Source organism: Marinobacter vulgaris, from assembly GCF_003344045.1.
GTDB lineage: Bacteria > Pseudomonadota > Gammaproteobacteria > Pseudomonadales > Oleiphilaceae > Marinobacter > Marinobacter vulgaris.
Map to the genome: position 1 here is coordinate 401,389 of NZ_QFWX01000004.1, position 57,671 is coordinate 459,059.

At 60.0% G+C, this 57,671-nt stretch carries 50 protein-coding genes and 4 tRNA genes (2 of these 54 only partly in view); 16 read left to right on the forward strand and 38 right to left on the reverse strand.

Features of this window, described 5'->3' with window-relative positions:
• The 20 genes from fliP to DIT71_RS11045 form a co-directional block, all read right to left on the reverse strand.
• On the reverse strand, positions 1-346 hold the 5' portion of the coding sequence (gene fliP / locus DIT71_RS10950; RefSeq protein ID WP_114613239.1) for a flagellar type III secretion system pore protein FliP. The gene continues 419 nt to the left of window position 1, outside the view; 346 of the gene's 765 nt are visible here — the first part of the coding sequence; its start codon is at positions 344-346; the stop codon falls past the left edge of the window.
• Position 347: 1 nt separating this feature from the next.
• On the reverse strand, positions 348-827 hold the full coding sequence (fliO, locus tag DIT71_RS10955) for a flagellar biosynthetic protein FliO (protein WP_114613240.1): 480 nt from the start codon (positions 825-827) through the stop codon (positions 348-350).
• 1 nt (position 828) lies between these two features.
• A complete protein-coding gene (gene fliN, locus DIT71_RS10960; RefSeq protein WP_114613241.1) occupies positions 829-1,347 on the reverse strand; it encodes a flagellar motor switch protein FliN in 519 nt (172 codons plus the stop codon).
• The gene (gene fliM / locus DIT71_RS10965) at positions 1,340-2,341 is read right to left on the reverse strand and encodes a flagellar motor switch protein FliM (RefSeq protein WP_114613242.1); all 1,002 of its coding nucleotides are present in this window, start codon (positions 2,339-2,341) and stop codon (positions 1,340-1,342) included. Before fliM ends, fliN begins: the two co-directional genes overlap by 8 nt.
• Before the next feature lie 57 nt (positions 2,342-2,398).
• Positions 2,399-2,905 (reverse strand): flagellar basal body-associated FliL family protein, encoded by a 507-nt coding sequence (locus DIT71_RS10970; RefSeq protein ID WP_114613243.1) that lies wholly within the window; start codon positions 2,903-2,905, stop codon positions 2,399-2,401.
• A 155-nt stretch (positions 2,906-3,060) separates the two neighbouring features.
• The gene (locus DIT71_RS10975) at positions 3,061-4,230 is read right to left on the reverse strand and encodes a flagellar hook-length control protein FliK (protein WP_114613244.1); all 1,170 of its coding nucleotides are present in this window, start codon (positions 4,228-4,230) and stop codon (positions 3,061-3,063) included.
• 84 nt (positions 4,231-4,314) lie between these two features.
• Positions 4,315-4,659, reverse strand: a complete 345-nt coding sequence (locus DIT71_RS10980; RefSeq protein WP_114613245.1) for an Hpt domain-containing protein — start codon at positions 4,657-4,659, stop codon at positions 4,315-4,317.
• Between the two features lie 14 nt (positions 4,660-4,673).
• Positions 4,674-6,419 (reverse strand): ATP-binding SpoIIE family protein phosphatase, encoded by a 1,746-nt coding sequence (locus DIT71_RS10985; protein ID WP_199490999.1) that lies wholly within the window; start codon positions 6,417-6,419, stop codon positions 4,674-4,676.
• A 32-nt stretch (positions 6,420-6,451) separates the two neighbouring features.
• On the reverse strand, positions 6,452-6,757 hold the full coding sequence (locus DIT71_RS10990) for an STAS domain-containing protein (RefSeq protein WP_114613246.1): 306 nt from the start codon (positions 6,755-6,757) through the stop codon (positions 6,452-6,454).
• Between the two features lie 124 nt (positions 6,758-6,881).
• Positions 6,882-7,322, reverse strand: a complete 441-nt coding sequence (gene fliJ, locus DIT71_RS10995) for a flagellar export protein FliJ (RefSeq protein ID WP_114613247.1) — start codon at positions 7,320-7,322, stop codon at positions 6,882-6,884.
• A complete protein-coding gene (gene fliI, locus DIT71_RS11000; protein WP_114613248.1) occupies positions 7,322-8,704 on the reverse strand; it encodes a flagellar protein export ATPase FliI in 1,383 nt (460 codons plus the stop codon). Before fliI ends, fliJ begins: the two co-directional genes overlap by 1 nt.
• Entirely contained in the window at positions 8,685-9,560 is an 876-nt protein-coding gene (locus DIT71_RS11005; protein ID WP_114613249.1) for a flagellar assembly protein FliH, read from the reverse strand. Before DIT71_RS11005 ends, fliI begins: the two co-directional genes overlap by 20 nt.
• Positions 9,560-10,600 (reverse strand): flagellar motor switch protein FliG, encoded by a 1,041-nt coding sequence (fliG, locus tag DIT71_RS11010; RefSeq protein WP_114613250.1) that lies wholly within the window; start codon positions 10,598-10,600, stop codon positions 9,560-9,562. Before fliG ends, DIT71_RS11005 begins: the two co-directional genes overlap by 1 nt.
• Positions 10,593-12,293: a flagellar basal-body MS-ring/collar protein FliF gene (gene fliF, locus DIT71_RS11015; protein WP_114613251.1), complete on the reverse strand. Its 1,701-nt coding sequence runs from the start codon at positions 12,291-12,293 to the stop codon at positions 10,593-10,595. Before fliF ends, fliG begins: the two co-directional genes overlap by 8 nt.
• A gap of 15 nt (positions 12,294-12,308) precedes the next feature.
• A complete protein-coding gene (gene fliE / locus DIT71_RS11020) occupies positions 12,309-12,677 on the reverse strand; it encodes a flagellar hook-basal body complex protein FliE (RefSeq protein ID WP_114613252.1) in 369 nt (122 codons plus the stop codon).
• A gap of 220 nt (positions 12,678-12,897) precedes the next feature.
• Positions 12,898-14,352 (reverse strand): sigma-54-dependent transcriptional regulator, encoded by a 1,455-nt coding sequence (locus DIT71_RS11025; RefSeq protein WP_114613253.1) that lies wholly within the window; start codon positions 14,350-14,352, stop codon positions 12,898-12,900.
• Between the two features lie 12 nt (positions 14,353-14,364).
• Positions 14,365-15,654 carry a sensor histidine kinase gene (locus DIT71_RS11030; RefSeq protein ID WP_199491000.1) on the reverse strand — a complete coding sequence of 430 codons (1,290 nt, stop codon included), beginning with the start codon at positions 15,652-15,654 and terminating at the stop codon, positions 14,365-14,367.
• A 216-nt stretch (positions 15,655-15,870) separates the two neighbouring features.
• The gene (locus DIT71_RS11035; protein WP_114613254.1) at positions 15,871-17,322 is read right to left on the reverse strand and encodes a sigma-54 dependent transcriptional regulator; all 1,452 of its coding nucleotides are present in this window, start codon (positions 17,320-17,322) and stop codon (positions 15,871-15,873) included.
• A 71-nt stretch (positions 17,323-17,393) separates the two neighbouring features.
• On the reverse strand, positions 17,394-17,720 hold the full coding sequence (locus DIT71_RS11040; protein WP_114613255.1) for an SOS cell division inhibitor: 327 nt from the start codon (positions 17,718-17,720) through the stop codon (positions 17,394-17,396).
• A gap of 74 nt (positions 17,721-17,794) precedes the next feature.
• Positions 17,795-19,153, reverse strand: coding sequence for a DUF1329 domain-containing protein (locus DIT71_RS11045; RefSeq protein WP_114613256.1), 1,359 nt, complete (start codon positions 19,151-19,153; stop codon positions 17,795-17,797).
• A 274-nt stretch (positions 19,154-19,427) separates the two neighbouring features.
• Between DIT71_RS11045 and DIT71_RS11050 the strand changes: the two genes are divergently transcribed.
• Both DIT71_RS11050 and DIT71_RS11055 read left to right on the forward strand, forming a co-directional pair.
• Entirely contained in the window at positions 19,428-19,904 is a 477-nt protein-coding gene (locus DIT71_RS11050; RefSeq protein WP_114613257.1) for a DUF6586 family protein, read from the forward strand.
• 46 nt (positions 19,905-19,950) lie between these two features.
• Positions 19,951-20,211, forward strand: a complete 261-nt coding sequence (locus DIT71_RS11055; protein ID WP_114613258.1) for a hypothetical protein — start codon at positions 19,951-19,953, stop codon at positions 20,209-20,211.
• 70 nt (positions 20,212-20,281) lie between these two features.
• Here DIT71_RS11055 and DIT71_RS11060 read toward each other — a convergent pair whose 3' ends face one another.
• Both DIT71_RS11060 and lexA read right to left on the reverse strand, forming a co-directional pair.
• On the reverse strand, positions 20,282-20,773 hold the full coding sequence (locus DIT71_RS11060; RefSeq protein WP_114613340.1) for a cell division inhibitor SulA: 492 nt from the start codon (positions 20,771-20,773) through the stop codon (positions 20,282-20,284).
• A gap of 85 nt (positions 20,774-20,858) precedes the next feature.
• Complete coding sequence (lexA, locus tag DIT71_RS11065) at positions 20,859-21,467, reverse strand: transcriptional repressor LexA (protein ID WP_114613259.1); 609 nt, start codon at positions 21,465-21,467, stop codon at positions 20,859-20,861.
• A gap of 182 nt (positions 21,468-21,649) precedes the next feature.
• Between lexA and DIT71_RS11070 the strand changes: the two genes are divergently transcribed.
• Together DIT71_RS11070 and DIT71_RS11075 are read left to right on the forward strand one after the other, a co-directional pair.
• Positions 21,650-22,645, forward strand: coding sequence for an amidoligase family protein (locus DIT71_RS11070; protein WP_114613260.1), 996 nt, complete (start codon positions 21,650-21,652; stop codon positions 22,643-22,645).
• Complete coding sequence (locus DIT71_RS11075; protein WP_114613261.1) at positions 22,638-23,402, forward strand: gamma-glutamyl-gamma-aminobutyrate hydrolase family protein; 765 nt, start codon at positions 22,638-22,640, stop codon at positions 23,400-23,402. Before DIT71_RS11070 ends, DIT71_RS11075 begins: the two co-directional genes overlap by 8 nt.
• On the opposite strand, the gene DIT71_RS11080 is transcribed toward DIT71_RS11075, so the two are convergent.
• Entirely contained in the window at positions 23,387-23,587 is a 201-nt protein-coding gene (locus DIT71_RS11080; RefSeq protein ID WP_114613262.1) for a hypothetical protein, read from the reverse strand. The genes DIT71_RS11075 and DIT71_RS11080 overlap by 16 nt on opposite strands.
• 12 nt (positions 23,588-23,599) lie before the next feature.
• Here DIT71_RS11080 and DIT71_RS11085 point away from each other — a divergent pair, with 12 nt between their 5' ends.
• On the forward strand, positions 23,600-24,286 hold the full coding sequence (locus DIT71_RS11085; RefSeq protein ID WP_114613263.1) for an SIMPL domain-containing protein: 687 nt from the start codon (positions 23,600-23,602) through the stop codon (positions 24,284-24,286).
• A 25-nt stretch (positions 24,287-24,311) separates the two neighbouring features.
• Here DIT71_RS11085 and DIT71_RS11090 read toward each other — a convergent pair whose 3' ends face one another.
• On the reverse strand, positions 24,312-28,052 hold the full coding sequence (locus tag DIT71_RS11090) for a translocation/assembly module TamB domain-containing protein (RefSeq protein ID WP_227538064.1): 3,741 nt from the start codon (positions 28,050-28,052) through the stop codon (positions 24,312-24,314).
• Positions 28,049-29,734 carry an autotransporter assembly complex protein TamA gene (locus tag DIT71_RS11095; protein WP_227538065.1) on the reverse strand — a complete coding sequence of 562 codons (1,686 nt, stop codon included), beginning with the start codon at positions 29,732-29,734 and terminating at the stop codon, positions 28,049-28,051. The genes DIT71_RS11090 and DIT71_RS11095 overlap by 4 nt, the downstream gene beginning before the upstream one ends.
• 287 nt (positions 29,735-30,021) lie before the next feature.
• On the opposite strand from DIT71_RS11095, the gene DIT71_RS11100 reads away from it, so the two are divergent.
• From DIT71_RS11100 to DIT71_RS11115, 4 genes are all read left to right on the forward strand, one after another.
• Positions 30,022-31,029, forward strand: a complete 1,008-nt coding sequence (locus DIT71_RS11100; protein WP_114613264.1) for a hypothetical protein — start codon at positions 30,022-30,024, stop codon at positions 31,027-31,029.
• Positions 31,030-31,044: 15 nt separating this feature from the next.
• Entirely contained in the window at positions 31,045-32,556 is a 1,512-nt protein-coding gene (locus DIT71_RS11105) for an amidase (RefSeq protein ID WP_227538066.1), read from the forward strand.
• 138 nt (positions 32,557-32,694) lie between these two features.
• The gene (locus tag DIT71_RS11110; protein ID WP_114613265.1) at positions 32,695-33,981 is read left to right on the forward strand and encodes an ATP-grasp domain-containing protein; all 1,287 of its coding nucleotides are present in this window, start codon (positions 32,695-32,697) and stop codon (positions 33,979-33,981) included.
• Positions 33,982-33,993: 12 nt separating this feature from the next.
• A complete protein-coding gene (locus tag DIT71_RS11115; protein WP_114613266.1) occupies positions 33,994-36,024 on the forward strand; it encodes a CocE/NonD family hydrolase in 2,031 nt (676 codons plus the stop codon).
• Positions 36,025-36,057: 33 nt separating this feature from the next.
• Here the strand turns inward: DIT71_RS11115 and fdhF are convergent, their stop codons facing one another.
• The 4 genes from fdhF to DIT71_RS11135 form a co-directional block, all read right to left on the reverse strand.
• The gene (gene fdhF, locus DIT71_RS11120) at positions 36,058-38,961 is read right to left on the reverse strand and encodes a formate dehydrogenase subunit alpha (RefSeq protein ID WP_114613267.1); all 2,904 of its coding nucleotides are present in this window, start codon (positions 38,959-38,961) and stop codon (positions 36,058-36,060) included.
• Between the two features lie 21 nt (positions 38,962-38,982).
• Positions 38,983-40,698 carry an NADH-ubiquinone oxidoreductase-F iron-sulfur binding region domain-containing protein gene (locus tag DIT71_RS11125; protein ID WP_114613268.1) on the reverse strand — a complete coding sequence of 572 codons (1,716 nt, stop codon included), beginning with the start codon at positions 40,696-40,698 and terminating at the stop codon, positions 38,983-38,985.
• A 212-nt stretch (positions 40,699-40,910) separates the two neighbouring features.
• Positions 40,911-40,987, reverse strand: a tRNA-Met gene (locus tag DIT71_RS11130).
• 123 nt (positions 40,988-41,110) lie between these two features.
• Entirely contained in the window at positions 41,111-42,448 is a 1,338-nt protein-coding gene (locus DIT71_RS11135) for an acetyl-CoA C-acetyltransferase (RefSeq protein ID WP_227538067.1), read from the reverse strand.
• Between the two features lie 40 nt (positions 42,449-42,488).
• Between DIT71_RS11135 and DIT71_RS11140 the strand changes: the two genes are divergently transcribed.
• On the forward strand, positions 42,489-43,904 hold the full coding sequence (locus DIT71_RS11140) for a 3-oxoacyl-ACP reductase (protein WP_114613269.1): 1,416 nt from the start codon (positions 42,489-42,491) through the stop codon (positions 43,902-43,904).
• 8 nt (positions 43,905-43,912) lie between these two features.
• Here the strand turns inward: DIT71_RS11140 and DIT71_RS11145 are convergent.
• From DIT71_RS11145 to DIT71_RS11165, 5 genes are all read right to left on the reverse strand, one after another.
• A tRNA-Val gene (locus DIT71_RS11145) sits at positions 43,913-43,988 on the reverse strand.
• 21 nt (positions 43,989-44,009) lie between these two features.
• Positions 44,010-44,086 (reverse strand) — tRNA-Asp (locus tag DIT71_RS11150).
• Between the two features lie 69 nt (positions 44,087-44,155).
• Positions 44,156-44,231 (reverse strand) — tRNA-Val (locus DIT71_RS11155).
• Between the two features lie 139 nt (positions 44,232-44,370).
• Positions 44,371-44,640 (reverse strand): hypothetical protein, encoded by a 270-nt coding sequence (locus tag DIT71_RS11160; protein ID WP_114613270.1) that lies wholly within the window; start codon positions 44,638-44,640, stop codon positions 44,371-44,373.
• Positions 44,641-44,726: 86 nt separating this feature from the next.
• Positions 44,727-45,746, reverse strand: coding sequence for a hypothetical protein (locus tag DIT71_RS11165; protein WP_114613271.1), 1,020 nt, complete (start codon positions 45,744-45,746; stop codon positions 44,727-44,729).
• 193 nt (positions 45,747-45,939) lie between these two features.
• Between DIT71_RS11165 and purE the strand changes: the two genes are divergently transcribed.
• The 6 genes from purE (at position 45,940) to DIT71_RS11195 (ending at position 53,295) form a co-directional block, all read left to right on the forward strand.
• Positions 45,940-46,431, forward strand: coding sequence for a 5-(carboxyamino)imidazole ribonucleotide mutase (gene purE / locus DIT71_RS11170; protein ID WP_114613272.1), 492 nt, complete (start codon positions 45,940-45,942; stop codon positions 46,429-46,431).
• Positions 46,432-46,608: 177 nt separating this feature from the next.
• On the forward strand, positions 46,609-47,727 hold the full coding sequence (locus DIT71_RS11175) for a 5-(carboxyamino)imidazole ribonucleotide synthase (protein ID WP_114613273.1): 1,119 nt from the start codon (positions 46,609-46,611) through the stop codon (positions 47,725-47,727).
• 71 nt (positions 47,728-47,798) lie between these two features.
• Positions 47,799-48,377: a superoxide dismutase [Fe] gene (gene sodB / locus DIT71_RS11180; RefSeq protein WP_114613274.1), complete on the forward strand. Its 579-nt coding sequence runs from the start codon at positions 47,799-47,801 to the stop codon at positions 48,375-48,377.
• Between the two features lie 256 nt (positions 48,378-48,633).
• Entirely contained in the window at positions 48,634-50,700 is a 2,067-nt protein-coding gene (locus tag DIT71_RS11185; RefSeq protein ID WP_114613275.1) for a putative bifunctional diguanylate cyclase/phosphodiesterase, read from the forward strand.
• A gap of 43 nt (positions 50,701-50,743) precedes the next feature.
• Entirely contained in the window at positions 50,744-51,331 is a 588-nt protein-coding gene (locus DIT71_RS11190) for a LemA family protein (RefSeq protein ID WP_114613276.1), read from the forward strand.
• 11 nt (positions 51,332-51,342) lie between these two features.
• Positions 51,343-53,295 (forward strand): M48 family metallopeptidase, encoded by a 1,953-nt coding sequence (locus tag DIT71_RS11195; protein ID WP_114613277.1) that lies wholly within the window; start codon positions 51,343-51,345, stop codon positions 53,293-53,295.
• A gap of 24 nt (positions 53,296-53,319) precedes the next feature.
• On the opposite strand, the gene gspD is transcribed toward DIT71_RS11195, so the two are convergent.
• The 4 genes from gspD to groL all read right to left on the reverse strand — a co-directional run.
• Positions 53,320-55,272, reverse strand: coding sequence for a type II secretion system secretin GspD (gene gspD, locus DIT71_RS11200; RefSeq protein WP_114613278.1), 1,953 nt, complete (start codon positions 55,270-55,272; stop codon positions 53,320-53,322).
• A 32-nt stretch (positions 55,273-55,304) separates the two neighbouring features.
• Positions 55,305-56,138 carry a type II secretion system protein N gene (locus tag DIT71_RS11205; RefSeq protein ID WP_114613279.1) on the reverse strand — a complete coding sequence of 278 codons (834 nt, stop codon included), beginning with the start codon at positions 56,136-56,138 and terminating at the stop codon, positions 55,305-55,307.
• The gene (gspN, locus tag DIT71_RS11210) at positions 56,138-56,932 is read right to left on the reverse strand and encodes a type II secretion system protein N (RefSeq protein ID WP_114613280.1); all 795 of its coding nucleotides are present in this window, start codon (positions 56,930-56,932) and stop codon (positions 56,138-56,140) included. The genes DIT71_RS11205 and gspN overlap by 1 nt, the downstream gene beginning before the upstream one ends.
• Before the next feature lie 167 nt (positions 56,933-57,099).
• Positions 57,100-57,671: the 3' portion of a chaperonin GroEL gene (gene groL / locus DIT71_RS11215; RefSeq protein WP_114613281.1), read on the reverse strand. Its footprint extends 1,081 nt past the window's final position; the window shows 572 of its 1,653 coding nt (coding positions 1,082-1,653); the start codon falls outside the window, past its right edge; the stop codon is at positions 57,100-57,102.

Below are 57,671 nucleotides of genomic sequence, written 5' to 3' on the forward strand. Positions count from 1 at the left end.
CAAGAACCGGCTTCATGATGAAAATGGTGAGGAAGAGCGTCAGGCCAAGAAGGATCTGGTTGGAGGGCGTGGACTGCAGGCCAAGGGCCTGGCGCAGTATGGCAAACACCACGATGATGCGGGTAAACGAGGTCATCATCATCAGCATCGCAGGCAGAAAGGTCAGCGCGGTCATCAGCGCCAGAATCTGCAGGGATACCGAATATTCCTCGACGCCCTCTTCTTCGCCGGGGGTTACGGTAAAGGCCGGGATGCCCGGAATATCCGCCAGTGAGGCTGGCGCCCAGGTGCCAAGACATACCAGTGCCAGCAGCGCGACAACGCGCCCGGGAACACGTGCCAGCATGTCAGGAACCGTCCTTCGATGAGGGCCCTGAGCCCCAGGATTTACCAATCATGCCCTGAAGTTTGCGGGCGAAATCACCGGACACCGGCTCGCCGTCGCTGACCACGGGCTCGTCGAATACATGGAGTGTGCGGATTGTGGAGGGCGTGACCCCCACCAGGATCTGGGTACCACCCACTTCGATCAGCGCTACCCGCTCCCGTGTTCCCATGGCCATCACCGAAACCACCTTGATGGCGCGGCTGTTACCCCCGGTCATGCCGCCCATGCGCCGCACGATCCAGGCACACCCGAAGATAAGCGCGAGCACCGCCAGCAGGCCGACACCCAGGGTCAGCATAGTGACCAGGGTATCGGGCGCGGATGTGACGTCCTCAGCGGGGGCCTCCTGCTCCTGGGCTGTCGCCAAGGCCGGTAGCAGCAGCGGCAGCAACAGGATGGCGAGGCGGTTGCGGCCAAACGTGCGACAGAACAGGGCCATACTACTTCTGCAACCGCTTGATGCGTTCGCCGGGGCTGATCACGTCCGTCAGGCGAATGCCGAACTTTTCGTTGACCATCACCACCTCACCATGGGCAATCAAGGTGCCGTTGACCAGCACGTCCAGCGGTTCCCCCGCCAGGCGGTCCAGTTCAATCACCGAGCCCTGGTTCAGCTGCAGCAGGTTGCGAATCGGAATCTGGGTGTTGCCCACTTCCATGGAAATAGTGACCGGAATATCGAGAATAACGTCCAGATCCGGCGCCGGGCCGCTGCCCTGACTGAAGTTCGATCCTTCCGGAAATTCCTCCATGGGCGCGGCACGGACATTGTCCCTGCTGCCGCCACCGGGCTCATCGCCGTCATCGGTTTCACCGGCTTCCGCCATGGCAGCCGCCCATTCATCCTCGCGGCCATCGTCGTCGGCATCGCCGGACTCTTCCATGGCCGATTCCCACTCGGCAGCGAGTTTCTCGTCTTCGCTGAGTTCCCGCCCGTCTTTCTTGTCGTCATCAGCCATTGCTGCGTCCCACCTTCAGTTGCTTTTTCACCTTGGGCACGGTGGCCCGCTCATGAATTCTCAGTGCCAGCTTGCCATCGCGGGTGCCCATCGTGGCTTTGTAGATGGGGATACCGTTGGCCGTCAGGGTCAGTAGCTCGGGAATTTCCACCGGGATAATGTCACCTTCTTTCAGCTTGGCGATCTCGCGCAGGGAAATGCGGCGCCTGCACACCGTGGTATTGATGGGCACGTTGACTTCCTTGATGTCCTCCTGGAGCGCGCTGACCCAGCGCTCGTCGACATCATCAATATCACTCTGGACACCCGCGTCCAGCACATCCCGGATCGGCTCGATCATCGAGTACGGCAGCGCCATGTGCAGCTCTCCGCCGCCGCCATCCAGTTCAATGTGGAAGGTGCTGACCACCACCACTTCACTGGGGCTGACGATGTTGGCCATGGCCGGATTTACCTCGGAGCTGAGGTACTCGAAATCCACTTTCAGCACCGCATGCCAGGCTTCCCGCATGTCATGGAAAACCTGGTCCAGCACCATCTGCACGATGCGGGTTTCCGTCGGTGTGAATTCGCGGCCCTCGATCTTGGCGTGTCGGCCCTCGCCGCCAAAGAAATTATCCACCAGTTTGAATACCAGCTTGGCGTCCAGCACAAAGAGGGACGTCCCCCGCAGGGGGCGCACCTTGCAAAGATTCAGGCTGGTGGGTACATAGAGGGTATGAATGTACTCCCCGAACTTCATGATCTGCACGCCACCGGTGGACACGTCGGCATTGCGGCGCAACAGGTTGAAGAGGCTGATGCGGGTATAGCGGGCAAAACGCTCGTTGATCATCTCGAGTGTGGGCATCCGGCCACGGACAATACGGTCCTGGCTGGCGAGATCATAGGACTTGATACCGGCCTCGTCGGCTTCGTCGTACGTATCAATATCGCCGTCGTCCACACCGTGGAGAAGCGCGTCGATTTCGTCCTGTGACAGTAAGTCCTGCATACGTTTTCCTGCCCCTGTATCTGCCCTGGCCGGGCTGTATTGCGCTTTCTGTTGCAGCTATTGAACGACAAAGTTCCTGAACAGCACTCTCAGCAAGGGGGGCTCTCCCTCCTGTTCGAGCGCGCTGTTGACGGCCGCCAGCATATCATCCGCCAGCGTCTGCCGGCCTTCCGGTGTCTGCAAGTCTTCAAAGCTTCTGTCCCCGAGCACACTGATCAGCCGGCTGCGCAGCAATGGCATGTGCTGGCTGGCAGCGGCCAACGCCTGGGGGTCGTCAGCCTCAAAAGCAAGATAGGCCTGGGCGTAACGCTGGCGCCCCGGGGCCTGTACCGTTGTAACCAGCGCTTTCTCCAGCACCGTATAGGTGCTGGGAACGAACACTTCGGCCTGCTCTGTAGCCGCGTCGGCATCGCCACCGGTGATACCGGGGATACCGCCACCGAGGAACCACAGGGTGCCGACCACGGAGAGCCCGATCGCCAGAACAACGACCGCTATCAACAGTATGATAAGCTTGAGTTTGCCTTTCTTTGCCGGCGCCGCCGGCGCATTATCTTCAGCCATAACGTGCTTCTGTCAGAAATCCGTCAACAAGACAGGTGATACAAGAGTACAAGCAAAGGGTGGGCCAAAACGTCCCATCCTCCTTATCGGACCAGCAGTCTAGCGTTGCTGCGGAGGATGGGCAAAAGAAGAATGTGCAGGGAAAGGAAATTCGTTCAGGCGAAGATATCCACTTCGCCTTTCCAGGTCAGATCGAGAGCGGCAAGTGACGGGTCCTGATCCTCCTGATCGTTGCCTGCCAGGGCGCCAGCGCCGTTTCCGCCGGCTTCACCCTCGCCCTCTTCCCCGGTCTGCTGCTGCGGAGAGTCCGACACATCAAACTGCTCAAGAGACAGTCCCTGCTCGCTCAACATATCCCTGAGGCGGTGACTGTGAAGTTCCAGCTGATCCCGGACAGCGGGATTGGCCGAATGCACGGTTATATTGGCCTGTTCCTGCTGAACCTGGACCCGCACTTCCATCGGACCCATGTCCGGAGGCGTCAGATGGATTTCGGCGACCGACATATTGCGCGCTGTCAGCCAGGTCAGTTTGCCGACCAGCTTGTCGCCCCACTCCGCATGATTGACGGGCACATCGATGGAGGTACTGTATCCCCGCAACGCGGCGGCTTCGGCTGGAAGCCTGGGGCTATTGGGGCTGGCCGCCTGCTGACTGGCCAGCTCTGCCGCTGCCTGAAAGCGGATGGCCCCCTGAACCGACGGTGTCTCCTGGGTACGGCTGGAGTCAGCGACACCAGACATCAGTGCTTCGGTCAGCGCCAACCCGGGCCCGCCACTCTGCCCGGCCACCTGGCCGGGTTTGACTCCGGCGGCACCTGGTAGTCCCGACATGATTCCGGCAAATGCCTGCATCCCCGGCATTACGCCGCTACCACCCACCTGGCCGCTGCTGTTGCCTGTATTCAAGGGTTTGGTGCCACTCCCGGCGGGCGCTAACAGGGACTGAAGACCGGCAAAGGTCAGGGGAATGACCTCCTCCGGTAGCGTCTCGTTCATGTTTTGCTGGGAAATTGCGTCTTCTGCGCCCTCGCCTTTGTCCTCGCTTTTACCGGAGGCTTCGGTAACCGTGGAGTCCTGGCCGGGCTCATCTGGGCGCCGGTCTTTGTTTTCTGCCTGGCGTGCCTGTTCGTTACGAGCGCTTTCATCAGCGCGCGCCTGGTCGCGCTTTTCGGCATGCCTGTTGTCGAATCGCTGCTGCTCGGCACGGGAAACAGTGTCAAAATGACTGTCACCGCTTTTTTCACCGGCGCCGGACCCGGACTTTACGCCCTTGTCGGACGGCGGGCCCTGCGGGGATGTCTGGGGAAGAACCATTTGGGACATGGCAACCTCTTGCCGCTTTTTGCTGATCAGGGTGCATCTGTATGCGTTACTCTGTTGATCAGCAAAAGCAGTGCCACTCTGCTGCTATTCCAGAAATCGTCGGAGGGTTTTTTCTACCTGCCGGAATTCGCTCTCAATGGCTTCGACCATGGCAGCGGCCTCCCCCAGGCGATTGCTACGCCCGGCCTGCTCGGCTTCGGAGCAGAGTTCACCCAACCGGGGCGCGCCAATATTGATGCAACTGCCCTTGAAGCTGTGCGCGGATCTGGAAAACCGGTCCGCGTCCTCCTGCGCCAGGGCCGAACGCAGGTGAGCGATACGATCCGCGGAATCCTTGATGTAGGTGTTGATCAGGATGTCGAATTCATCCTCCATCACATCCTGCAACTCGGTCAGTGCTTCTTGATCAAGGTGTGGCTTGTCCGTCATGACCAACCCCCTGTTTATGTGTTGGTACCGCCCTCGCGGGCAGCAACCTCGGAAAACTGCCAATCATATACAACCTCGGCACGGGTGCCCTTGTCGCGGAAAAGGAGGGAATGCCCCAGCTTCCGCAACAGCATCAGCCCACGCCCGGAATAACCACCGTCGCTGGCGACAGTAGATGGATCAAGGTAATCGAATCCGCTGCCGCTGTCTTCGCACACAATGGTTAGTTGTCCGCCCCGCTCAGTCATGGTATGGGTCAGGCTGAACCGGATAAAGTGCTCCGCGACTGACTGCAGCCGCCGCTCCCGCTCGGCATAATAACGGCCAAAGCCCTCCGGCGTTGCCTTCCAGTCCGACGAAAGCCCCAGTACACCATGCTCCAGGGCATTGGTGTACAGCTCCGCTAACAGTGTATAGATCTCGCCGCTCTTGCGACGCAAACCCGGCACTTCCATACAGATATGAAGCAGCAATGGCAGCGGGCTGAACTGCCCCAGGGAACGATCCTTGATTTCATAAACACAGTGCCATTCCGCCGGACCTTCGAGTGCCGACTGCGCCACCCCGTCAGACATCCCCTCCAGCGCAGACTCCTCCACCATCTCCAGCGACAGCAGGGTGACATCATCCTGTTCCGGCTGTTTGCCGGTGAATTCATGAATCCCTGCCATCACCGCCTCAAACGCGGAACCGGTCGTGCCGATGCCGGCGAGTGAGCGCTTCAGGCGCTCCTCACCATACATCTGGCCATATTGATTCTCGGCTTCCAGCACGCCATCGGTCATCATCAACAGGGTATCTCCGGGGTCGGTGCGCAATACCTCCATGCCCGCCTCGAAGCGCCCGCTACCCAGCACACCCAGCGGCAGATGCCGGGACGGGATAGTCTCGAAGGTTCCGTCCCTCTTTACGAGGACGCCGTCCGGCAGTCCTCCGTTCCATATCTGTAACTGATTGAGATGAAAATCGGCCTGGATCATCGCTGCGCAACAGAACATTCCGGTGGGCAGGATCCGGCCCAGCTTCTGATTGAGTTCCCTGAGCACGTCGCTGCCACTGAAGCCTTTACTGGTCATACCGTAGAAGATTTCTGCCACCGGCATGGCACCGATGGCGGCGGGCAACCCATGGCCGGTGAAATCGCCAACCAGTATCTGCATTCCGCCCGCCGGGCGCGGACACGCGAACAACACGTCACCGTTGAATATGGACAGGGGCGAGGCGTGGTAGCGGATATTCGGTGCGTTCAGGCAACCGGTATGGGCCACATTGTCAAATACCCGCTTGGCCACCGCCTGCTCCTCCAGAAGCTGGCGGTTGCGGTCGCGAATAAGGTCGCGATGCTGACTCAGGGTGCGGTGCATCAGCCGCATGCGGTTGAAGGCGTTGATCTTGGCTTCAATGATGACGCGGTTATAGGGCTTGGTCAGAAAATCGTCACCGCCGGCTTCCAGGCAGCGGGCCAGCGCGTCCGCATCAGACAGGGAGGTCATGAAAATAAGCGGTACCAGCCGCTCCCCCGCCAGCGCCTTGATGTGATAAGCGGCTTCCATTCCGTCCATCACCGGCATCAACGCATCCAGCAATACAATATCGGCGCCCGACCGGCGGAACAGATTGACAGCCTCCTCACCATTGCCGGCGTCCTCTACCTCATGACCAAGGCGATGGAGAAGGGTCTTGAGAATCAGGCGGTCACTGTCACTATCGTCTGCGATCAGAATCTTCAGTGGCCGGTTGTCTGAGAGTGCACCATCCACAAGAAACCCCCGCAAGCCTGCGACATCATGATTCAGCGAATCGCGAACAGCTGCTCGAAATTGGAGATGGATAATATGCGGCGCACGTCATTGTTGCAGTTTTCGATGCGGATTTTCGCGCTGTCACCACCCGCGTAATCTCTGAGCAGCAACAACATACCCAGCGCCGAACTGTCGAGATAGGTGGTCTCGGAAAGGTCTACCACGAAGGCCGTTACGTTTTCATCGCCGTGCTCGTAAGCATCACGAAAGGCCTGATGGGTACTGAAGTCGAAGCGCCCTTCAATTTTTATGGTCAGGGTCTGACCGTCCTCACTGCGATGCGCATGAATCGGCATTCCGGAGCCTCCATGAAGTACGGGTGTGGTAACTGGGAACAACGTAAGCCTCGGGGGCATCCTCTATTAAAGCATAGCTCACCACACCGATTCTGCACCCATAATACGCATTTCATGAGTATCTTTAACGCCGTCGTGCAAAATTTCGCCCCGCTGCCTCGTCACTCTGCTTTTGCTCCCTCAGGTCCTGCTGCCGCTGCTCCTGTTGCCGACAGGTTGCAATGTACTTTTCCATGCCCCGGCGCCGTTCCCAGGCTCGCTGCCACTCTTCGCGGCAGGCCTGAAGCCGGTCTTCCGCCTGCACAAGCAGTTTTTGCTGCTGACCAATCACCTGATCCAACTGAGCAATAAACGCCTGCCAGCCCTGCAGCCGGGCCACCGATACCACACCCTGCTGGCTGGCACGTATCTGGTCCCGGTATTCCCGCTGATAGCGCTCCAGGTTCTCGATCTGCTGGCGCTGGGCCTCATGGTGCCGCCGGGCCTCGGTCATTTTTTCAAGGGCTGCCTTTTCCTTGCGCTCTTCGAGACTCAGTACCACGGCAAGCCGCTGTGATCGCAACATCAGTTATTCCCCCGGGCCACAGAGGGCGGCGTTTTGGCACGATCCGGCGAGCGTCTTTCCGGCACCACCGCCAGCAGCTGCTGAATACTTTCCTCCAGGGGTGCGCTTTCGTTCAACCCCTGTTGCAGGAACTGCCCCATGTTGGCGATATGGGCAATGGCAAAATCGGTCTCCGGGTCCGAGCCTTTTACATAGGCGCCAACGCTAATCAGGTCCCGCGCCTGCTGATACCTGGAATAGACCTGCTTGAAGCGCTGGGCGCGGGCGAAGTGCTCCGGCTGCGTGACCTGGGGCATGACCCGGCTGATGGACGCCTCGACATCAATGGCGGGATAGTGTCCCTCTTCCGCCAGCCGCCGGGACAGCACAATGTGACCATCCAGGATGGCCCTGGCGGCATCGGCAATGGGATCCTGCTGATCATCGCCCTCCGTCAGCACGGTATAGAAGGCGGTTATCGAGCCGCCGCCGGGGCGGCCGTTGCCGGTTCTCTCCACCAGTTGCGGCAACTTGGCAAACACCGATGGCGGATAGCCCTTGGTTGCAGGTGGCTCGCCCACGGCTAGCGCAATCTCACGCTGGGCCTGGGCGTAACGGGTCAGCGAATCCATCAATAAAAGGACCCGCTTGCCCTGATCCCGGTAGTATTCCGCAATACGGGTGGTCAACATGGCGGCACGCAGGCGCATCAGGGGGGAGTCGTCCGCGGGCGAAGCCACCACCACCGAGCGGTCCAGGCCCTCGTCGCCGAGGATGTCTTCAATAAACTCTTTTACTTCGCGGCCCCGCTCCCCGATCAGCCCCACCACGGTTATATCGGCATCGGTAAAGCGGGTCATCATGCCCAGCAACACACTTTTGCCAACACCGCTGCCGGCGAAAAGCCCCAGGCGCTGCCCCTGACCCACCGTCAGCAGGGCGTTGATCGCCCGGATGCCCACATCCATGGACTTACGAACCGGCGCCCGGTCCAGCGGGTTGATAATATCCCCACTGAGAGAAACCCGCTTCTCCGCCTGCAAGGGGCCTTTGCCATCTAGCGGCTCGCCATTGCCATTCACCACCCGCCCCAGCAGTTCCGGTCCCACCGGTACCCGGCTGGCTGCCGATAACGGCACCACCCTGGCGCCGGGACGCAGTCCTTCAATGGCGGTCAGGGGCATGAGATAGACCCGGTCGTCCTCGAAACCCACCACTTCCGCTTCCACAGTACCGGCACCCTGACCGGTAATCACGCAGCGGTCCCCCACCACCATGGGGCAACCTACACACTCAAGGGTAAGACCGACCATCCGGGTCAGGCGGCCGGACAGCTCCGGTTGTGGCTCTTCGCTGAAACAGGACTGTAACCGTGCAAGGCGTTCAGCCAGATGCGCCGTCATTGTCCTCTCCCTCGCGCTCGCCCTTGACCCTGTTCTCGTCGGAATCCAGAACGCCGTGCTGGAAATCGGTGAGATCGCTCATCATGGCATCCATTTCTTCGCCTTCAGCGACTGTTTCGGTATCCAGCTGCTTGTCCAGCATGCCCTGAACGGCCTTCTGGAAGCGCTTTTCCACGGTGAAATCCACAAGGCTGTGGCGGGTTTCCAGCTTGCAGCCACCCCGCAGAACCGACGCATCCTCCACAATGGCAGTGGCTGCCTCGAACTTCGCGGCAATCTCGCTGACCCATTGATAGTCATCGGGGTGGATATGAATGCGTACGTTTTCTGTGGTGGACGGCAACGACGCCATGGCACGCCGGACAACCTCAGCGATATGGGACGAGTCCAGAGACAATTCCCGGAACACCACGGCACGGGCAAGCACCGTGGTCAGGTTAACCAGGGCGATTTCCACTTCGTCTTCGTGGCGCTGGATCGGAACCAGCAATTCGCCCAGCAAATGTTCCAACCGGTCCAGCTTGGCGTCCACTTCTTTGCGGGTGTCCGCCAGCCCCTGTTCAGTCCCCTGCTCGCGGCCTTCTTCCAGACCCGCCTTATAACCTTCCTGATGCCCGGCTTCGTGACCCTCATTGAAACCGGCCTGGTATCCCGCGTCCCGGCCTTCTGCATGGCCGTCTTCGTGGGCAGCCTGGCGGATTTCGTCAATGTCCGCAGCGGTCAGGGGTTTTACCTCACGCTCCTCTTCCTGAACCACCTCATTGCCCCGGGCATCCAGCAACGGAAGTTCCCAGCGCTCATAGGCGGTGAGATTTTCCTTGGGAATGCGATCGAGGTTGCGACGGGAGTCTTTCATTACATCATTTCTTCGCCAGCACCGCCGAGGGTGATTTCGCCGGCTTCAGCCATACGACGGGCAATGGTAATAATGTCCTTCTGGGCGGATTCAACTTCACTGACCCGCACCGGCCCCTTCGCTTCGAGGTCGTCCTGCAACAGTTCCGCCGCCCTTTTCGACATATTCTTGAAGATTTTCTCCTGGACACCTTCATCCGCGCCCTTGAGAGCCACCACCAGCACTTCCGAGGAAACTTCCCGCAACAGGGCCTGAATGCCACGGTCTTCAATGTCTTTCAGGTTATCGAAGACAAACATCAGGTCCTCGATGGTGGAGGCCAGATCCGGATCCATATCCTTGATGGAGTCCATCAGCCCACCTTCGATATTGCGGTCCATGAAGTTCATGATATCCGCGGCTCGCTTGACCCCGCCAATGCGGCTGGTCTGCGCCGCAGAGCCCCCCGAGAACTGTTTCTCAAGGATATCGTTGAGTTCCTGCAGGGCCTGGGGCTGGATGCTTTCCAGGGATGCGACCCGCATCATCACGTCCAGGCGCACCTTGTCATCCAGCGTGCCCAGAATCTCGGCAGCCTGGTCGGGGTCCAGGTAGGAGATAACAATGGCCTGAATCTGCGGGTGCTCATAGCGGATGATGTCACCCACGGCACGGGGTTCCATCCACTTCAGGGTGTCCAGGCCGGTAGTGTTGCCGCCAATGAGAATCCGGTCGATCAGGCTGGAGGCCTTATCATCACCCAGGGCCTGGGTGAGCATGGTGCGGATATAATCATCGTTGCCCACCCCCAGGCCGGTCTGGCCACCGACCGCCTCAACGAACTGGTTGAGCACGTAGGTAACATCGTCCTTGCTGACGTCTTTCATCTGGGCCATGGCCACGCCGACCCGCTGCACCTCTTTCGGGCCCATATGCTTGAGCACTTCGGCCGCATCATTCTCGCCAAGCGACATCAGCAGGATCGCCGCCTGCTCCACCCGCGGTATTTTCCGCTGGGGCTTTTGCGGCGCCTCTGGCTGGCGGCTATTTTCATCAGTCATCAACATTCACCCACTGGCGCATTACCTGGGAGACCCGCGCGGGATCTTCCGCAATCAGGCCTTTCAATGCATTTAGCTGCCTATCATAACTGTCTGTTGCACCGGGCAAAAGCAGATCATCCTGGGAATGCATGGCTTCACGCAGGGCCTCACCCCCCTCAACGCCGTCAAGTCCCTCATAACCGGCGTCGTCGGACTCCTCCCGGCGTTCGCTGCGACCGCCACCGGACAGGCTTTTCAACGTCGGACGCAGCAGACCCAGCACCAGCACCAATATCACCAGCCCGGCCAGCACCTGCTTCATCAGATCCCAGAACCAGGGTTGCTCCCAGAAGCCGGGCGCTTCAAACTCGACCTGCTCTTGGGCTGCAAACGCAGTGTTCATGACCGTGACACTGTCACCTCTGGCGGCGGAGTAACCCACGGCGTCACGGACCAGCATGGTAAGCCGCTGCAATTCCTGCTCTGGCCAGGGCTCATAACTGATCTCCCCGGTCTGGGGGTCAACCACCTTCATGTCATCCACCGCCAACGCCACGGACAGGCGCTTTACCCGGCCAAGCTCCTGGCGGACATAGCTGACAGTCCGGTCCATTTCGTAGTTACGGGTAGACTCTTCGCGCACGTTTACCGGAGGTGCCTGGCCTTCACCCTCCTCGCCACCGTTGGCCTGTTCCGGCACGGTCGCCTCGGCCGGAGGCTGATTGGCCAGGGCACCAGGAATACCACCCGCGGCCCCGCCGGCACGACGCTCAGACATCTGGCGCTCACTGCGCACCGCCTGCTGATCGGGATTGAAGAGCTCCTCCGCCTGTTCCACCGAGGAGAAATCGAGGTCCGCTGTCACCTCGGCACGGAACCGACCATCGCCGACAACCGGCCTGACCAGCGATACCACTCGCCGCGTGAGCCGGTCTTCGACACGGGCGGTGTAGTCAAACTGGTCCTCCATCTGGCGGCTGTCGCCCTTGTCCTCGCGGCCAGTCAGCAGGTTGCCACTCTGGTCAACCACGGTGACATTGTCCTTGCTCATTTCAGGGATGCTGCCGGCAACCAGGTTTATGATCGAGGCAATCTGTTCCTGCTCCAGGCGACGGCCCGCCACTACCTCCAGAAAGACCGATGCGGTTGGTGTGCGCGCATCGCGAACGAACACCGAGCGCTCGGGAATGGCCAGGTGAACCCGCGCCGCGCGAACCGTGCGCATACTGCCAATAGTTCGGGCCAGTTCCCCCTCCAGGCCGCGGCGGAAGCTGATCGTTTCCATAAACTGGGAGGTACCCAGACCGCGGTCCTGATCCAGGATCTCATAGCCCATGGTCTGCTCGTCGGTCACGCCCTCGGCCGCCAGCTTCAGGCGGGCGTTATAGACCTCATCGGAAGGCACCAACAAGGCCCCGGTACGCGGTTCCATGCGGTAGTCAATGCCGTTGGCCTCGAGAATGGTGGTGACGTCCTGGGGGTTGTAGCCGGACATATCGCCCACCACCGGCTGGTAATTGGGCTCCTGGGCCCACAGAACCACGGCAACGCCAAGTGCCACGCTGGCCGCGAGCCCGACCATCAGACCCACCTGCCGCAGCAGGTTCAGCCGATTAAACCCGAATATCAGATCACTACGGCTTTCGCCGGTGTCATCATCCCGCGGTGCGGGCATATTCGAGGATGAAGTTTCGGCAGGTAAACTGGCCATGGATCCGCTCCGCTATTAAACCGGCATGTTCATGATGTCTTCGTAAGCTTTCACAACCCGGTTGCGAACCTGGGTGAGTGCCTCAAAGGAAATGGATGATTTTTCTGACGCGATCATCACCCGGGTAATGTCCACGTTGGGGTCACCCATGTCGTAAGCGGTCTTGAGATCACTGGACGACTGCTGCAACTCGTTGACGGACCCCACGGCCTGGCTGAGCATGTCACTGAATTTCGGGGCGTCGGAGGTTTCCTGTACCCGGGAGGGCCCATCCATCCGGCCACGGATGTTGTTATCCTGCTCTACCCGCTGATTTTCCATAATCTGCGAGCGCATGTTGCGGATTTCAGAAAGAACACTGTTGATGTCAGCGCGCTGGACCATGATTCACTCTCCCGGCTCGCCCTCTTGGCAGTGGGCAACCCATTGAACTGGATATGTCTTTCCAGGGGTGGAAGCAAACCACAGGCCAATATAATTTATTGCTTGTTTTTCATTAGGTTAATGAAATTTCAGGAGCGCAAAGCAGAACCTGCGACAGTCTTTTGACGACCCCAAGCAAAACGGCACCCGAAGGTGCCGATTGGAGGAGTATTGCGCGGGTTCAGACGGTGGCCAGCTCGGCGTCCAGATCAATGCCCGCCTCCCGCATCTGGGCCAGCTTGTACCTGAGTGTGCGTGGGCTTATGCCCAATTGCTCGGCAGCCCGATTACGACGGCCACGTTCCTTTTTCAGCGCCTGGATAATAATCCGGAACTCCCGCTGCCTGACCTCATCACCAAGCGAGGTTGGAGACAGATCCTCAAGACCGTGCGCTTCAGGTTCTTCGGCAGTTTCCTCGGGCGCCAGTGCACCGGCTTCCGTAGAGACTTGCGGCGCAGCGTTTTGCGCAGTAATGGACGCCGAACTGCTGTCCATACGCCCGGTGATCCCCAGCTCCAGGCAAAGGTCGCCGGAGTGGATCACGTTACCCTGGTGCAGCACCAACGCCCGCTGGATCGCATTGTCCAGCTCGCGGACATTACCCGGCCATTGATGGGCCATAAGTGTCGTTCTGGCGTCGGGCGCGAAGGTCACACCGGTCAGCTTCATCTTGCGACAGTGATTCTTCAGCAGGGCACTGGCCAGCGGCATAATGTCCAGGCTGCGCTCGCGCAGTGGCTGCCAGTGCATGGGAAACACGGTCAGCCGGTAGTACAGATCTTCGCGGAATTTGCCTTCGCGCACATAATCGGACAGATCCCGGTTGGTGGTGGCAATAACCCGGACGTCCAGGGTGATGGTCTTGCGACCACCGACCCGCTCAACCTCACGCTCCTGCAGTACCCGCAGCAGCTTCGACTGCAGGCCAAGATCCATTTCCGAGATCTCGTCCAGCAGAATAGTGCCACCATTGGCCTGCTCGAACTTGCCGGGAGAGGTTGCCACGGCTCCGGTGAAGGCCCCCTTTTCATGGCCAAACAGGATAGCCTCCAGCATATTCTCGGGAATTGCCGCGCAGTTGATGGCCACGAAAGGCTGTTCGGAACGTGGGGATTGCTGGTGGATATAGCGCGCCAACACTTCTTTACCGGTGCCACTCTCTCCGGAAATCATCACCGTTGAGTCACTGCCGGCCACTTTGGCCGCCAGCTGGAACATACGCTTGCTGATGGGATCCTCTGCCACCGGCTGATCGCCACTTTTCTGGCGGCCTCCGCCCACCACCTTGGTAACGGCATCCACCAGTACCGCCGGCTCAAACGGTTTGACCAGATAGTCAGTGGCGCCCGCCTGCATGGCGGAAACCGCATGGCTGATCTGACCGTAGGCGGTAATCAGCATCGTCGGCAGCCCCGGATACAGCCGCTGCACCTCACCCAACAGCTCGTGGCCGGACATGCCGGGCATGTTCACATCGCTGATCACCATATCCACCGGCGACTCGGCCAACTGCGCCAGGGCCTGTTGTGCGTTGGCAGCCTCACGAACGCGGAACTTTGCCAGCTCCAGCGTTGTCACCAGCGCCTCTCGCAGATCGTGGTCGTCTTCAACTATCAGAATTTGGGCCTTGGCCATGATTGCCTCCGGTCAGTGTTTGCTGGGTGCCTGCGAATGCCGGCCAGCGGCCGACCGCGAACGCAACAATGGCAGCGAAATGGTCGCAACGGCCCCGTCACCTGAGGGCGCTTCAATCGTGAACCGGCCCTGATGTGCCTTTACCACCGCCTGGACAACCGCCAGCCCGAGGCCCGTGCCGTGGGATTTGGTGGTATAGAAGGCCTCCAGCAGCTGACTGGCCTGTTCCGGTGAAAACCCGGGGCCGTTATCCTTTACCCGAACCACGAGCTCGCCGTCGAGTGAACCGATGGCAACCGTCACCTTCGTTGCGCCGGCCTCCACACTGTTGTTCACCAGATTGGTGCAGGCGCCAACCAGGGCGTCGCGGTTGCACATCAGCGACTCCCTGTCCGCGTCGTTGTCCAACTCGACGGTAACGCCCGGCGGGAGTTTCAGCCCGTCCAGAGCGGATGTGAATGCCTGAACCAGCACCCCGGCAGACAACTCCTCCGCCAACCGGGTTTCGCCTCGGGCGAAAATCAGCATGTCGCGAACCTGCTGCTCCAGGTGCGTCAGACGCGACATTAATCGGGAAGCGCAACGCTGTCGCATCTCTTCATCGAGATCCTCCTGGCTGAGGTGACCGCCATAGAGAATGGCAGCCGACAGCGGCGTGCGAATCTGGTGAGCCAGGGAGGCTACCATCTTGCCCATGGCCGACAGACGCTGGGCATGGGCAAGCTGAGCCTGGAGGTGACGGGTCTCGGTCAGATCCGTCAGCAGGATCAACTGCCCCGGCTGGTTCTCCATGGTGCGGATTTCGATGCTGACGCGGCGGCCATCCTTCAGGGACACTTCGTGGCCGTCGTCCCGGCGCGGCGCGAAACAGCGGCGAATGACATCCACCCAGCGTTCGCCGCCCAGAGGTTCTCCCAGCAGCGTAATCGCCGCAGGATTGGTCTGGGTGACCACACCCTGACTGTCGAGCACCACAACCCCGGCCGGAAGCGCATGAAGCAGCGTAGACAGCCGGTCCGCCAGCTCTTCTTTCTGCTCAAGTTCCGCCTGACGCTGCCGTGACTCCGCCGAAAGTTCGCCGGACAACTGGTTAACACGGGACTCCAGAGTGCGATAGGAGTCAGTAATCTGCCGCGACATCTGGTTGAACAGATCCAGCGCTGTACCTACTGCCTCATCGCTCTGCTCAGGGAACAACGCTGTTACCTTATCATTGACATCCGCTGCCGCATTGGCCGAAGACTCCCTGTCCGCTGGAAGCTCCTTCGCCGACGACAGACCAACAAATTGCAACTGACTCATAAACTCGCCCTCTGACCGGACCAAACACCGGCCCGTACCAATCGGATGGATCGTTTGGGCGTACTCTAGCCAGCACTGTGCCAACTTTAAATTTTGTTTATATTTCAAAGGGAAGGGAAATTATTAAAAAGACAGATGACGGGTTTACGTCACCCACAAACAACAATGGCGCCGAAGGTTACAAACCTTTGACGCCATTTGGAAAAGCCGGGACGTTCAGCTTTCCTCGGACTCTTCATCCCGGAGTCCGTACTTCCTGACCTTCTCCACCAGCGTGGTCCGCCGGATCCGCAGCTTCTCCGCGGCCCGGGCCACCACACCTCCGGCCTCGTCCAGCGCCTGCTGGATCAGCTGCCTCTCAAGGTTGGAGAGATAGTCCTTAAGGTCAATACCATTGACCGGTAACAGGGCCGGCGCGTCCAGGCCGATGAGCCCGGGAATGTTCGACGGCATCCCGGAATCCTCGACCGGGCGGTTTTCATCATAGTCGTCCACATAGCGGAACTTTTTGGGCAACTCCTGCACCCCGATGACCCCGTAGGGATGCATGATCGCCAGGCGTTCCACCAGGTTGGCCAACTCCCGGACATTACCGGGCCAGTCGTGGCGACACAGGCTCATGATCGCTGCGGAGTTCAGTCGCAGTGAGCCGCGTTTTTCTTTCTCCATGCGGGAAATCAGTTCATTGATCAGCAGGGGAATATCTTCGACCCTTTCCCGCAGGGACGGCATCTCGATGGGGAACACATTCAGGCGGTAGTAGAGGTCTTCCCGGAAATCACCGCTTTCAATCATGTCTTCCAGAACTTTGTGGGTTGCCGCAATCACCCGCACATTGGCGGACTGGGTACGATTACTGCCAACCCGCTCGTAGGTGCGCTCCTGCAATACCCGCAGTATCTTCACCTGCATGCTCAGGGGCATATCGCCGATCTCATCGAGGAACAGCGTTCCGCCCTCGGCCAGTTCAAAGCGCCCGACACGAGCGGTAATGGCCCCGGTAAAGGCACCTTTCTCATGCCCGAACAGCTCGCTTTCCAGCAACTCCGCGGGAATGGCGCCGCAGTTGACCGGAACGAACGGTTTGTCACGCCTGGCAGAGTGGTAATGCAGATTGCGGGCGACCACCTCCTTGCCGGTACCTGACTCACCGGTAATCAGCACGCTCACATCCTTGTCAGCCACCTGCTCCATCAGCTGGCGAACAAACTGGACCTTGCGGCTGGTACCCACGAGACTACGGAAAAGCTGCAACCCACGCTGCTGGCCGCGCTCCCGGGAGCGGGCAAACTGGGAACGGTAAATCTGGGCACGGTAAAGCGAGTCCACGAATTTGGTGTAATTCAGGGGCCACTCCAGGCGGGCAATCACCCGGCCGGCATGGTCCTCGGGCAAACCCTTCAGGTCGGGATTTCCCACCATCAGAACGGGCATGCCCTTGCCGGCCTCACACACCGAAGACACGGTTTTCTGGATACCGTCGTCCTCACCATTAATGACGACCACGGAGACTTCGTCCAGAACATCAGGATCGCCACTGGCAAGCAGCGAGCGCGCTTGCTCACCGAAGAGGATGTCTTCCTCGCCAATAAACTCGAGTATTGTGGCAATATCACGCTGTCTTGACTCGTCCTCGCTGAGCACCAGAACCTTGTTATTCTTCAACATCCAAACGAATCTCTTGCGGGGATTTGTGCGGTATTTAAGACTGAAAGAGTGCCCGAGTCAATTTTATGACGCTATTTGGGAGGATTCGAGGAGACATTCTGGTAGGCCTTGGCAGCGCTCCGGTTCTGGTTGACCCCCTTGAGCGCCTGCTGGGCTTCAGCCTTGGCCTCTTTTGCCGAAATATTGGCACGGTCGCAAAAAGTCTGCAGGGTTGCCAACCTCTCCCGGACTGGTTCCGGCCTCAGCTCCCCGGCCTCCAGAGCCGTCATCACCGGCTCGATGGTCGGTTTGACCTTTTCGTTGAGTCGCGACAGCTCTTCCCAGTTCTTTTCTGCAAGGGCTGTCTTCAGACGCTCTACCAGGGTATCCACTGCTCTGAGTTGCTCTGGCACCGACATGAGTGCATCTCCGTTCTCGTAGAATAGCCCGGGCAATGGCCGGGGATCATAGCCAGCCCCGGCAATGGCTGACGTCAGCGCCTGGCCGCCCTGCGGGCTGCAGACGCCGAAAACTCGTTGCCACGGAAACCGGGACTGAAGTCGTAGGCCTGGAAACCATCATCCAGCCCATCGATATAGTAACGCTGCGCTTTGAGATCGTACGTCATCTCCATGGTAGTCCAGAATACAGGCTCACCGTAATAGCTGATGTTGTGCGCCTCGGATACGCGCCAGAGCTCGCCGGCACTGTCGTATTCCTCACTGGCCAGAATCTGCCAGCTGTCCTCGTCCACGTAGAACACTCTGCGGGAATAGATGTGGCTGATGCCGGTACGCAGCCGCGCCTCTACAACCCATACCCGATGCAGCTCGTAGCGGGCAAGTTGCTGATTGATGTGTTGCGGCCGGATAACGTCGTCAGGTTCAACCTCTTCATCGTGAAGCTTGTAGGCATTATAGGGCACATACATTTCACGTTTACCATTCAGCTCCCAGTCATACTGGTTCGGCGCACCGTTGTACATGTCTTTCTGATCAACAGATCTGAGCGATGAAGAATTGGGCAGATCCGTTTCATAGGCCAGGTTGGGGGATCTGCGCAGGCGTCGCGTACCGGAATCATAGCGCCAGGCCAGCCGCGGCGAACGGATCTGGTCGAGAGTCTCGTGAACCAGAGTGATGGTGCCCGCCAGGTTGGAAGGCGCTATGGTGTCGGTTTTCAGGTAAAAGATCTTGTTGTCAATATCTGCAAGATCGGCACCCCTGCGGCTGTACGCAAAGAAATAGTCGTACTCGTTCACAACCTGGTTGTAGGACCCGTTCACCTGAGGAGTCGCGGATGAACTGCGGAACGAAAGCTCCTCCCCCCGGTAACGCAGGATATGGTTCCAGATCACCTGGAGGCCATTCTCCGGAATCGGGAAGGGGCTGGTCATGATAGCGTCCCTCACGCCATTACCGTTGCTCAGAAGCTCGGCACTGAGGGCATTATCGCGGGACTCTTCATAAACATCCTGCGGGAAAGCTGCTGTGCGGCGCGTCTGGTAAACGGGCATCACAAATTCCGGACCATACTGCTTCAGCATCCGGATGTGCCCGTCCGTCAGCCTGTCACGATAAAGATCCAGGTTGTCAGCCGTTATCACGAACAAGGGTTCATCTTCCGGAAAGGGATTCACCTCGATCTGTCCCGGGCCCCAGTCAGCCGGCGGCGTTTCCAGCCCACCGGTCCACGCCGGAATGGTGCCGGAGCTGTTACCCGCCCGCTCCGCCCCTATTGGGGTAAGCTCATTGCCCAACCGTTCGGCCTCGGCCTCACTGACCTTCGCACACACGCCAGCTGAAAATCCGAGCACTGCCACTGCAAAACCTGCGACCCAATGGCTACGCATTCCCTTCCCTCTCCACTGAAACCACCTCCACGGAAACTGATCCGGATGCCTGGCCATTACGATCCCCGGTCAACGGGCATCAACAGCCAAGCGATCAGATGTCACCCAAAATGCTGCGCCTTTTTGCCAAATTCAAACGACCGTTTCAAGCAAATCTTTGTAGTTTCTTGTCAGTGACTCACCGCTCAAGGGGAGGGAAGAAATTTACATCCGGAAATGTTATAATTGTCGATTAATTCATCGCGCGACATAGACTCCGCCGACAGGTACCTCAATGGCGTCACCATGGCATTCACTGGTTTCCCAGAAGATCTTTCTTGCCAGAACCCTGCTGGGCCAACTGGATGAGAGCGATCATCGGCCCGTGCGTGAAGCGCTAAGCCAGGGAGCGATTGAACTTGCCTTAAGGGCGAGGAAGCTGATTCTGGTGATGATCGCCAGGATGTACCAGCAAAAGCAGGACCAACCCGAAAACCTGACTGCTTTGACGGACCTGCTCGGGGAGGACCTTCCGGAGATAGCACAGCTTAGCCGGCTGGCCAGTGAGGGCCAGAGCTGGTGGAACCATCTTGAGCAACTGGAGCGGCATCAGGGGAACCCGCCGGTGGCCAAGAAAACCGTGAGTGATGAGAACGTGATCGCGGTCTCTGCGGATCCCGGACCGGACCGGTCGGCAGAGGCACTCGAGCGAACCCTGAGCGCGATGAAACACTTTACCGATACCCTTGAGGAACGCCATAGCGAGTGTTAATACCACGGCGTACCGACACCAGGGAACGAACTGAAAGGCTAACTGAATGTCACCCTCTTTTTTTGAGATTGTACAACTGAGCAATGGCGATTACGCACTTCGCCGAATCGACGATGACAGTGCGCCACTGGTAAAAATATCGTTCTCGGACGAAGCCAGAGAAATGATGCAGGACCGGGACATGAACGTGGCCAAAGCCATGATTGCCGCCGGCATAGAGGCCGCTGGAGATGTGAGCCACGACATTGACTGGGAAGAGGAAGAACCAGACGCCCATCAAAGCCGGCCTTCCTATACTCTTCACTGATCCGGGCCCTTCACGAACCCCGTAATTCCACTCGTCTGGACATTTTACAGATATGGGCGTTTTGCAGCCATCAGCGCTGGCGCAGCACCACACCGTGGCTGTTGCCCAGGGCTGAGGCCTGCTCCAGCGACGTTCGCGCTTCACGCCCAAGCCTGTTTGTCCACATCACCACCGCATGACAGGTGCCCGCACTCAGCGCCCGCTCGGCCAGCTGGCGAGCCGGATAGTCCGCGGTGGACCGCAAAACCAGCAATTCACCCGCGACTATCCCCCGCATGGTCTGCCACTTACTGACCAGGCTCTGGGGTGGATCGATCCAGGCCAGCCAGCGCTTTTCCTGATTCAGCTGGGTCAACATCGGCAGCAGCAACTGGAAATTTTCCACCTGCCCTTCAGGCAGGATGATTTCGGTTACATTGCCTGTCGAGGGTGCCGGACGCATCCGGGTGGTCGGCGTTTTGTCCGCCTCATCATGGCTGCTTAATCCGGCAGCCTCCGGGCCGACGAATCTGCTGCCCCCGTGAGCGTATGCCAGGTTCTGATTAAAGCTGAGTTGTTCCATGATAAGCCTCATCTGCCTATGAGCTGCGCCTTGCAGTGATTGACACGCTGCGGGCGCTGCCTGAAATGTCCAATTACCCAGGGGATCAGTGAAGATCCGAGCGACGGATAACCCCTACCCCCAGACCTTCAATAAACAGTTCCTGTTCTGCCAGGTCCACCTCAATCGGTGCGAATTCCTCGTTCTCCGCAACCAGATAGACCTTCGAGCCCTCCTTGCGGAAGCGCTTTACAGTCACCTCTTCGCCAACCCTGGCCACCACAATCTGGCCATTGTGTACATCGCTGGTCCGATGCACCGCCAGCAGATCGCCATCCAGAATACCTATGTCCTTCATGCTCATACCACGCACACGCAACAGGTAATCGGCTGATGGCGAGAAGAATTCCGGTCGCAGGGTGCAGTGATCTTCAATGTGCTCCTGGGCAAGAATCGGGCTGCCGGCAGCTACCTGACCTATGACCGGCAGGCCCGGGTCCGCCTCGACTTCCGGCAGGCGTATACCGCGGCTGGCACCGGGAACCATCTCGATGGCTCCTTTTCTTGCCAACGCCCTGAGGTGTTCTTCCGCCGCATTGGCTGAACGGAAGCCCAGTTCCGCAGCAATTTCCGCGCGGGTAGGCGGATATCCGGTCTCGTCGACATAGCGACGGATGATCTCCAATACCTGTGTCTGCCTTGCTGTCAGCTTCATGAGTCTTTGGCCCCGGTTGGTCCTGTTTTTATATACAGTGATTTGACTATATACAGTGTTTTATCCAGTGTAAAGGCGCAGTCGGGAATTTTTCATGACACCGGCTCATTGGACCGGCGAGCGGCTCTCCAGGTCAATATGACTGTGTTAAGGTAACGTTTATCCTTTGTGGAGACGTGTGAATGAGCAACAGATGCAGTATGCCGGACATCATGAAAACCGATGACGGAAAGGAACGGAAGGTTGGTGTCGAGATAGAGCTGTCCGGTCTGGGATACCAGGACCTTGTAGCGCTGTCCTCAAAGCTTCTTGGTGGCGAGGCAAAATCTGTTGCGCGTTATGTCTCCGAAATTGAGACGGACGTTGGCACCTTCGCCATCGAACTGGATTCCGATCCCATCAAGGACCTGGACCTTCAGGATCGCAGACTGCCGGAATCGGTCCGAGAATTGGGCGGCCAGGCAATGACGGTGATAGACGCGGCAGCGGAAAAGATCGTGCCCCTGGAAATTGTCAGCCCGCCAATACCGTTCGGCGAGCTGGAGCGCATCGAGACCCTGTGTGACGAGCTGCGCCGCGCCGGCGCCCTTGGCAGTCGCGAAGCGATCTATTACGCGTTCGGATTGCAGCTGAATCCGGAGCTGCCGGATCTGAAGGCCGCAACCCTGGTGCGTTACCTGCAGGCCTTTGCGGCGCTGTATGAATGGCTCAAGGCGCGGCACCAGGTCGACCTGAGCCGCAAGGTAACCAGCTACATCGAGCCCTGGAACAGCACTTACATCGACCTGCTGATTGCCGAGGACTATGATCCGGACATGGATCAACTGATGAAGGACTACCTCCACTACAATCCGACCCGCAACAAGGCCCTGGACCTGCTACCCCTGTTTGCCCACCTCAACAGCGACCTGCTGGCCAGATACGTGAAGGACGAGCGCATCAAGAGCCGGCCCACTCTCCATTATCGCCTGCCGGATTGCGACATTGACAACCCGGCCTGGCACTTCTCCACGGTGTGGAATGACTGGGTGGTACTGGAACAGCTGGTCGCCAACACCGCGGACCTGTCGGCCCTGGTGACCGAATTCCGCAACAGCCGCAAACTGAGCTTTCATAACCTGACCCGCAGCTGGGTCGATACCTCTGGCCAGTGGCTCCGGTCCCGGAACTATGTCTGACACCATCGCGGAAAAGCCGGAACATCCGGGTATCACCATCGGAATCAGCGGCCCGGCCCGGCGCAGCCTGGCGCACCGGCTGATCAGCTTCGCCCTGCGTATGCGGGGAGCCCGCACCCACTTCATTCGACCCGGGGCAAAGGTAGACGTATCGCTGCTGGACGGCCTGGTACTCTCAGGGGGTACCCACGTCCACCCCTCCCGGTACGGGCAGACACCGCAGGTGACCGCCAACTATGATCCCCGCCGGGATGAAACCGATGTGTACCTGCTGTCACGGGCCGAGAACCTGAACATCCCGGTTTTGGGCATTTGCCGCGGCGCGCAGTTTATCAATATTTTCCGTGGCGGATCGCTGTGCCAGAACGTTACGCCGCTGCGAGTAAACACCCGCCACCGCCCGCTGCTGTTACCCATGCAGACCGTTCGCGTCGTCGGCGACAGCCGTCTCGGAGAGGTCATGCGACAGCCCGTTATCGGTGCCAATCGCATCCACAGTCAAACCATCAAGAAGCTGGGCAAAGATCTCCGCGTGGTGGCTCTGGACAATGACCACTTTGTGCAGGCAATTGAGAATACCCGCGGCCAGTGGCTGATGGGGATTCAGTGGCATCCGGAATATCTGCTGTACCACGGCGGCCACCGTCGCATCTTCAAACACTTTGTGCAGGCGGCCGAAGAAAGAAAACTGATCAGGCTGGATGAACCCCTGGCAACCGAAGATGACGGAGACGGTCCGCCTCAGAGCGGCAGATAGCGCTGCAGCACCGCCTTGATTTCCCGTATCTCCCTGGCGTCACCCGGCAGGGCTTGCAAATGCCGGGCAGACCACTCTTTCAGTTGGTCCCTGGTCGTCACATAATGGGGGTCGCTCCCGGTCAGCCTGAGCAGGATGTCGCGCTCGCGGGGAGTCAACCTGACCTGATTATTGTGTAAAAGCATGGAGATCCCACAATGTTGTCAACCGTCCATCGGTACCTGCTGATTCCTGCCGTCCTGGTGACCCTCCCCTTGAGCGTTATCGCCGGGGAAGTCAGCCTGAGCGGCCAGGCCTCGGTAAAGTATACGCCAGACAGCGCAAGGCTGCAGTTTACCGCCCACGCCGAACACAGTCTGCCTGATACAGCCACCCGGCGGGTAAACGAACAGATGGAGCAGTGGCGGGATGGCATCAGGGACTACCGCGACCAGCTGCATGCCTACAGCGATGCCTCTGTTAACCTCTACAGCCGCACTGTACCGGCGCAGGATCGCAGCGAGAAGCCGGAGAGAGTGGCGGTTGCCTCACAAACCGTGAGCTTCACCATCGATGATCTTTCCCTGCTTAATCCGATTCTGGAGCAGGCACAGACACTGGGTATGGATTATAACGTGGGCCCGCACCGGTTTTTCCATTCCAATGAGAGCAGCCTGCGCAAACAGGCACTGGCCGGTGCCATTGCCGATGCCAGGGCGAGATGCGAGTTTGTGGCCAACGAGCTGGATAAGCAGTGCGGCGAGGTGATCAACATCAATATCGACGACGGCCATCAGCCACCCGTTCCTATGATGGCGGAAATGCGCGCCGCCTCTGATACGGTATCCGAGGTGGGCCTCCGGGAACTGACGGCCCGGGTCAGCGCCACCTTTGAACTGGAATGACAGAGAACCGGGATGACCGACCCGGTCAGAAATCCCGGGTATAGAAAATATCCAGGGAGGCTGCCAGGCCGCTGGCGGCCTCCAGGTAGAAATAGCGGCCAAGGTCGTAGCGCAGGGCAACGGTAGTGATCGGCTCGAAGATACCCACCCCGTAGCGAATGCTGAGCTCATCGGTCAGGTAGCCACTGGCTACCACCGCGGACTCGTCGCCACTCCCCTCTGCCTCCAGCGTCAGGTTCTGTATGCCAAGCTCTTCACCCAGACCCTGGGTTACCTTGTTGGCCTGGGTCAGGCCCAGGGAAATCGCCGCCCGGCTCATCTGCCCCTCATCGCTCTGGGTTTGTGGCGCCCGGCCCAGAATCAAATACGACAGGGCGTCAGTCTGGGGCATCTCAGGCTCCGAAAACACTTCCGTCCGCGGCGCACTGACCGGGCCGGTAAGCCGGATCCCAGCCACCACAGTGCCCACCTGCCGGACAGCTTCAATATCCAGGTAGGGCTCGGTCAGCGGCCCCACGAATTGAAGCCTGGCCCGTCGCAAATCCAGCTCCTGGCCATAGGCTTCGTACCGGCCGTTAATCAGTTGCAATGCCCCCCGGGTGTCCATGTCGTTACCGATACGCAGGGTTCCCTCCAGGTTACCGGTCACGCCGAAGCCATTGAAACTGACCTCATCCTCGCCCACCACGACGGTCACATCCATGTTCAGGGAGCGTACCGCTTGCTCTTCCTCCTCCGCTCCCACAATAACCTCGTCCTCCGACACCGAAACGGCCTGAGCAGGCAGTTCACGGATTTCGATCTCGCCACGGGGAACCTCCAGACGCCCTGTTATCGCCAGATCACCGCCGCTGTAGGTGATGGTAATATCCGGCTCCAGCTCCACACGGGCATACGGCTCGTAACTGAACGGTAAACGGTTGCCGGTGACATTAATCTCCATGGAGGGTTCAGATACCCAGTTCAAAGTGCCTTTGAGGTTCCCGGTGCTGCGTTCGTTACTGCGCCAGCGGCCCGACAGATCCGCGGAATACCCGTTCAGGTCCAGGCTGATAACCATCTCCTCCAGCGGAAGCGGAAGCTGTGGATCTGCAATCCGCCCTCCGGTCAGTGCAATTTCACCATTGACTGCCGGCTTCAACAGCGGGCCGGAAAGTGTGCCCTCGCCATTAAGCTCGCCTTCAACCACTTCCAGCCCCGCGAAAACCCCGGCCATGGCAATATCAAGACCCTGAACGCTGAACTGGCCATCCACCTCCCGCTCACTGGCGTTGGGGTCAACGGCCATGGAAACCGAAAGGTCACCCAGCTCGGGCCCCTTCAGCTCAACGTTGAGCTCAGCAATCTCCGGTTGCAGGCCAAGCCTCGTGGTGAAGGTGTCATACGCCAGGGTCTCCCACTCGTCCCGCACCATCACCTCGAATTCGCCGGCACCGGCATCAACCGCCACCTCCCCGTCCGGGCCATTGTCCGTGACCGTCAACCGGACATCGGCGTTGAGAAGCGTATCCCAGCGCAGGGTTTCAGGCATCAGCGGAGATAACGCGGTGGTCGGGAAGTTCTCGATCCGATAGGCAATGTCCTGAGTCGGCAGCAGGGTCTGGTCCCCGGCGCACACCGAGGCCTGTTGCCAACGCCAGCAGTGGCTGCCGAAGGTCAGCCTGCCGGTGCTGGCGTACTCCAGCGCCGCCGGCTCCGCCAGAATCCATTGCTGATCCTGCTCCGGCACCTCAATGCGACCCTGTTGCAACGCGCCCTGCCAGGCGTTCCAGTCGGCCGGCGCGTCGCCGGTAAAGACCAACGCCACCTCGGCCGCCTCGTGAAGGGCATTGACCTGCAGCCGGTGGTTGTCCCGGGTACCCGATAACCCCAGCGTCAAGGACTGCAATAACTGCTCGCCGTAACGGAGTTCACTGGCCTTCACATCGCCGCTCACGCTGAACCCTTCACCAAGGGAAGCCTCAACGTCCAGGCTGGCCAGGCTCAGCTCGTCCTGCCACGCCAGGCCGGAGCCGGATACCGTCGCTCTGCCCTGTGGCCGCTCCGGCGTCCCGGAGATCGAGGCTGTCCCGCTCAGCGAGCCGGCAAGGCCTGGCAGGAAGGTTTCCGGGGAAGGCACATCCAGTGCCAGACTGCCCGTAATCTCGTTACCCCACTGGCCGTCACCGGTGATGCGATTGTCGCCTACTTCCAGCTGCAGTCCGGACACATCCCAGACCCCCGCATCGCTGTTCAGGGCCCCGCCAATGAGAGCATCGTGGCTTTGCCAGGTGCCGGACAGGTCCCACTGGGCCTCTAGCGAGAGGGTGCCGCTGTCCGCCAATTGGCCATCGGTGGTGATACCACCATTGAGGCTGGCCTCCAGCGCCGGCAGCCAGTATCCAGGGTTAAAGCTGTCGAGCTCCAGACTTGCATCCCACGCCAGCGGGCCGGCAAAGGCAACGCTGCCCTCGCCACCAAGGAAACCTGCCCCGGTATTCACGCGCAGACGGCTGACATCCACGGACCCCATATCACCATCCAGCTCCGCGGCCAGATCAGCCTCACCGAGGGGCCCACTCACGCTGGCTTCAACACTCGCCTGATACGCGCCGGACTGATAGCGGACCTCGCCATTCAGTTGCCGCAAGGCAACAGGCGGCTGCTCGAAGTCCGGTATCAGGGTGTACCAGGGGAATGCCTCCATCGTTATCCGGGCATCCGCAAGGAACGCCTGCTGCCAGTCCAGGCTTCCGGTCACCGAGGCCTGTCCGGGCTCCGCATCGCCAATTCCCGGGCCCGACAATGAAAGGTCAAGATCCTCAACGCCGGCCGTTGTGGCCAGGCCTTTCAGTGACACTGCAATATCGCCGGCGGTGCCGGGTAACGAAGCCCTGGAATCGGAACGGAAACCGTCTTCAAGACTGCCCTTCAAAGTGACGACCGTGTTCTCCAGCACCAGGGTATCCGGCAGACCTTCGGCAGGAACAAAGCGGGGGGCCTCAACCGTTAACTGGGCGGGAAGCTCGCTATCAAGGGCTGCGACACGGCCGGCCAGCGTAGCCTCCAGGTAACCGGTGCTTTCACCCCGCACGCCCAGGTCCGCCGCGCTTCCGGTCAGGTTGAGCGCCAGCCGCCACTTCGTGCCGTAGGGGGGCGGCAGGCTGATACCCACATCCAGGTCCAGGGGCCAGTCGCCCCGGGTCTCGACCCGCCCCGACCCGTCAATTTCAATAGCGTCCCGAACGAAGCTCAGGTTTTGCAGGTGCCAGTCCGCTCCGGAACCCTCAGCTCGCAATTCCAGCGTGTCCCAGACCTTGCCGTCGTTCAGGGTGAAGGTGCCAAGGCTCACCTCCCTGATGGCCAGAGCAATCGGGATGTCAACGTCCGGGAGGCTGATGTCACCGCGCTCATCCTGCTGCTCCGCCGAGGGTTGCAGCGTCAGATCTATGGTTTCCGCCCGCAGGGTTTCAAGACAAATCTGCTTGCTGAACAGGCAGGTCGGCGACCAGTCAACAACAGGCGCCGATACCTCAAGCCCCACTCCGTAACCCTGCCACGTCAGCGCCTGTGCCTGCCATTGACCCAGCACGGACCCCTGCCCCTGCTCCACACTGAGACCGGGAATCTGCTCGATCACCCACGCCGTGCCCGTCTCCGAACGCAAAGCCAGAAGCAGCACCCCTACCAACAGCAGGGGAAGCAGAACGATAACGGCCAGCGCTATCAGCAGGCCATTCCTCAGACGGTGTGACTTGTGGGTTTTTTCCGCTGCGGCTTCGGTCATAGCTCCGGCCCCATGGAGAAGTGAATGCGCCATTCCCCGCCAAACTCGGAATCCAGCCCCTTGGCGACGTCCAGGCGCAAGGGCCCCACCGGGCTGATCCAGCGGATGCCAAGGCCAACGCCGGTCGCCAAAGGGTCGGCCAGTTCATCAATGGCATTGCCTTCATCAACGAACGCGGCAGCACGCCAGTTATCCGCAAACTGGTACTGATACTCGGCACTGCCCACCATCAGGAAGCGTCCACCCACGGCAATGTCCTCATCGTCCCGCGGCGACAGGGTTTCATAGCCATAACCGCGGACACTCTGGTCACCACCGGCGAAAAAGCGCAACGACGGTGGCACATCGGAAAACTGGTTGGTTGCGACCCCCCCGAAATGGAAACGGGCCAGAAACCGGTGGTTATTGGCCAGGGTATACAGCCCCTTGACGAGGACATTGGCATGGAAAATGTCGACGTTGGACAGCGCCGCGCGATGTGATCCCGTCATATCAAACTGGATCCGGTAGCCCCTGGACGGATCCAGGGGTGAATCGGCATGCAGCTTGGAATACCCCAGTCCGGGCAGCAACAGGCTGCTCTGTTCGGTCTCATCGTTACCGATGCGGAAGCGCTCCCCTTCCCACCGGATAGACGCCACCTGCTGCCAGCCGTCGTCCAGCTGATGTTTCCACTGCTGGCCTATGGTCAGCAGTTCCGACTCGATATCCTCTATTTCTTCGCGCTGATAACCGGCAGACAGACGAATGGAGTCGGTCATGGGCGGGTCCAGGGGCAATTCGTACCAGGTGGTCAGGTTCTGGCGCGGAGCCGAGAGCTCAGTCTCGACGCCACGGCGATGGCCCATGGGATTAACCCAGTGTTCCCGCCAGTTGGCCCGTAAGCGTGGACCCACGTCGGTGGAAAAACCAACACCCGCCGCCACCGATCGCGGTGGACGAGTAGTCAGTCCCACCTCCACCGGAATAACACCGTCTTCGGCGCTGCCAGGAGACGCATCGACATCCACTCCGGAAAAATAACCGCTGTTGGACAGGTCGCTGCTCAATCTCGCAATCTTATCGGCGTGAAAGGTTTCACCGGGTTCAAAACGCACATACTGGTGTAGTAACTGCTCCTCGAATCCATGGCCCTCGTTAAAACTGACCTCTCCCAGCCGGTATCGTTCACCACTCTGATAAACCAGGGTGATATCCGCCACCCGTTTTTCAGGGTCCACTTCCAGCTTGCGGGTGGTGAATCTGCCGTCAAAATACCCCAGCCGACTGGCCCGATTCTGTATCGTCTGGCGCAGGGAGCTGTACTCGCCATGATTCAGCACATCGCCCTCTGCCGGTTTCTCGGGCAGCGAAACCGTAAATTCAGCGTCCTCCCTGGCGGGGCTTTCAATCTCCACCTTACGGGAGCGGACACGCACCGGCTCCCCCGGCTCAACGGTGAGAACCAGCCGTGCCGGCTCCTCTCCCTCACCCGACGGCTCGATGATGTCCCACTTTATAACCGGGCTGTAGTAACCGAGGGCGCGCAGGGCGTCCTCAACCTGCGCTTCGGCGGTGTCCGCATAGCGCCTCAGGCTATTGGCGCTGCGGCCTTCAACCTCGCCAATAAACGCCTCGGCGTTATCCTGTAACTGGGGGAAGTCACCTTCCACCTTTACTTCAACCTGCTGGGCTTGCGACATCGCGGGCAAGGCCCAAGCAAGCAAACAGACAATCAGGAATCGGGGGTTAGGACTACATCGAAAGTGGAGAAGCATCCAGCGGCATTACTTCAGTCAGAGTGGGTTTAGGAAGCGCATCATTAAACCGAGTGTAGCCGGTAGTAGTGGGTTTAATCCATCGGAAGAAGATTACCCGGCGAGTCGTCGGCGGCGCCGAAATAAGCTAACCTGTTTGAAAGCGCCGTAAAATCAGGCAAGTGCAACACGTTTCCACCGCAGACTCCATCACCGCAGTCCTGGATCAATGAATGCTGAAGATTAACCGAGAAAACCTGAAAACCAGCCACCAACTCATCTGGTTCGTCATAGACTTCCTGATGCTCGGCCTGCTCATCATCAACCTGGCCTTCATCATCTTTGACTCCATCTACAACTTCGTTGCCATCCAGGACCTGCTGGCCGAAAACGCCCCGGTCATCAAGGAGATTTACCACCCCATCCACCAGAACTTCATCTTCTACGACCTCATATTCGTCAGCATCTTCCTGACCGAGTTCGTCATACGCTGGGGCTACTCTATCAAGGCGAAGGTCTATGACCGCTGGTACTTCTACCCGTTCATCCACTGGTACGACATCGTTGGCTGTATCCCCGTCGGCACATTCCGCTTTCTGCGGATACTGCGGGTGATCTCCATTGTCTACCGCTTGCACCAGTACAAGGTCATCGATGTCACCCAGACGAAGACCTTCAAGTTCTTCAACTTCTATTACGAAGCCTTCATGGAAGAACTCTCCGATCGCATCGTCATCAAGGTGCTCTCAGGCGCACAGGATGAAATCCGCCAGGGGTCACCGTTGTTCGATCGCATCCAGAACGAGATTCTCTACCCCAGGCGGGACATGCTTTCCGAGTGGATGTCAAAACGCGTGGCAGAAGCGGCCCAGGAGGGTTATATACCCAATCGCGGCGCCCTGCGAAGTTATCTGGAGACCCGCGTGGACAACGCCCTCAAGCAGAATATGGAACTGTCGCGGCTGAAATATCTGCCGGTGGTCGGGCCCACCATTCAGGAAACCCTGGAAGAAGCCGTGGGCGACATTGTTGCGAACGTCATCCACCAGATCCTGGAAGACCTGGCCTCCGCATCCAACCACGCCTTTATCGAAGACATCGTCAATGTCTTCCTGCCCACGCCGGATGAAAACCATCAGGAAGAGGCGCCCAACGAAGCCCTCATTAACCTGATTATCGAAATACTGGATGCCGTCAAGACCCAGGTCAATGTCAAGCACTGGCGCTCTGAATTGACCTGATCACGGCGAGAAAGCATGAACGAGGACACCATGAGCCCACTGCATTACCGCGGCGCCAGCGCACTGGTCAGCGACCTCAAGGGCGGCAAGCTGACCAGCGTGGAGGCGACCCGCGCCTTTCTCGACAGGATCCGCCAGCACAACCACGCCATCAACGCTGTGGTAACACTGGACGAAGAGAACGCCCTGGCACAGGCCAGAAAGGCGGACGAGGCCCTGGCCAGGGGTGAACCTTTGGGCGCGCTCCACGGCCTGCCGCTGACCCTGAAAGATACCTGGGAAGTGGCCGGCATGACCTGCACCTCCGGTGCGTCCGCATTGCGAAACCATATTCCGCACAGGCACGCGGATGTGGTCCAGCGCCTGGAAAACGCCGGCGCCATCATTCTGGGAAAAACCAACGTTCCCACCTACACCTCTGATCTGCAAAGCTACAACAGACTCTTTGGCACCACCAATAACCCTCACAATGGGACACATACGCCGGGCGGCTCTTCAGGCGGCGCTGCCGCGGCCCTGGCAGCGGGCATGACGCCGCTGGAGGTGGGCAGCGACCTCGGCGGCTCCATTCGAACACCCGCTCACTTCTGCGGCGTTTTCGGCCATAAGCCGTCCCGGGCCCTGGTCTCGTTGCGGGGCCATATTCCCGGACCTCCGGGCACCGAATCCCGGCCCGACCTCGCGGAGGCCGGCCCGCTGGCCCGCTCGGCGCAGGACCTCGAACTGCTGCTGGGCGTTATTGCCGGCCCGGCGGAGCGGGAACGCCACAGCTGGCAACTTGCCATGGCGCCAGCAATTATCGACTCTCTGGAACAGGCCCGGGTGGGACTGTGGTTAAAAGACCCGCTGTGCCCGGTCGACGGGGAACTGGTGAACAGCTACCAGCAACTGGGGCGCGATCTGGAGAACCGGGGTGCGCTGGTGGCACAGGCACGCCATAGCCTGTTGAATCTGGAACATATCCTGCCGCCCTATTTCAACCTGATGGGCAGCCTGGTCGGTACCGCCCTGAAGCCGTCCCAGCGCCGGAGAATGAGATGGATCGCCCGGCTGGAGAGATGGCTGCACCTGTTCGGGCCGGTGACCGCCCATATCGGCGAATACGGCCGTGGCGTGAATCAACCGGTCTATCAGTGGATGGCATGGAGCGAAACCAGAGAAAAAATGCGGGCGGAAATCACCGCCCTGTTCGATGAGTTCGATGTCCTGCTGACACCGGTTACGCCCACCACGGCCATCCGTCACGACCACAGCCAGCCGGTTTTCAAGCGCCAGATCACCGTGGCCGGGCAGCCCAGGCCCTATATGGACCAGTTCTGCTGGATCGCCCTGGCCACCCTCCTCGGCCTGCCGGCCACCTCGGTGCCTGTTGGCAAAACAAGGGCCGGACTGCCATTCAATGTGCAGGTGATCGGCGCACCGGGCATGGACCTGACCACGCTCCGGTTCGCGCAATTACTGGAGGCCGAGGGACTCGCCGGCTTCCAGTCTCCGGGCGACACCCTGCATCAGACAGGCACCGGCTAGGGTATTTGTCGCACTATTTGTTGCACTATAGTGGGCGTGCTATGTTCAAGAGAGTTGGCCTGTGGGGCACGCATCGACCGGTTCGACGCTTAGGCGAGTGAATCGCCGGCATCGTTGGCTCTCATGGAGGACGCAGCAATGGCGAAGAAAAACATATTCGTGATGGCCATGGATGACTTTCACCAGGCCATGCTTGAGAGGCTGCAGGGCAGCGAGGAGATGGCCTTCCATCCGCTGCTGGACATGGAAACAGCGGTGAACACCACCGACTATGAGATGGCTGAGCTGCTGCATCGCGCCCGGCGGACGCTGAAGGATTTTTCCGGGACCGTGGATGCCATCGTCGGCTATTGGGACTTTCCCACATTAAGCCTGCTGCCTGTCCTGCGGCGGGAATGGGACTTGCCGGGTCCTACCCTGGAAGCCGCCTTGCGCTGCGAGCACAAGTACTGGGCACGCGTGGAGGAGGCGCAGGTGGCGCCGCGACAGACGCCCCGTTTCTCCAGCGTGAACCCGTTCGACGAGAACGTAATGGACCAGCCGCCTCTGCCCTACCCTTTCTGGATCAAGCCCGTGCGGGCGCATTCCTCGCAACTGGGTTTTCATGTCGATAACCAGCAGGATTTCGAACACGCCATTGAGCAGACCCGTGATCGCATCCAGCTGTTTGCCAGGCCCTTCAACTATATTCTCGGGATGGCCGAGCTTCCGCAGGAAATCGCAGCCGTTGACGGCTGGCACTGCATTGCCGAGGAAATCGTCTCCGCGGGACGGCAATGCACCCTGGAAGGCTATGTGCTCAACGGAAAAATGGACATCTACGGGGTGGTGGACTCATTGCGCGAGGGCGCAGTTGGGTCCTCCTTCTCCCGTTATCAGTACCCTTCCGATCTTCCGGCTTCGATTCAGGAGATCATGATTGAGGACTGCCGACGCTTTGTTGAGCGCACGGGCTTTGACAATTCCCCGTTCAATATCGAGTTTTTCTACAACGAAGAAGACGGCTCCATATGGATGCTGGAAGTGAATCCCCGCTGCTCCAAATCCCACAGTCCGCTCTTTGAAATGGTCGACGGAAGCTCCAATCTCCAGGCCATGGTGGACGTGGCGCTGGGCCACAGGCCTGCGTTTCCGCCGGAAGGTGGCAGATACCGTTGTGCCGCCAAGATCATGCTGCGCGAACACCAGAATGGCGTGGTCGAGCGGGTACCCGGTGCGGATGAGGTTCGCGCCATAGAAGACGACTTTCCCGGGTGCCATATCCAGGTGGAGGCGGAACAGGGCTGCAGACTCAGTGACATGCTCCACCAGGACAGCTACAGCTTCGAGTATGCCGTGCTGTTTGTGGGCGGCGACAGCGTGGAAGAAATCGATCATAAAGCCGATCAGATCAAGGCCCGACTGGATTTCCGGTTCACCCGCTGAAAAGGAGGACGGATGAGCATCCCTCATGTAGCTACCGACTTGCCCCACCGGGTCCGTGAGATCGAGCATGTGCGCATACCCATGAACGACGGCGTGGAGCTTGCGGCCCGGGTCTGGCTTCCCGAGGGCGCCGAGGATGCGCCGGTCCCTGCGATACTGGAATACATCCCCTACCGGCGGCGGGACATGACCCGTCCGCGTGACGCTGTGATGCATCCCTACTTTGCCGGCCACGGCTATGCCGCCGTGCGCGTGGACATGCGTGGCAGCGGCGACTCCGATGGCGTGTTGGCGGACGAATACATCCAGCTGGAGCTGGATGACGGCTGCGAGATCCTGCGCTGGCTGGCACAACAACCCTGGTGCAATGGAAAAGCCGGGATGATCGGTATCTCCTGGGGCGGCTTCAACGGGCTTCAGATCGCCGCCATGCGACCGCCCGAACTGCAAGCGGTGATCTCCGTTTGCGCCACGGACGACCGCTATGCCGACGATGTGCACTACATGGGAGGGTGTCTGCTGGGGGACAATTTGTCCTGGGCTTCCACCATGTTCGCCTTCAATTCGCTGCCACCGGACCCGGAGATGGTGGGCAATCAGTGGCGTGCGCTCTGGTTCGAGCGCCTGCGCGCCAATGAGCCCTGGGTGATCGAATGGCTACGCCAACCCCATCGTACCGAGTACTGGAAGCATGGCTCCGTGTGTGAGGACTGGAACGATATCCAGTGCCCGGTCATGGCGGTGAGCGGCTGGGCTGACGGGTATTCCAATGCGGTTTTCCGCCTCATGGAAAGCCTGAAAGTGCCGCGCCAGGGCCTGATTGGTCCCTGGAGCCATATGTATCCCCATGAGGGTGTGCCGGGCCCTGCCATCGGCTTCCTGCAGGAGGCGGTACGCTGGTGGGACCGCTGGCTCAAGGACAGGGATAATGGCATGGACCGTGAACCGGTGCTGCGCGCCTGGCTGCAGGACAGTGTCCCGCCATCCACCCGCTATCAGGAAAGGCCCGGCCGCTGGCTTGCCGAACCGGAGTGGCCCAGCCGCCATGTGACCACGGAGAACCTGCAGCTGGACAGCGGCGGCCGCCTGCTGCGCGACGGCGAGACGCTGGACGACGAGCCGCTGACCATCCAGTCTCCCCTGAGCGTGGGCCTGTTCGCGGGCAAGTGGTGCTCCTACGCAGCGACCCCGGACTTGCCCCACGACCAGCGCGAAGAAGACGGCGGCGCTCTGGTGTTCGAGTCTGCGCCGCTGAAGACGCCGCTGGAATTGCTGGGCCCGCCGGTGCTGGAAGTGGAGTTGTGCTCGAATCGCCCTGTCGCCATGCTGGCGGCGCGACTGTCGAACGTGGCGCCCGATGACAAGGCCACGCGGGTGACCTACGGGGTACTCAACCTCTGCCACCGGGACGGCCACGAACACCCGCAGGAGATGATTCCGGGCAAGCGCTACCGGGTGCGGGTGACACTCAACGGCTGCGGCCAGCATTTCCCGGTAGGCCATCGCCTTCGTCTGTCCCTGTCCACCTCCTATTTTCCGCTCGCCTGGGCGCCTCCCGAGCCGGTCCGGCTGACCATTTTTCCGGCCGGCAGCCGTTTCGGCATCCCTGCGCATCAGCCCCATGACGAACCGCCGGAACCCGAGTTCGGACAGCCGGAAGGCGCGCTTCCGATCACTGCAGCGCCGCTGGAAACACCGCACAACAACTGGTTCGTCAAGCGGGACCTGGCAAACGACATCTCCACCCTGGAAGTGATCAATGATCCCGGCTGGACGCGACTGACCGAGGTGGACCTGGACGTAAAGCGACGCACCCGGGAGTGGTACAGCTACCGTGATGACGATTTCGCATCATTGCGCGGCGAAACCCTCTGCGAATGGGGCTTTCGCCGCGGTGACTGGCAGGTGGAAACCGTCACCCGGACGGTCATGACCTGCGATGCAGAGCACTTCTACATCCATGCGCAGCTGGACGCCTGGGAGGGAGAAACCCGGGTGTTTTCCAGAAACTGGGACGAAACCATTCCACGAAAGCTGGTCTGACTCTGCCTGACGCCATGCAACAATGAACGTCGTTCAGAGCGAGACGGTTTGCTTCCGCGGCTGGGCCGGGCTGAGCCGGCAGGCTGCGTACTTGAACTCCGGAATCTTCCCGTACGGGTCCAGCGCCGGGTTGGTAAGCACATTAGCGGCCGCCTCCGCAAAGGCGAAGGGAACGAACACCATGCCCTCGGGCATCGTCTGATCGGCCCGCGCCGTCAGGGTGATGCTGCCGCGCCGGGTGGCAATCTGGATTGCGTCACCCGATGCCATGCCCAGGCGAGCCAGATCCGCCAGTGCGAGAAACGCGGCCGCTTCAGGCTCCCGCTCATCCAGTACCCGGCTGCGACGGGTCATGGCGCCGGTGTGCCAGTGCTCAAGCAGTCGCCCGGTGGTTAACACAATGGGGTAAGCCTCATCCACCGGCTCGTCTGGCGGCAGCGGCCAGGCCGGTGAGAGCTTGGCCCGCCCCCCGGCGCGTGGGAAGGCGTCAGAGAAGACAACGTCCTGCCCCGGCGCGTCATCGGCAGGACAGGGATAGGTCACGGACCCTTCCCGTTCCAGGCGGGACCAGGAGATATGATCGAGTGAGTGCATGCCCTGCTTCATCTCAGCGAACACCTGCTCGGGGCCGGCGTAGTCCCAGCCCAGTCCGAAACGTCGGGCCATTTCCTGAATAATCCACCAGTCGGGCTTTGCTTCCCCGGGCGGCGGCAGCGCGGCACGGCCCATCTGGACCTGCCGGTTGGTGTTGGTGACAGTGCCTGCCTTTTCCGACCAGGCGGCGGCAGGCAGGATGACGTCGGCGAACTGAGCGGTCTCCGTGACGAACAGGTCCTGCACCACCAGGTGCTCCAGGGCAGCCAGCGCGGCCCGGGCGTGGGTCAGATCCGGATCGGACATCGCAGGGTTTTCCCCGAGGATGTACATTCCCCGGATGGTCCCGGCCACGATGGCGTCCATGATCTCCACAACGGTGAGGCCCGGCTCAGGATCAAGTTCGGTGTCCCAGAGTTCTTCGAAGGCAGCGCGCAGCTGGGCATCCCCCACCGGTTGGTAGTCCGGCAGCACCATCGGAATCAGGCCGGCGTCCGAGGCACCCTGAACGTTGTTCTGGCCACGCAACGGGTGCAGGCCAGTGCCGGGCCGGCCAGTATGGCCGCACGTCAGTGCCAGTGAAATCAGGCAGCGGGCATTATCGGTGCCGTGCACGTGCTGGGAAATGCCCATGCCCCAGAATATCATCGCTCTTTCGGCCCCGGCGTAGGCGCGGGCCACTTCGCGAATGGTCTCTGGTTCAACGCCGCAGACCGGGCTCATTACCTCCGGCGACATATCCGCAACACTGGCTGCCAGTGCCTCGAAGCCCTCGGTATGGGCATCAATGTAGGCCCGGTCAAACAGTGCCTCGTCGATGATCACATGGAGCATGGCGTTGAACAGTGCCACGTCGCCTCCCGGGGAAAACCGCAGGCTGCGCCAGGCATAGGCATCCAGCGCCTGTCCCCGGGGGTCGATGATGATCAGTTTGGTGCCGTTTCGTGCTGCCTGCTTGAAGTAGGTGGCGGCCACCGGATGGTTCACCGCCGGGTTGCAGCCGGTGAGGATGACCACATCGGACTCCAGCGCCTGCATGAACGACGCGGTGACGGCACCGGAACCCAGGCACTCCATCAGCGCCGCCACCGAGCTGGCGTGACAGAGCCGCGTGCAGTGGTCAACGTGGTTGGAGCCGAAGCCGGTACGCACCAGCTTCTGGAACAGCCAGGCCTCTTCGTTGGAACACTTGGCGCTGCCGAAACCGGCGAGCGCATCCGCTCCGTGTTGTTTTTTAAGCTGGGTCAATCCGCTTGCCGCAAGATCCAGTGCCTCTTCCCAGCTTGCCTCGCGGAAGTGAGTGAACGGATTGGCCGGATCAAAGTCGGGATCGAGACCCTTGGGCACACCCTCCCTGCGAATCAGCGGCCGGGTAAGCCGTGCCGGGTGCGCGGGGTAATCGAAGCCGAAGCGTCCTTTTACACAGAGCCGGCCCTGGTTTGAGGGCCCATCCCTGCCTTCGACAAAGAGAATACGCCCCCGCTGCCCGCCGGCCCCTGCTTCGGCGTCGGCAGGCTCGTCTTTTACGTGATAGGTCAGCTGACAGCCGACCCCGCAGTAGGGGCAGATGGAATCAACGGTGCGGTCAGCCATCGCGGAATCTCCACGGCCCTGGGCGTCGATCAGGGTGGCGGGCATCAGCGCCCCGGTTGGACAGGCCTGCACGCATTCGCCGCAGGCAACGCAGGTGCTGTCCCCCATGGGGTCATCGAAATCGAACACGACCTTGGCCGCCGCACCGCGATGAGCCATCCCTATGACGTCGTTGCCCTGGACCTCGCGGCAGGCGCGCTCGCACAAGCCGCATGTAATGCAGGCATCCAGGTTCACGTTCATCGCCGAGTGAGTCGCATCATGGCCACGGGCATGGGGCAGCGAATCCGGTCGCGGTTCAACATGGTGAACCGTGGGCTCGTCGCGCTCTGAACGGGATGGCAGACGCTGGCGCACCGCGCTGGCATCGATCGCCATTTCATCCGCCAGATTCCAAAGGTGGCTGGCGCGATCCGGGCTATTGCCGCGTTCAGGCTGGTCCGCCAACAGCAATTCCAGCACGCTTTTGCGGGCCTCCTGGGCACGGGCGGAGCAGGCACTGCGCACAACCATACCGGGAGCAGCCTCGCGAACACAGCTTGCCGCGAGCACCCGCTCACCTTCCACTTCCACCATGCAGGCCCGGCAATTGCCGTCAGCCCGGTACCCTGGCGTGTCCTTGAAGCACAGGTGAGGGATAATCTCGCCGGCGCGCCTGGCGACCTGCCACAGGGTTTCGCCGGGGTGGGCCGAAACCTCAACGCCGTCCAGCGTCAGTGTAAAGCTTGTGCTTGGAGTCGCATCGCTCATGGCTGTTCCCTACTCCTACCCTTACCCTCTGGCAATCAGGTTGCGGCTGGCGAGCTCGCTGCGGAAGTCTCGCAGCAGACTCAGCAACGGATTGGGTGCCGCCTGGCCCAGACCGCAGATGGAAGCATCGGCCATCACCCTGGCCAGCTGCTGTAGTGTCTCCTCATCCCAGGTATCACGCTCCAGTAACTGGAGCATTTTCTCGGTGCCGACACGGCAGGGGGTGCACTGACCACAGGACTCATCGGCGAAGAATCCCAGAAGGTTGGTGGCCGCGGCGGGCAAATCGTCTTGATCGGACAGAATAATCACCGCGGCAGAGCCGATAAAACAGCCGTGTTCCTGCAGGGTGTCGAAGTCCAGGGCGATGTCTGCTTTGCTGGCGGGCAGTATCCCGCCGGAAGCGCCGCCGGGCAGATACGCCAGCAGGCGATGCCCTTCGGCCATGCCGCCACAGTACTCTTCAATCAACTCAGTGAGGCTGATCCCCGCTGGCGCAAGATGCACGCCGGGCTTTGCCACTCGCCCGGAGACCGAAAAGCTGCGGAGACCGCGGCGCCCACGCCGCCCCTGGCTGGCGAACCATTCGGCACCCTGGGCGTGGATGCGCGGAATCCAGTAGACCGTCTCGACGTTATTGACCAGGGTGGGTTGACCAAACAGTCCATTCTGGGCCACAAAGGGTGGGCGAAGACGGGGCTTGCCGGGTTTGCCCTCCAGAGACTCGATAAGGGCGGACTCCTCACCGCAGATGTAGGCGCCCGCGCCACGGCGCAGGATGACAAAGCCCGGCGCCACAATGGCGGCCGCCTCAAGCTCGGAGATGGCGTCGGTCAACACCCTGTGCAGGCCGGGATACTCGTCCCGCAGGTAAATGTAGAGAGCCTGCGCTTCGACCGCCCAGGCGCTGACCAGAGCGCCCTCCAGGAACCGATGGGGTTCCTTCTCCAGGTAAACACGATCCTTGAAGGTGCCAGGCTCGCCTTCGTCGGCATTGATCACTGCGTAGCGTGGCCCCGGCTCGGCCCGCACCGCCTGCCATTTACGGAAGGTCGGGAATCCGGCGCCACCCAGGCCACGCAGGCCGGCAAGCTCCAGTTCATTGGCAAGCGCTTCCACGCTCACCCGGCCTTCCCGGCAATCCGTCAGCAACCGGTAACCTCCGGCTGAATGATAATCCGCCAGACCTTGCCAGGGGATGTCCGCCGGCTGAACCTGCCCCTGCTCTACCGCGGCCCCGACATTCCGGGCATTGGCATTCAGCACATGATGGTGACCCACGGCCACCACGGGCGCTGTGTCGCAGCGCCCCATGCAGGGTGCGCGCCTTACCCGCACCCTGGCAGGATCAGCCCCTCTAGCCAACGCCTGATACAGCGCCTCCGCTCCAGCCAGACAACAGGAAATCGAGTCACACACCCGCAGGGTCAACGCAGGCGGTGGTGCTTGGTCGTCATGAATAACGTCGAAATGGGCGTAGAAGGTGGCCGTTTCATAAATGGTGGCCATGGGCAGATTCATAAAAGTCGCCAGGGCTCTGAGCCGAGGCATGGAGAGGTAACCGTCGGCGTCCTGAACTGCATGCAGGTGCTCGATCAGGCGGTCGCGGCGGCGCAGTGTCGGATCATTACGTTCGTCTCCGATCAGACCTCGCAGCTCTGCCAACACGACAGGGTCCAGCTGACGGCCACGCGGTGAGACCCGCCGGGGTTTGACCTTTTTCTCGTCTGTACTCATTGTTTTTGTCCAGGCCCGAAGTACAAAAGACAGCCGTGTCGGCTGGCCTGACTATTTACTGATCATTGAAACACATCCGGCTGGGATGCCGCCAGAAGATCGTGAAACCAAAAGGCTGAGTCTTGATCCTTCGATGCCGCCTGGCTCGACTGATGGGCAAGCACAAACAAAAAAGGCAGGCCAGTAACGAACTGGCCTGCCTTTCTTCTATATGGTAGCGGGGGCTGGATTCGAACCAACGACCTCCGGGTTATGAGCCCGACGAGCTACCAGACTGCTCTACCCCGCATCAACTCTTTTTCGTAATCTTTTTCAAATTCGGTTGTTGTCCGGGGAAGCCCCGATCAACGAGGTGCACATACTACGGTGTAAGGCGCCTCCTGTCAAAGGGGAAAACGACGATTTCAACGGGTCACCGCTCCAGTATCGCAGTCACGCCCTGCCCGCCGGCGGCGCAGATGGAGATCAGCCCCCGGCCGCTGCCTTTCTGCTCAAGCAGCTTGGCAAGAGTTGCCACGATGCGTCCGCCAGTTGCCGCGAAGGGGTGCCCGGTGGCCAGACTGCTGCCCTTGATGTTCAGCTTTTTCCGGTCAATGCTGCCCAGCGGCTTGTCCAGACCCAGGCGATCCCTGCAGAAATCCGGGTCTTCCCACGCCTTGAGAGTGGATAATACCTGAGCCGCAAAGGCTTCGTGGATTTCATAGAAATCGAAATCCTGCAAGGTCAGCCCGGCTTTCTCCAGCATGCGCGGCACGGCATAGGCCGGTGCCATCAGCAGTCCCTCTTTCTTGTCCACGAAGTCAACCGCGGCCACTTCAGAGAAGGTCAGATAGGCCTGAACGTCCAGGTTGTGGGCTTTGGCCCATTCTTCGCTGGCCAGCAACACGCAGGAGGCGCCATCGGTAAGGGCGGTGCTGTTGGCGGCCGTCATGGTACCCTTGTCCCGATCAAATACCGGTTTGAGTGTCGACAGCTTTGCCAGGGTGGTGTCCGGGCGCAGGATGTTGTCCTTTTCCAGGCCCGCCAGGGGCGTCATCAGATCCCGGAAAAACCCTTCCTCGTAGGCGGCCGCCAGTTTCTGGTGGCTTTCATAGGCCAGATGGTCTTGATCGTCACGGGGAATCGACCATTCGTGGGCGGTGATCTGGCAATGGCCGCCCATGGACAGGCCGGTGCGGGGCTCACCATTCTGGGGAAATTCAGGCTTCAGATGGCCTGGCCGGAAACGACTGAGAATTTTCAGGCGCTCACCCGTGGTCTTGGCCCGGTTCAGGTCCAGCAGGATCTCTCGCAGACCCTCCCCAATGCCAATGGGCGCATCGGAAGTGGTGTCGGTGCCCCCGGCAATACCGCACTCGATCTGCCCCAGAGCAATCTTGTTGGCCACCAGAATGGCCGCCTCCAGGCCGGTGCCACAGGCCTGCTGGATGTCATAGGCCGGGGTTTCCGGTGCCAGACCACTGCTGAGGGCTGATTCCCGGGTGAGGTTGAAATCCCGGGAGTGCTTGATGACCGCACCAGCAACCACTTCCCCCATGCGCTCACCCTGCAGTCCAAACCGGTCCACCAGGCCGCGCAGTGCTGCGGTTAACAGTTCTTGGTTGCTGACCTTGCTGTAAGCCGTATTGGAACGGGCGAAGGGTACCCGGTTACCGCCAATAACAGCGACCCGGCGGATGCCACTTCTGGCTGCCGCCGTTGCTTCCGGGGCCGCGGTTTTCTGTTGGGTGGTTTTCGGTGCCTGTGCCATGATGTTGTCCTGTCGATTCGTTTAGCAAAAGGAAAATGCCATGTCTGATCGTTATCTCACCTTCGTCAACACCCCATTCGGCAGAACCGCCGCCCAGTCCCTGGGACTGCCGGCACCGGTGCCGCTGAAACGCTGGAAGCGCATAGACCAGCCGTTCATCGAGGGCGATGTACTGATCGGGGCCGCCAATGGCAGCAAAGCAATTGGCGCCATTGGCCGCGTACTGGGCGCTAGCCCGGCGAAACTCTTCCATGCCAGTGCTGTGGCTACTCTGAACGATTCTGCCAAAAGCGGCAACAAGGCGGAGGCATTGCCCCTTGATGGCGACGGTGGCGACATCGAGCGGAAATTCTCGGCCCTGGTGTTCGATGCCACCGGCATGAAAGACACCACCGACCTGAGAGCCGTTTACGACTTCTTTCACCCTACCATCCGCAAGCTGTCGGCCAATGGCCGCGTGCTGGTGATCGGGCAGGACCCTGCCTCCTGCCGACAACCGGCGAAAGCGGCGGCACACCAGGCACTGGAAGGGCTTGTACGCAGCGTCGGCAAGGAAATAGGCAGAAAAGGTGCCACCGCCAACCTGCTGTGGATGGCGCCCGGGGCGGAAAAACAGCTGGACTCCAGCGTGCGCTTTTTCCTCTCTCCACGCTCAGCCTACGTATCCGGCCAGGTAACCCGCATCGGCAAGAGCGCAGATGCGCCGGCCAGCAACCCGGTGGCACCGCTTGCCGGAAAAGTCGCGCTGGTTACCGGTGCGTCCAGGGGTATTGGCGCTTCGATTGCAGAGACCCTGACCCGAGACGGCGCGACGGTGCTCGGCCTGGACATTCCCGCGGCCATGGAGGACCTGCAGTCGGTCATGAGTGCCATCCAGGGTAAGGCCCTGGCCTGCGACATTACCGATGAGAAAGCACCAAAGCAGATCGCGGACTTTGTGAAGGAACACTTCGGCGGCATTGATCTGGTCATCCACAATGCCGGCATTACCCGGGACAAGACCCTGGGCAATATGCCAGAGCACTTCTGGGACATGACCATCGCCGTGAATCTGACCGCAGAGGAACTGATCGATGAGGAACTGATGCACCAGGAACTGCTGCGGGAGAACGGCCGCATTGTGTGCATATCCTCCATCAGCGGCATCGCCGGCAACTTTGGCCAGACCAACTACGCCACCGCCAAGTGCGGCGTAATCGGCTACGTGGAGGCCATGGCGAAACGGGTGAAAAACGGTGTCACCATCAATGCCATAGCACCGGGATTCATCGAAACACAGATGACCGCTGCCATGCCCATCACCATGCGTGAAGCTGGCCGGCGCATGAACAGCCTGTCCCAGGGCGGTCTGCCCATCGATGTGGCGGAAGCGATTGCATGGTATTGCAACCCCGCGTCAAACGGCGTGAACGGGAATGTTGTTCGCGTTTGCGGGCAGTCGTTGATCGGGAAGTAACCGAAGAATGGTGGGTGGTACTGGGATCGAACCAGTGACCCTCGCCTTGTAAGGGCGATGCTCTCCCAGCTGAGCTAACCACCCGGGATCTGGAGATCAAAAAAATGGCGGAGCGGACGGGACTCGAACCCGCGACCCCCGGCGTGACAGGCCGGTATTCTAACCAGCTGAACTACCGCTCCGCATCAATCCCTGCCTGGAAGACGTTCGGGATTTGAAACCGGGCGGGGTAGCCCGGTGATGCTGAAAAGTGGTGGGCGGTACTGGGATCGAACCAGTGACCCTCGCCTTGTAAGGGCGATGCTCTCCCAGCTGAGCTAACCGCCCACTTTCGCAGCACACTGGTGAGTCAACGTTGTTGTCTCGACCAAGTGAGCTGCGCATTTTAAGCATTTGTCCGGCGGTGTCAAATATTTTCCCCGATTTTTCTTAAAAAACCCGCAAGCCCTTATTAACTGTACACTTTTCAATCAGATCTGTTTGCCTGCTTTCGTTTTTTGGCACCCTTCACAACCTTCAGCTTCTGCCCCGCCTCCCTGGCCTTGCGATTGAGCGAAAGCTCACTAACCCGCGACTTACGCTCCTCAGGCAGAGCTCTCTCGGCCAGCGAGCAGTTGATATGATCCAGCCGCTCCCGGAAACGCTCAACTCGCGTGCCGATGTCGCTGAGGGCGCCCGGAAGAACGTCTTCAGAAAACCAGCGGATTCTTTCCTGCAATGAATTTTTCAGCGACATACCCAGCAACCCCGTTGTAACCGACTACCTGCAGTCTAGTAACCGGACACCGAAACAACAATTTACCGGGTGCAGAAACGGGCTGATTACTGCCCCGACACCCGTGAACGCAGGTCGTTGACTTCTTCTGACAGCCGTATAAGCCTTGAGGTCAACTGGGCCCGCGATGAATCGATGGCCGCGACCGTCTCTCTCAGCCCTGCCAGGTCGGCCCGGACCGCATCCAGCTGGCCACTGCTGGAAAGGTTATCGGTCGCTTCCTCCAGGGCTGCAATCCGACTTTCCAGACCATCGATGGTCAGTTGCTGCTCACGCTCGAACCTTACCAGCTGACGCTCAACCATTTCATCGACACCGGCCAAGGACTGATCCAGCTCGGTCAGTCTGGAGGCATTCTGCTGACCGGTTTCGCGCACGGCGGTGATCTGCCTTTCAAGATCAGCCTCCACTTCGTCGATCCGGGACGTCACTCCGGCTTCCAGCTCCTCCACCGAGGCCCTCAACGCCTCACGCTCGCTGCTACCGCTGTCCACAGCCGCCCGCAACGATTCCAGCCTCGCTTCGTGGTCGTTCAGCCGCTTGCGGTTGCGGTCATTGGCCACGCCCCAGAGCTTGCGGATTTCACTGTCCGCGGTATCCAGTCGCTCCCCATGGGCAGCCAGCCTGTCCTCAATGGATTGACCTTTTTCCTCAAGGTCCTCACCGGTCTCGGACAGATCGCCCTCAAACCGGGCCAGGGCCAGCTTGCTCTGACGCGCCCAGTAGTCGGCCTCTTCCAGCTGGCTCTCAAGCATCTGAATTCGCTGCTCCTGCTGGTACCAGCCAGCGCCGGCGGCGCCTGCCACAATCAGCAGCCCGATGACCCACATTACGCCACCGCCTGAGCCACTGCCCCCGGAGCCCTTCCCCGATTTACCTGCCGGATTTCCAGTACCATCTGCTCCACCAGGGCTCCCCCCGGCACTTTTTCGGGGCGCTTCAGGCCTTTTGCCCTTGGCTGCGGCTTCAGTGTTTCGGGGTTCCCGCTGGGCAGACAACCCCTCTTCCCGCTTGGTGCCTGCGGTGCCAGTGCGTACTTCATCTTCATCCGGACGGATTGGTTCCATAAGGGCTCCAGGATATGGACGATAAGGCTTATAAGGCCTGATAATACCCGTACCTTGCGACACAACAAAACAAAGGGCAGCAAAATAAAGGCCAGAAAAGACGTCCAATGCGGCACCGGACCATGGTCCGTTTGCATGGTCACAGGGCCTTACATACAATGGCGGGCTTTCTCACACATCAGGACTGTTGCATATGCAGCCGCTTGTAGGACTCATCATGGGCTCGAAATCAGACTGGCCCACCATGGAACACGCCGCCGAAATGCTGGACAAGCTGGGCGTGCCTTATGAGACGAAGGTTGTCTCTGCCCACCGCACGCCGGACCTGCTGTTTGATTACGCCAAAACCGCCTCCGACCGGGGCCTTAAGGTGATCATCGCCGGTGCCGGCGGCGCTGCCCACCTCCCGGGCATGGTCGCTTCGCAGACGTCGCTGCCGGTGCTAGGCGTTCCTGTCCAGTCTAAAGCCCTTAACGGTCTTGATTCGTTGCTATCCATCGTTCAGATGCCAGGCGGCATTGCCGTAGGTACCCTGGCGATCGGCAAGGCCGGTGCCACCAATGCCGGCCTGCTGGCTGCGCAAATCATCGGTACGTTCAAGGACGATGTCCGTGGGGCCGTTGATGAATTCCGTGCGAACCAGACGCAGACGATTCTGGATAACCCCGATCCCAGCGATCAGTGAATATAACGCCATAGTTGGCTGAGCGGGTCGGGGCAGGCTTTCCAAAACTGTGCGGAGCCATGGATGGCGGAGCTCAAGCGCCACATGGATGTGCTTGAGCGTGTTTTGGAAAGCCTGCCCCGACCCGCTCACAACACCGAATTTTTGCAGATGCCTGAAAATGGCAGGAGATAACGAATGAGAATTGGTGTTTTAGGGGCCGGGCAGCTTGGACGCATGTTGGCGCTGGCTGGTTACCCGCTGGCCAAGACGTTTGTTTTCTATGATATGTCGGGTAGTCCCAGTGCCGGGCTGGGCGAGGTCATTATCGATCGGGACGGCCAATACCTGGACGATTTCATCTCCCGGGTAGACCGGGTTACCTACGAGTTTGAACATCTTCCCGTCGACGTGGCAGAGCGAATCGCAAAAGAGAAACCCGTTCATCCCTGCCCTCGCGCCCTGCAGGTTTGCCAGAACCGCGAACTGGAAAAAACGCTCTTCGGCGAGCTTGGCATCCCCACACCACAGTGGAATATTGCAGACAGCGCGGAGTCTCTCCAGGCTGCCGTTGAAGAACTCGGCTGCCCGGTTGTCGCCAAATCCAATACCGAGGGCTATGACGGCAAGGGGCAGGCAGTTCTTCGTTCACCGGAAGACGCGGCAGATGCCTGGCAGTCCATCGGTCACCCGCGCCTGATCGTTGAAAAATTCGTCGAGTTCCGTCGCGAAGTTTCCATCATCGCGGTGCGCGCTGAAGACGGCGAGCTGGCATTTTACCCCATGGCGGAAAACACCCACCATGAGGGCATCCTGCGCTATTCCATCGCGCCGGCGCCGAAACTTGAGAAGCACGTTCAGGAAGACGCCGAACGCTATATCAAAGCGCTATTGAACGAACTGGATTACGTGGGGGCACTGACTCTTGAGCTGTTCGAAACCGCCGATGGCCTGGTAGCCAACGAGATGGCACCACGGGTACACAACTCCGGCCACTGGACTATCGAAGGGGCCATGACCAGCCAGTTCGAGAACCATATCCGTGCGGTCAGCGGCCACCCCCTTGGCAATACCGAGCCACGGGGCGTCAGCTGCATGATTAATATCATTGCCGAACATGGCGACATTGAACGAATCCTCGAACTGCCTTACGCTCATGTTCACCTTTATAATAAAGGCGAGCGCCCGGGGCGGAAACTTGGACATGTGACCGTTCTGGCGGACAGCTACGAAGAACTGGTATGGCGCGTGAAAAACTGTTCGCAGTTTTTGCCCGGTTGTCCGGAGTTCGACAGTACGCTCACGGCAAGGGGTTGATTTAACACAGCGCGCCCCTATATTTAGACCTTACAGTCACATAAACAGAGAGAATCAGGGAGAACGACCTCATGGCATTTGAACTTCCCGCACTGCCTTATGAAAAGAACGCACTGGAACCGCACATCTCTCAGGAGACTCTTGAGTACCATTACGGTAAGCATCACAACACCTACGTCACCAAGCTTAACGGCCTGATCGAAGGTACAGACAACGCCAACAAGTCGCTTGAAGACATCATCAAGAGTGCCAGTGGCCCGCTGTTCAACAACGCAGCCCAGGTCTGGAACCACACCTTCTACTGGCACTGCCTGAGCCCGAACGGCGGCGGCGAGCCTACTGGTGCAGCCAAAGACGCTATTGAAAAGGCGTTTGGCTCGTTTGAAGACTTCAAGAAAGAGTTCAACGACAAGGCCGCTGGCAACTTCGGTTCGGGCTGGACGTGGCTGGTCAAGAAAGCAGACGGCAGCGTCGCCATTGTGAACACCAGCAATGCCGAAACGCCGCTGACCACTGCTGACAAGCCGGTACTGACCGTTGATGTCTGGGAGCACGCGTACTACATCGACTACCGCAATTCCCGGCCGAACTACCTGGAAGCGTTCTGGAAGCTGGTTAACTGGGATTTCGTCAACGAAAACCTGGCGTAATCACGCAGTCAATCGCGCGCAGTGAAAACTGCTCCCGAAAATGCCCGCTGCCAAGCGGGCATTTTTGTATCTGCTAAAAGCCATCCGCATTACAAAACGACACACCTCTGCCCTGAATTATCTGGAAAAATTGCCGATACTGGAATCGTTAACTGAAAATTGATCCAGACTGGCAAACAACAAAAAACGGAAGCCCTTCAGCCACCGAATGGCGGTAACGGGTCTCATTCAGCGGAATGGAATCATATAGGCGTTCATGCACAATTCCTTTGAGGTAGAACATCGCCTGGGGTACCAGGTATTGCGATGGGTGCTGGCTGTTGCGCTGATCAGCGGGATTCTGGTGAGTACCATCCAGGTCATCCTGGATGCACGGCGAGTCTCCAGCTTACTGGATGATCAGGCGAAGCAGACCATGGCGCTGGTCAGGGATGCTTCAACACAGGCTGTTTTCAGTATCGATGCCGATCTGGCGCAACAGGTTATCGACGGCCTGTTTGCCCAGGAGTCGATGCACATGGCAAGAATTACCCATCCTGATGGCGAGGCGCTTGGCCGCCGTGACCGCCCGCTTCAGGAGAGCCCTTTCCGGCCCATAACTGATCCGATTTTTGGTGCCGAGCGATCCTACCGCAAGGAACTGTCCCGCAGCGGCAACGCCAGCGGGAAAAACGTTTACGGCTACCTTGAGTTGCACTACGACACCGGTCCGGCTGCGGGCACCTGGCTTGAGCGCGCATCAATCACCTTCGCCTCCGGTATCGCCATCGCCATCATCCTTGGGCTGGCATTGTTTGTGGTATTCCATCTTCTGCTGACCCGCCCATTGCTACGCATTGTACAGTCCGTCAAGCAGGTGGACCCGGATCATCCGGACGACAATCTCATCCATCTTCCCAATGGCCATCAGAAGGATGAACTTGGCCTCTGGGTGAATGCCACCAACAACCTGCTGGTAGCCATTGGCGACAGCCAGACCCGCCACCGGGAAGCGGAGGATCGGGTCAATCGACTCGCCAGATACGATCAGCTCACCGGCCTGCCCAGCCGTGACACCTTCATGGAACTGCTGCAGACGGATATCGAAGAGGCTCAGGCGGACAAAACCGTGCTTTCCCTGATCTGCTGTGGCATTGACGATTTCAAGTCGGTCAATGAGCAATGTGGTTTCCGCACCGGTGACCTGATCCTCCAGGCGGCCGCCGATCGGCTCACCCATCTGTTGGGCGGCGCCCGCTTTACCATCGCCCGCCTGGGCAGCGACCAGTTTGTCATTGTGGAAAAGGGCCTGCGTGACGGGTTCCAGGCGGCCAACACCGCCGACCGGATCCTGGCGGTGTTGAGCAGGCCGATGATCTTCGACGACCAGACCGTCACCATGACGGCAACGTTGGGCATTGCGTTGTTCCCCGGTGATGCTGAAAAGGGCGACCGGCTATTGCAAAGCGCCGAACAGACCATGGCGCTGGCCAAGGAAAGCGGCCACAACTACTTCCAGTTCTACGTGGCCAGCGTTGACCGGGAGATTCGGGAACGCAAGCAATTGGAGAAAGACCTCTCCGTTGCCCTCAAAAAACACCAGTTCCACCTGGTGTATCAACCCCAGATTAACCTGGAGACCCGCCGCATTATCGGTGCCGAGGCGTTGATCCGCTGGGAACACCCGGAGAAGGGCCTGATTCCGCCGGATGACTTTATTCCCGTCTCAGAGATGAACGGCAGCATCGTCGAGATCGGCCAATGGGTGCTGGACCAGGCCTGCTGGCAGGCTGCCCGCTGGGCCAGCGATGGCATGCCCCTGAGGATCGCCGTCAACCTGTCGGCGGTACAGCTGCGCCAGGATTCCATTGTGGATGACATTCTCGACACCCTGAAGCGACACAATATCCCCGCCGGTCGGCTGGAGCTGGAAGTGACAGAAACCAGCTTCATGACCAACCTGGAGGAGGCCGTCGACAAACTCAAACGCCTGCGCAGCGCCGGCATCAGCATTGCTGTGGACGATTTCGGGACCGGCTACTCATCGCTGACCTATCTCAAGCGAATGCCGGTGCAGCACCTGAAGATCGACAAGCAGTTTATCCGCGACCTGCTGGTGAATGAAGAAGATACGCGAATTGCCAATACCATCATCGATCTGGGCAAGAGCCTGAATCTCAGCGTCGTGGCCGAAGGGGTAGAGACCGCGGAACAGGAGTACTACCTGACCCAGCGAGGCTGCCAGCTGGCACAGGGGTATTTCTTCAGCAAGCCCCTTAAACCCCAGGATTTTGTGAGGTTTGTCGCCCGATTTCACGGTAAAATCGTGGAAAATTACCCCTGAGCACGAGTCACCGGCCTGATACCCCACCCTATAAGGAGTCAACATGGGAACCACGCTGATCGGCCTGATCGTCATTGCCGTCGTCGTTGTCTATATCGTCTATCTCTACAACCGTCTGGTATCCCTGCGGAACCAGGTCAAAAACGGGTTTGCCCAGATTGATGTCCAGCTGCAGCGCCGCCATGACCTGATTCCGAATCTGGTGGAGTCCGCGAAGGCCTATCTTTCCCACGAGCGCAACACCCTCACCGAAGTGATGGAAGCCCGCAACAATGCCGTGAGCGCCCAGAAGGACGCCGCCCGTGACCCGGCTGACAGTGGCAAGATCCAGCGTCTGGGTGGCGCCGAGAATATGCTGTCCAAAGCCCTCGCCAATTTTTACGCCGTGGCGGAAAACTACCCCGAGCTGAAAGCCAATGAAACCATCCAGCAACTGATGGAGGAGCTTTCCAGTACCGAGAACCGGGTCTCCTTCGCACGCCAGGCCTACAACGATGGTGTGATGAGCTACAACATCTTCCGCGAGCAGTTCCCCAACAACATCCTGGCCGGACTTTTCGCCTTCAAGCCCTCCTCCCAGCTGGAACTGGAATCGCCTGAGGCCCGCCAGGCACCGAAAGTCGCCTTCTGAGGCCGGTCGCCATGGCACACCAGGGATTTTTTCAGCGCCAGGCCAGCGCCCGCCGCAATACCGGCGCGCTTGTCCTCCTGTTTCTCGCGGCGGTGGCTTTGATCACCCTTTGCGTTTGCCTGGTGGGCTATCTGGTCACCCGCAGTGAAACCACCGGCCTCGGATTTGCGGACTGGCTGCTCAGCCGTCACGGCCTGTTCACCGCGCTCGCGGTCGTGGGCCTGATTGGCATTGGCTCTCTGATCCGCTGGATCGATCTGGCCGGCGGCGGTGAACGGGTGGCAAAAATGGTCGGAGCCAGGGCCATCGACCCGGACACCAGGGACGCTGACGAGCGCAGATTGCGCAATATCGTCGAGGAAATGGCCATCGCCAGCGGTGTCAGTGTCCCTGAACTCTACGTGATGGATCACGAGACCGGCATTAACGCCTTTGTCGCCGGCTATACCCCCGGTGAAGCGGTTATGGTGGTGACCCATGGCGCCCTGACCCAGTTAACCCGTGACGAGCTTCAGGGCGTGGTCGGCCACGAGTTCAGCCACGTGCTGAATGGCGACATGCGGCTCAACGTGCGCCTTATCGCGATACTGGCCGGCATTCTCATGCTCGGGCAGATTGGCTCCTTCCTGGTGCAGATGTCCTTCCACCGTTCTGCCCTGTCCTCAAGAACCTCCCGCGACCGGCGTGGCGAAGCCCTGTTCGGGCTTGTCGGACTGGCACTGCTGGTGATCGGGTATGTGGGCGTCTTCTTTGGCCGGCTGATCCAGTCAGCAGTGTCACGGCAGCGGGAAATGCTGGCGGACGCCTCGGCCGTGCAGTTCACCCGCAATCCCGAGGGTATTGGCGGAGCCCTGTTCAAGATCGGCCTCAAAGGAGGCTACCTTGACACCACCAGCCACGGCAGCGACATGAACCACATGTGTTTTGGCGAAAGCACCCGCATGAAATTCAGTGCCCTGCTCGCGTCCCACCCGCCGGTCCGGGAGCGCATCGAAGCCATCCAGCCCGGCCTGTTCGCGCGGCTTCGCAGCCGTCTGCGGGACACTGAGCCGGCGGGTGCAATTCGATCCGCGGGTTCGGCCCCATCGGGCTCTGTACTTCCGGAGGCCGCAGCCGGATTCGGCAGCGGTCATACGTCGCCACTCAACAGCCGGCCGCCGCAAAACCTCTCGGACAGTGTGGGCACTGTTAACCGGCACAGCGAAGACTATGCGGTAGCGCTCCTGAACAGCCTGCCTGCCACCTTCCGCAACCTGCTGTACACCCGCGCTGGCGCTATCCAGCTGTGCTACGCGCTGCTGATCGCCCAGTTGCCAGCCCGGTCCAGAGTTCAGCGCCTGGCGCTGATTGAAGCCGGCTCGATCTTTGCCCCCAACTCCGAGTTGCTCGACAAACTGCTTCCGACCCTGGAAGCGCTGGGCCAGAGTGTGCGGTTTCCGGTACTGGAACTGGCCATGCCGGCCCTGCGCAAACTGGACCCGGACGAGCGCAGCCTGCTGATATCAGCCACCGAAACCCTGATCAGGGCCGACAATCGCCTGAGCCTGTTCGAGCTGGCCATGCACACCTTTCTTCGTCGCCATCTGGCCGGTGACTCAGCGCGGGTCGTGCCGGTGCGTTACCGCAGCTACCGGCCAGTGACAGTGCCCTTACAGATCGTGTTCAGTCTGATGGCCAGAGCAGGAGCGGACGATAACGAAAACAGACAGACGCTCTTTAACGAGGCCATGGGCGGTTTTCTGTCGAAAGGAAGGAAGCCGGAGCTGCTTACCGAGGTATCAGTGACACAGCTGAGGCAGGCACTGATGGCCCTTAACAGCCTTTCACCCCTGCTCAAACCCGGCATTATCGATGCTTGTGGCCATTGCGTGCTGGCAGACGGCAGGGTCAATACCCGCGAATACGAGCTGATCCGCCTTGTTGCAGACCAGCTCGACTGCCCGATGCCGCCGCTCAGGGCTTAATCCCGGGGCGGCACCGGCAAGGGCTCAGTCCAGCCGGGGGTTGAACAGGGAGTCTTTTGTCGGCGGGCTGTCAGGGTCTGGCAATCCGAGCTTACGGCGCACCCCGAGATTGATCTCCCACAGGCTCTCGAATTTCTCATCCGTGGCCGCAATCGACTCCGCCTTGCCGAGCATGATGGTGGGCCTCAGGAACACCAGCAGGTTACGCTTCACCCGACGCTCAGACTCCGACGAGAACAGCCGTCCCAGCACGGGAATGTCCCCCAGAAAAGGAACTTTGCTCTTATTGATCTGAAGATCGTCAGTAGTCAGGCCGCCGAGAACGATGGTCTCCCCGTCATCCGCCAGCACGGTGGTCTTGATCTCCCGCTTGTTGGTGATGATATCCGAGGCGGACTCGACACTGTCCGCAATATTTTCGGTGGTCTGCTCCACCACCAGGCGCACCAGGCCGTCTGCGCTGATGGTTGGCGTCACTTTAAGGGTCAGGCCGATATCCCGGCGTTCGATGGTGGTGAAAGGATTGGTGGTGCCATCACCGGTCACCGTGGATTGCCCGGTACGGAAAGGCACGTTCTGACCCACGATAATTTCCGACTCCTGGTTATCCAGAGTGATGATGCTCGGTGTCGACAAAAGGTTCGCCGCCGCAGATGTCGACAGCGCCTGAAGCAGTACACCCCAGGACACGCCATCTTCATTGCGTTGCCCAGCACCCACCGTAATGCCACCCACGGCGGGCGACAGGAACGACTCGGACAAAATGGCGCCCAACACGTCGCCGAGACTGCGACCGACGTTGTCAAAATTACTACCTGCCACGGGCGTGGAACCGCCTGATTCATCGCCAACGGCAAATTGAACGCCCAGATCCTGCCCCAGCGAATCGCTGATCTCTACAATGGCCGCTTCAATCATCACCTGAGCGCGCCGCACATCCAGGGCCTGAACAACCTGCTCGGCTTCCTGCATCATCGATGGTTCGCCACGGATCACAAGCGCGTTCAGGCCCTCATCGGCAAAGACCGCAAAACCGGAATTGCGGCTAGCGGAAGACCCACCGCCGGCGGCGGAGCTGCCGGCACCGGAAGACTCTCTCGCCAGCTCGCCCATCACGCCCTTGAGAATTTCCGTGAGATTTTCCGCATCGGCGTGGCTCAGGCGGATGACCTTGGTGGTGCCGCCGGTGGCCGATGGCTGATCGAGTTTTCTGATCAGGGTGCGCATCTTGTCGCGGAAGGTTTCATCACCGCGAAGAATCAGCCGGTTGCTGCGCTCGTCCGCGGTGACGCTGTACTTGCGGGCCGCGTTCTCACGGCCGGCCTGTCCCAGCTCATCCGGGGCCAGCTCCTGCAGCAGCTCGACCATGTCGCCGACCCAGGCCTCCTCCAGCTGAATCACTTCCACTTCGTACTTGGACGGGCTGTCCAGCTCCCTGACGATCTGCTCGATACGACGAATGTTGGCCGAATGATCGCTGACAATAAGAGCATTGGCCGCGGCGACACCGGCCAGATGACCGTATTTCGCCACCAGGGGCCGTAGAATAGGCACCAACTCCAGAGCATTGGCATTATCAACCTGGATAACGCGGGTAATCAGTTGCTCCGACGGAACCTCGGTGAACCGGTCCAGGGATTCGGCGGACTGCTTGGCATCCACCTGCTGCACCACCTTGATCACCTCTTCCCCGGGAATGGCAGTAAAGCCATGGACCTGGAGCACCGCCAGAAACAGATCGTAGATTTCGTCCTTGTTCATGGGCGCACTGGACAGCACCGTCACCTTGCCCTTGACCCTGGGGTCCACCACGAAGCTGTAACCGGTGATATCGGCCACCTGGGTCACAAACGCGCGGATATCGGCATCCTTGAGGTTTAGTCGCCAGGTTTCCTCCTGCCCGTAAGCAACAGACATCAGGGGCAGCAACAGGGCTACAACGAAAGCCCGGAAAAGATTGGATCTGTGGTTCAGCATCTGGCGTTCATGTCCTGTATTGGTAAATCTGTTCAGCGCCACTGTTCGGGTATGGCATAGCTGACGGTCAGAATGGAACCGTCCCGTTCAATTTCAATGTCCAGCTGCGGCTCGGACCGCCAGTTTTCGAAAAGCATCATATCCTGTTCAAGGTCGCCCAGGCGCTGGCCGTTAACGGCGGTAATCACATCCCCTGCCCTGAGCCCCACGGCACTGAGCATGGCGTTGGAGCCATCGTAAAAGTAACCGGAGCTGCCGTCATCGCCCGCCGGGCTCAGACCATAGGGAACGAGCGCGGCAACGCCCTGGGAGTCGAGCTGTTCCCGGGCATCACTGAGGAACTGTTCGGGCGATGAGGCTACCGGTTCTTCCGCCACATCCTCCACCATGTCTGCGGGGACCTCATCATCAAAGGTCAGGCTTTCGTATTGTCCGTTTCGGCGAATCAGCACCCGGCCGGGTTCCACTTCCGCGAGCTCTGCGTTGCCGGGCAGCACATCCCCCACGCGATAATGTTCGGTAACGCCATTGCTTCCCGCCACTATAGCACCGGAGTCCTCCGGCCGCTCTGCTACCATGACGCCCTGAAGCCTGAGGTTGAGCCGGGTTTCCGGCGCCGAGCGGCGAACCACCTCCGCCACTCTGGCCTGTCCCTCGGCCCTGCCAAAGATCTGATGGGCGGCCAGGGGTTGCAGGTGTCTTGGAGCGGTCGCTGAGGCGGCCACGGCAACCGGGCGCTCATCCCACGCGACCAGCCAGGTCGTCTGCGCCAGTACCCACGCGAGATAAACCACCAGTGCAACCAGCAACAGATTGGCCAGCAGGCGCGCAAATCTCTGGCTTCCCGACGTGGATACAGCGGCCATCACAGGGCACCTCCCGGAATCAGCGGTTGCCGCACCCGGAATACCATATCACCGGGCGCTGCCGACTCCGACCACGGTTGCCCGGCCAGATCCACCATGCGCTTGTATACCTGCAAATCCATCATGCCGTTCCAGCTTATGTCGACCTCAGCCGCCGGGCCATCACCACCCTGCCGGGCAATCATCAGGGCAACGCCGTCAGCGGTGCTGTCGAGGGTCGCCTGCATCGGCGGAAAGGTTGCCTGCCCGGTGCTGTTACCCATGGGCCATGACACGGAACCGCCCGCCCAGCGACCGACTCCGTCAGCGCTGGTGACACGGCCGTCTTGCCAGGCCAGTTCCAGCCGATCAATGGTGACATCCCCTTCGATCACCGCGCCTCCACTGCGCCGGATCAGGTCCTCGAACTCGGCCACGGCCAGCCTGCCGCTTGCCTCCAGGGTACCCCCTCCCTGCCAGTCGACACTGACACGGCCATCAACCGAGGATTGTGACGACGCCAGTGAGAAGGATGCCGGCAATGACAGCCTGGAGAGTGACGGCATACCCAGTTGCCACTCCAGGCGAACAGGATAGCCTGCCACTACGGCACCGGCCACACCCGACCAGGCCTTGCCGGACACTTGCCGGACCTGTACTTCCGGCGGCAGCTGAACGTGGGCCGAAGCCTGATGCCATAACCACCCGGCAGGAACCAGAACCACCAGCGCCACCAGATAGACCAGCACACCGACAAGAGTCAGCAGGAACACTTTGCCGGGTCTGAGAAAGGCTTTTGCCGGGGTTTCTGTCATACAGCGTCACAAAGAGGGAAGGACGGTTGCCGAGTCTAGCAAAGCCATTTCGCAAGTTCATGACAAAAACACAAAAAACCCCGCGTTAGTGTGAACCAACGCGGGGTTTTCAGGGTTTGCGGGGACCATTCCTCAGGGTATGAGGGATGGTCCGGAGCAGGCCGGCATCACATCATGCCGCCCATGCCTCCCATTCCGCCCATGCCACCCATGTCCGGCATACCGCCGCCGGCGCCTTCTTCTTCCGGCTCGTCCGCAATCATCGCCTCGGTGGTGATGATCAGGGAAGCCACGGAAGCGGCCGCCTGCAGGGCAGAACGGGTGACTTTGGCCGGGTCAAGGATACCCATCTCCAGCATGTCACCGAACTCTTCGGTGGAGGCGTTATAGCCATAGGCACCAGTGCCTTCCAGGATCTTGTTCACAACAACGGAGGCTTCGCCACCGGCGTTGGTCACGATCTGGCGCAGCGGAGCTTCCATGGCACGGCGCAGAATGTTCACGCCAGCCTTCTGCTCTTCGTTGATGGCATCAACCTTGTCCAACGCTGCAATAGCGCGGATCAGGGTAACACCACCGCCCGGTACAACACCCTCTTCAACCGCAGCGCGGGTAGAGTGCAGGGCGTCTTCAACGCGGGCTTTCTTCTCTTTCATTTCCACTTCGGAACCGGCGCCAACCTTGATGACGGCAACACCGCCAGCCAGCTTGGCTACGCGCTCCTGGAGCTTTTCCTTGT

Coding starts and splice junctions, on each gene's coding strand:
- DIT71_RS11205 (WP_114613279.1), bottom strand. CDS start 56,138: ATGGCCGCTGTATCCACGTCGGGAAGCCAGAGATTTGCGCGCCTGCTG.
- DIT71_RS11165 (WP_114613271.1), bottom strand. CDS start 45,746: ATGGAACCAATCCGTCCGGATGAAGATGAAGTACGCACTGGCACCGCA.
- DIT71_RS11025 (WP_114613253.1), bottom strand. CDS start 14,352: ATGGCCAAGGCCCAAATTCTGATAGTTGAAGACGACCACGATCTGCGA.
- fliE (WP_114613252.1), bottom strand. CDS start 12,677: ATGGTCCAGCGCGCTGACATCAACAGTGTTCTTTCTGAAATCCGCAAC.
- fliN (WP_114613241.1), bottom strand. CDS start 1,347: ATGGCTGATGACGACAAGAAAGACGGGCGGGAACTCAGCGAAGACGAG.
- DIT71_RS11175 (WP_114613273.1), top strand. CDS start 46,609: ATGAGAATTGGTGTTTTAGGGGCCGGGCAGCTTGGACGCATGTTGGCG.
- DIT71_RS11070 (WP_114613260.1), top strand. CDS start 21,650: ATGAGCAACAGATGCAGTATGCCGGACATCATGAAAACCGATGACGGA.
- DIT71_RS11060 (WP_114613340.1), bottom strand. CDS start 20,773: ATGGAACAACTCAGCTTTAATCAGAACCTGGCATACGCTCACGGGGGC.
- fliJ (WP_114613247.1), bottom strand. CDS start 7,322: ATGTTGCGATCACAGCGGCTTGCCGTGGTACTGAGTCTCGAAGAGCGC.
- DIT71_RS11115 (WP_114613266.1), top strand. CDS start 33,994: ATGAGCATCCCTCATGTAGCTACCGACTTGCCCCACCGGGTCCGTGAG.
- DIT71_RS11160 (WP_114613270.1), bottom strand. CDS start 44,640: ATGTCGCTGAAAAATTCATTGCAGGAAAGAATCCGCTGGTTTTCTGAA.
- fliI (WP_114613248.1), bottom strand. CDS start 8,704: ATGACGGCGCATCTGGCTGAACGCCTTGCACGGTTACAGTCCTGTTTC.
- DIT71_RS11005 (WP_114613249.1), bottom strand. CDS start 9,560: ATGAAAGACTCCCGTCGCAACCTCGATCGCATTCCCAAGGAAAATCTC.
- gspD (WP_114613278.1), bottom strand. CDS start 55,272: ATGCTGAACCACAGATCCAATCTTTTCCGGGCTTTCGTTGTAGCCCTG.
- fliF (WP_114613251.1), bottom strand. CDS start 12,293: ATGGCCAGTTTACCTGCCGAAACTTCATCCTCGAATATGCCCGCACCG.
- DIT71_RS11075 (WP_114613261.1), top strand. CDS start 22,638: ATGTCTGACACCATCGCGGAAAAGCCGGAACATCCGGGTATCACCATC.
- DIT71_RS10990 (WP_114613246.1), bottom strand. CDS start 6,757: ATGCCGATTCATGCGCATCGCAGTGAGGACGGTCAGACCCTGACCATA.
- purE (WP_114613272.1), top strand. CDS start 45,940: ATGCAGCCGCTTGTAGGACTCATCATGGGCTCGAAATCAGACTGGCCC.
- DIT71_RS11135 (WP_227538067.1), bottom strand. CDS start 42,448: ATGGCACAGGCACCGAAAACCACCCAACAGAAAACCGCGGCCCCGGAA.
- DIT71_RS11080 (WP_114613262.1), bottom strand. CDS start 23,587: ATGCTTTTACACAATAATCAGGTCAGGTTGACTCCCCGCGAGCGCGAC.
- DIT71_RS10975 (WP_114613244.1), bottom strand. CDS start 4,230: ATGTCCCAAATGGTTCTTCCCCAGACATCCCCGCAGGGCCCGCCGTCC.
- fliG (WP_114613250.1), bottom strand. CDS start 10,600: ATGACTGATGAAAATAGCCGCCAGCCAGAGGCGCCGCAAAAGCCCCAG.
- DIT71_RS11185 (WP_114613275.1), top strand. CDS start 48,634: ATGCACAATTCCTTTGAGGTAGAACATCGCCTGGGGTACCAGGTATTG.
- DIT71_RS11125 (WP_114613268.1), bottom strand. CDS start 40,698: ATGAGTACAGACGAGAAAAAGGTCAAACCCCGGCGGGTCTCACCGCGT.
- fliO (WP_114613240.1), bottom strand. CDS start 827: ATGGCCCTGTTCTGTCGCACGTTTGGCCGCAACCGCCTCGCCATCCTG.
- DIT71_RS11045 (WP_114613256.1), bottom strand. CDS start 19,153: ATGCGTAGCCATTGGGTCGCAGGTTTTGCAGTGGCAGTGCTCGGATTT.
- DIT71_RS11055 (WP_114613258.1), top strand. CDS start 19,951: ATGTCACCCTCTTTTTTTGAGATTGTACAACTGAGCAATGGCGATTAC.
- DIT71_RS11110 (WP_114613265.1), top strand. CDS start 32,695: ATGGCGAAGAAAAACATATTCGTGATGGCCATGGATGACTTTCACCAG.
- DIT71_RS11050 (WP_114613257.1), top strand. CDS start 19,428: ATGGCGTCACCATGGCATTCACTGGTTTCCCAGAAGATCTTTCTTGCC.
- DIT71_RS11105 (WP_227538066.1), top strand. CDS start 31,045: ATGAACGAGGACACCATGAGCCCACTGCATTACCGCGGCGCCAGCGCA.
- DIT71_RS10970 (WP_114613243.1), bottom strand. CDS start 2,905: ATGGCTGAAGATAATGCGCCGGCGGCGCCGGCAAAGAAAGGCAAACTC.
- DIT71_RS11030 (WP_199491000.1), bottom strand. CDS start 15,654: ATGAGTCAGTTGCAATTTGTTGGTCTGTCGTCGGCGAAGGAGCTTCCA.
- DIT71_RS10980 (WP_114613245.1), bottom strand. CDS start 4,659: ATGACGGACAAGCCACACCTTGATCAAGAAGCACTGACCGAGTTGCAG.
- DIT71_RS11190 (WP_114613276.1), top strand. CDS start 50,744: ATGGGAACCACGCTGATCGGCCTGATCGTCATTGCCGTCGTCGTTGTC.
- DIT71_RS11140 (WP_114613269.1), top strand. CDS start 42,489: ATGTCTGATCGTTATCTCACCTTCGTCAACACCCCATTCGGCAGAACC.
- sodB (WP_114613274.1), top strand. CDS start 47,799: ATGGCATTTGAACTTCCCGCACTGCCTTATGAAAAGAACGCACTGGAA.
- DIT71_RS11035 (WP_114613254.1), bottom strand. CDS start 17,322: ATGTTGAAGAATAACAAGGTTCTGGTGCTCAGCGAGGACGAGTCAAGA.
- fliM (WP_114613242.1), bottom strand. CDS start 2,341: ATGCAGGACTTACTGTCACAGGACGAAATCGACGCGCTTCTCCACGGT.
- DIT71_RS11090 (WP_227538064.1), bottom strand. CDS start 28,052: ATGACCGAAGCCGCAGCGGAAAAAACCCACAAGTCACACCGTCTGAGG.
- lexA (WP_114613259.1), bottom strand. CDS start 21,467: ATGAAGCTGACAGCAAGGCAGACACAGGTATTGGAGATCATCCGTCGC.
- DIT71_RS11195 (WP_114613277.1), top strand. CDS start 51,343: ATGGCACACCAGGGATTTTTTCAGCGCCAGGCCAGCGCCCGCCGCAAT.
- DIT71_RS11100 (WP_114613264.1), top strand. CDS start 30,022: ATGCTGAAGATTAACCGAGAAAACCTGAAAACCAGCCACCAACTCATC.
- DIT71_RS11040 (WP_114613255.1), bottom strand. CDS start 17,720: ATGTCGGTGCCAGAGCAACTCAGAGCAGTGGATACCCTGGTAGAGCGT.
- DIT71_RS11085 (WP_114613263.1), top strand. CDS start 23,600: ATGTTGTCAACCGTCCATCGGTACCTGCTGATTCCTGCCGTCCTGGTG.
- gspN (WP_114613280.1), bottom strand. CDS start 56,932: ATGACAGAAACCCCGGCAAAAGCCTTTCTCAGACCCGGCAAAGTGTTC.
- fdhF (WP_114613267.1), bottom strand. CDS start 38,961: ATGAGCGATGCGACTCCAAGCACAAGCTTTACACTGACGCTGGACGGC.
- DIT71_RS11095 (WP_227538065.1), bottom strand. CDS start 29,734: ATGTCGCAAGCCCAGCAGGTTGAAGTAAAGGTGGAAGGTGACTTCCCC.